Below are 57671 nucleotides of genomic sequence, written 5' to 3'. Positions count from 1 at the left end.
TCCTGAATGCTGCCTACGCTGCAGGGCTGACGGCGGAAACCTGGCCCACCAGCACCACCGGCCGTACGGCTGCCCAGATCCTGCACCGCTTCTTCGGGGCACCCAGCGCGACCGGCCTTACCCAGGTGTCCGCGACGCGGGCCGACTGGACACGCATGCAGGCGCTGGTGAATCACGTCGTCGCCCGACCCGCATGAGTCGACCAACACCAGGACTTGTCAGGGGCGCTGGCGTGATGCTTGAGGTGGCATCGCGGTGGCGCGGGTGTCGCATCATGGCGTCGTGATCAAGCTGAAGCGCAAGCGGCACCACAAGAAGAAGAGCCGTCCGGACTGCGACACCTGCGACGTCTGTGACTGCGACGGCCCGGACTGCTGCGACTTCGGGCTGTTCTCGTTTCTGCTGACGCTCGGCTCGGTGGCCGCCACCGCCACCCGGACGCCCATCGTGGACCGGGCCGGCCGGGCGGCCATCCTCGGCTACCGCCGCTGGCTGTCGCACCGCTGGCCCGGCCAGTGCCGCTACACCCCGACGTGCAGCGCGTACGGGCTCGCGGCGGTGGAGAGGTACGGCCTCGCGGTCGGCGGGCGGCTGGCCGCCGACCGGGTACGCCGCTGCAAGCCGCAGGTGCCGCGCGGCACCCACGACCCGCTGCGCTGACCGCCCGCCGGTCCCGTCGGCTACTCGGGGCGGTGGCAGACCGCCTCGACGTTGTTGCCGTCGGGGTCGCGGACGAACGCGCCGAAGTAGGTCGGGTGGTATTCGGGCCAGACCCGGGGCGCGTGCAGCACCTCCGCGCCGGCCGCGACCGCGGCGTCGTGGAACGCCTGCACGGCGGCCCGGTCGGGGGCGGTGAAGGCGATGTGTGCCTCCAGTGGTGCGGCCCCGGCGGGCGCGGGGACCAGCCAGAAGTCGGGGCTGTCGACGCCGTAGCCGATCGGGCCGGGCTCCATGATCCGGCGGCCGCCGAGCGGGGCCAGCACTGTGTCGTAGAAGGCGGCGCTGGTCGGCAGGTCGCGCACCATGACGGAGAAGTGGTCGAGCATGTGGTCTCCCTGCGATCCGTGATGACCGCGTCAGGCTACGAGCCGGCTACGACATTCAAGCGGTCATGCGCCTCCGCTTGACACCATGCGTCAAGTACTTGACGATAGCTGTCAAGCAACGAGGGAGGCGGCATGCCACCGATCGAAGAGGAACTGGTTGAGCAGCTCACCAGGTTGATCGACATCCGGCTGCTCGATCCGCTCGAGATCCTGGTCGACGGCCACCACGCGATCGACCCGCTGCGGGCTGTTGTCCGCGAGCGGGCGCGATCCTGGGCCGCCACGATGGTCAGCGGCGACGATCAGTCGGCCTACGGGGTGATCGCCCGGGCGATCTCCACGCTCTATCCCGGCGACGGCCCGTTCGACCCGCCCCTCGACTGGTGGCGAAGCCCGCTCGGCCAGATCGTCGCGCGGCGGGTCGGCCACCCCACCGCCGAATCGGTGTCGTACGCAGTGGCCGGCGCCATGCTCGGCATCACCCGCCAGGGCGTCCACGACCTGGCCTCGCGCGGCAAGCTCGCCCGCCACCCCGCCGGCGGTGTGCTGTCCGCCGCCGTCCGTGACCGACTGCTCCAGGAGGGAACCCGACGTGCCTGACACCTTCATCAGCTCCGGATCCGTGCCGATCGCCTACCGCGACTTCGGCGGGCCCGGGCGTCCGCTGCTGCTCCTGCACGGCGCCGGCGGCAACCTCGCCCAGATGACGACGCTGGCCGAGCAGTTGCGGCCGGCGTACCGGGTGGTCGCCGTCGACCTGCGCGGGCACGGGCGGTCCGGAGACGGCCCGTGGCGGTGGGACGAGGTGCTGGCCGACCTGGCCGCCGTCGCCGACGGCCTTGGTCTGGAGCGTCCCGCGGTGGTCGGCGTCTCCCTCGGCGGGATGGTGGCCGCGCTGTGGGCGCAGCGCCACCCGGAGTGCCCCGGCGTCGTCAGCCTGGACGGGAACCCGACCCTGGGCCGGCCGGAGCAGCTCGCCGGGATGGACCCGGAGCAGGCGGCGACGCAGCTCGCCAAGCTGCGGGCCGCGTTCGACGGGATGGCCGCGATGCTGGCCGAGCCGCTCACCGCCGAACAGTTGGCCGGGGTGCTGGCCGGGCAGCGGGCGATGGCCGAGCGGTACGGTGGCGCGCCGGAGGAATGGGTGGCGGCCTTCGAGCGCAACCTGGTGCCGGGCGACGACGGCCGTAGCCGGCTGCGCCCTGGGCCGGAGCTGACCGGGCAGCTGCGGGAGGCGATGGAGTCGCTCGACCTGATCCCCGCCTACCGGGACACCCGCTGCCCGCTGCTGCTCGTCCTCGCCACCGAGGACCTGCCCGAACAGCAGGCGTTCCACGAGTTGTACGCGGCCTACCGGCGGGCCACCGCCGAGCGGCTCGCCGCGCTGGACAATCCGTCGCTGCGGGTGCTGCACCTGGCCGGCGCCAGCCACGCGATGGTCGCCGAACGGCCGCAGGAACTCGCCGCCCTCATCACCGACTTCCTCCGCTGACAGCAGCCCGGGACACGGACGGACCCCGGTACTGGCGAACGTCGGACCGGGCTGCTGTCATGGGCGCATGGGGGAGTCCGAGACACGGCGCACCGTCGAGGCGGTGTGGCGGATGGAGGCCGGGCGGGTCGTCGCCGGCATCGCGGCGATCGTTCGCGATGTCGGCCAAGCCGAGGAGTTGGCCCAGGACGCCCTCGTAGCCGCGCTCGAGCAGTGGCCGCGCGACGGCGTACCGGCCAACCCGGGCGCGTGGCTGATGACCGTCGGCAAGCGCCGGGCCCTCGACGCGCTGCGCCGCCGGCAGACCCAGCAGCGTACGCTCGCCGAGCTCGGCCGTGACCTCGACGAGCAGGTCACCTCGGACTTCGACGCCGCCGTCGAGGACCGGATCGAGGACGACCTGCTGCGGCTGATCTTCGTCTCCTGCCATCCGGTGCTGTCGCCGATCGCCCGGGCCGCGCTCACCCTGCGGCTGCTCGGTGGCCTGACCACCGGCGAGATCGCCCGCGCCTTCCTCACCACCGAGTCCACCGTCGGCCAGCGGATCACCCGCGCCAAGCAGAACCTCGCCACCGCCCGCGTGCCGTTCGAAGTGCCCGGCCCGGCCGAGCGCGCCGAACGCCTCGACTCGGTGCTGGAGGTCGTCTACCTGATCTTCAACGAGGGGTACGCGGCCACCGCCGGGGACGACTGGATGCGCCCGGCCCTCTGCCAGGAGGCGCTGCGGCTGGCCCGGCTCCTGCAGGGGCTGATGCCCGACGAGCCCGAGGTGCACGGGCTGGCGGCGCTGCTGGAGATCCAGGCGTCGCGTACGCATGCCCGCACCGGCCCGGACGGCCAGCCCATCCTGCTGAACGAGCAGGACCGCAGCCGCTGGGACCAGCTGCTCATCCGGCGTGGCCTCGCCGCCCTCGACCGGGCCCGCGCCGGCCAGGCCGGCCCGTACACCCTGCAGGCGGAGATCGCGGCCTGCCACGCGCGGGCGCGTACCCCGCAGGAGACCGACTGGGCGCGGATCGCGACCCTGTACGCGGAGCTGGCCCGGCTGGTGCCCTCACCGGTGGTGGAGCTGAACCGGGCGGTCGCCGTCGCCTACGCCGACGGCCCGGCCGCCGGCCTGGAGCTGGCCCGCACGCTGGCGGACGAGCCGGCCCTCGCGGGCTACCACCTGCTGCCCACGGTGCTCGGCGACCTGCTGGCCAAGCTGGGCCGGCGCGACGAGGCCCGGCGCGAGTTCGAGCGGGCGGCGTCGCTGACCGGCAACGCCCGGGAGCGGGCGCTGCTGCTCGACCGGGCCGCCGCGTGCGAGGGGTAAAAATCTTGAAACGAGATGTCGGATCCCGGTCGGCCCGATCGACGCGTCAGTGAGAGCCGCCGACGAGGAGCAGTGACTAGTGGTTGCTTTCCTTTCTATGTCTGTCCACAATAGACTGCTATGGGTAGCATGCACCTGATTGCGAGTTTGCCGAGCGGGTGGGCCGCTCGGGTGAGTACGGTGCGCCGGTGGGAGGCGGGGGGTCGGATCGCGGCTCGTCGTCTGCCGTCGAGTCAGCGGTATTTCGACGATTCTGATGTGCGCAGGGTGTTGCAGCCGGGCTTCGACGCCGACCGGCGGAAGTCGTGGTGTACTGCCGCGGCTCGTCGCCAATCAGGAGTCCGTGGCCCCACAGCAGGAACTGGTGGACGACTTGCTGACGGTCATGCGCAGCTTCTCTGGCCGGCTGGACGGTCTGCAGCGTTACGAGAAGGAACTCGAAGGGGCGGAGCTGGCCGTGGGGGATGAGCGGTGAAGGTCACCCGCGTCGCCTACTCGGCCCGGCTGAACCCAGGCAAGTACGCCGCGCTGGTGGAGCAGGCCCGCCGGTTGGGTCGGGTGCGTAGCGAGGTGTGGCAGCGGTACGGGTCGATCAACGGTGTCGGGGCCGGGTTGCGGGACCGGCAGGTGCGGGACCGGTGGCTGGCTGACGGCACGCACGCGTCGTTTGGTGTGTTGGCGAATGCGTGGAAGGAAACCGTCCGCGACGCCATGGCTGACATCGCCGCGAACCTGGAGGCGGCCAAGGTCGACGTCCGGCGGGCGATTAGCCGACGCACGAGCGATCCGGTCGAGCGCAAGCGGATGTTCACCGCGTTGAAGGCCGACCAATGGGCTGATAATCCGTTCCTGGCGCGGCAGATGCGCAAGCACTGGAAGCGTGGCCGCAACCGCGCGCACGATCAGATCGTGGTGCGCGCCGACAACTACAACACGATCGTCGACGGGTGCGGCCGGTTGTGGCTGGCGGTTCCCGGTCTCGAACCCCGGCGGATGGTCCGAATCCCGTTGTCCACGACGGTCGCGCCGACGGGCACGTTGCGGCTGATCCTGCGCGGCGGGCGGGTCGAGGTGCACTACCAGATCGACGCGTCGGGGATGCGGTCGTCGCAGCGGCCGTGCGGCGACCAGAGGGTCGGGGTGGACAAGGGCTACACCGAAGCCCTCACCGACTCCGACGGCCAGCCCCACGGTGAACAGCTTGGCGTGCTGCTGTCCAATGAGTCGGATCGGTTGAAGGAACGCAACCGGCGGCGGGCGAAGCTGCGCTCGATCGCCAACACCGCCGCGCTCCGTAGTGACCACGCGAAAGCGCACCGGATCAAGGCCAACAACCTTGGCACCGTGAAGCGGGACCGGCAGGCCGCCCGGCACCGGGCGCGGGTGCGTACGGAGATCTTCACCGCCGTGCACAAGGTCGTCGACAAAGCGAACACGGTGATCGCCGAGGACCTCACCAAACGCTTCACCGGTCGCAAGAAGCTTCCCAAGAACGTCAACCGGCGTCTCGCCGCGTGGACCAAAGGAGTTACCGCCGAGGCGCTGAAGAGCGTGTCGGAGCGTAGAGGTTCTGCGCTCGTTCCCGTCAACGCCGCCTACACCTCACAAACCTGCCACCACTGCGGCGCCTTCGGGCGACGTAGCGGGGACCGGTTTCACTGCACCCGGTGCGGGGTGGTGTGGCAGGCAGACGTGAACGCCGCGATCAACATCCTGCACCGAGCCGGCGACCCCGACATCGCCCTGCACACCCCACACCATGTGGTGAAGCAGATCCTGCAGGAACGGACCGATCGCCACCGGACCAGACTGCCGGTCCAGGACTCCAGCCCGGCAACCACCGGACGGAGAGCGAAACATCCGAACCACTCAGCAATGAGCAAGAAGTAGGAAGCAGATCGACATGACCAGTACGACGCTGCCGCAGGCCGGGACGACCCGGGTCGTTCCGACCGCCGCCCTGCTCGCTGGGGGGATGGCCGCCGGGCCGCTGTTCGGGGTGGTGGCCGCTGCCCAGGTGCTCACCCGCGACGGCTTCGACCTGAGCCGGCAACCGCTCAGCCTGCTCGCCCTCGGCGACCACGGCTGGATCCAGATCGCCAACTTCGTCGTCTCCGGGCTGCTGGCCCTCGCCGGCGCGGCCGGGCTGCGCCGCGCGCTGCGGGGCGCGGCGGCCCGCACCTGGGGGCCGGCGCTGGTCGCGGTGTTCGGCGTCGGCATGATCGTCGCCGGGGTGCTGCGCGCCGACCCGAGCATGGGCTGGCCGGCCGGCGCGCCCGAGGGCAACCCGGAGACGATGAGCTGGCACTCCGTCGGCCACGGTGTCGGGGCGATGCTGGCGTTCGGGTCGCTCACCATCGCGTGCCTGGTGTTCGCCCGCCGCTTCCAGCGGCTCGGCGCGTGGGGCTGGGCGCGGTGCTCGGTGCTGTGCGCGTTGGCGACCGTGATCGTCATGGCGTGGCCCGACCAGGGCAGCATCAGCATCCGGATGGCCCTGGGCTCGGTCTTCATCCTCGGTTGGCTCACCGCCGTGTCCGCGCGCGTCCGCGCGGACCTTTCCTGAAGGGAACCCTGCAATGCGCTACATGTTGATGCACAAGTTGGACGAGAACACTCCGGGCGCGTTCGACCCGAGCCCGGAGTTCATCAAGCAGATGGGCGCCTTCATCGAGGAGGTGGCCAAGGCCGGGATCCTGCTCGCCGCCGAGGGGCTGTGCAAGAGCAGCAAGGAGGACGCGTCGCGGATCACCGCGACCAAGGGCAAGACCACCATCACCGACGGGCCGTTCACCGAGACCAAGGAACTCATCGCCGGGTTCGCGCTGCTGGAGGTGCGGTCGAAGGAGGAGGCGGTGGAGTGGGGTAAGCGTTTCATCAACGTCTTCATCGACCACGGGATCGACGTCGAGGTCGACGTCCGCCGGGTGTTCGAGGGTCCGGGGCAGGCCTGAGCGGAGACGGCGGGCGGCACCGGTGTTGCGCCGGTACCGCCCGCCGTCGCGCTCACGCCCCGGGAATCACCACGAGGCCGTTGTTGTAGTCGGCCAGCAGCACGTCCTTGTGCCCGTCGCTGTTGATGTCACCGACCGCCAGACCCCGGTGCTCGTAGTGGGTCGCGTAGTACGGGTTGGAGCCCAACTGCTCCCGGCCCAGCCGGCCGTCGGGCCGCTGGAGCATCACCCCCACCCGGTACCAGCCGCCGTGCGCGATCACCACGTCCAGGCGCGAGTCGCCATCCATGTCCTCCAGGACCAGCGGCTCGGGCATGTCGTACGCGACGTAGATCTGCCATGCGCCGAGCGTCCTTGCGGTGTCGTGGGTGAGGACGGAGATCCGCGGGTCCGGCATGTTGCCGGTGACGGTGAGTACCACGTCGGCCCGCCCGTCGCCGGTCACGTCACCGGCCGCGAGGGATCGTGCGTCGATTTCCTGTCCCTGCGGCACGGGAATGCCGGACGGCGGGGCGAAGGTGCGCGCCGACGTCTGCTCGACGACGATGACCTGCCGTCCGTCCAGGCGTACCAGGTCCAGGCCGGGGCCGCCGGTCACATCGGCGATGCCCAGGACCGAGCCGGACAGCGGAGTGGCCACGGTGACCGGCGCGGCGAACTCGCCTGCAGCGGTGCCGTAGCGCACCAGCACCGACTCGTTGATGGTCGCCACCAGGTCGAGCTGGCCGTCCCGGTCAAGGTCGACGGCGTGCACGTCGCCCAGGGCCGCGCCGAACGGCAACGCCACGGGGGCGGACAGGCCGCCGGCGGACTGGCGGTACAGGTCGAGCCCGTCGCCGGAGGCGACAAGCAGCTCGTTGCGCCCGTCCGCGTCGACGTCGGCGATGACCGGGACCATGCTGCCGCCGGTCGGCACGGTCGTGGCGTATCGGACGGGCGCGGCGAGCCGGTGCTCCGGCAGTTGGACGTAGAGGTAGACGGAGTGGTTCAGGTCCCCGGCGTCGGCCTGGATGCCCGTGGTGAGCACGACGTCGGTGAGCCCGTCACCGGTGAGGTCGCCGGCGGCGATCGCCGTCTCGGTCGAGCCCACTTCGGCCGCCTCGGCCGGGCCGAAGGACACCTTCCCGTACGCCGGATCCACCTGGAGCGGCACATCAGCCGACGAGCTGCCCCCGTTGTTGGACATGCCGCCGTAGCCCTCGAACCGGGCGTAGTAGGTCACCGAGCTCGACTTCGGGGTGATCACCACAGCGCCGTACCCGTGCCAGAGGTCGGCCTGGCCGACGACCTCGCTGCCGGAGACGAAGACCACCTTGCCCCACGGCTCGGCCCCGTCGGCCCGGCTGACCCGCGCCGACAGCGCCACCCACTGGCCCTGCTCGGACCGGGTCGGGTTGACGGCGATCGTGGTGGACGTCGCCGGCCCGCTGTACGCCGACCCGGACGCGAACGGCCCGGCCGCGCCGCTGTCGGTCAGCGCCCGCACCTTGTACTGGTAGTAGTACCCGTCCGTCCGCCCGGTCTCCCGGAAGGAGGTTGTGGTGGTCGAGGTGATCAGCGTGTCCCCGTCGATCGGGTGGTGGCGCCAGATCTCGTAGCGGGCCGCGCCGGTCACCGCCGTCCAGGTGAGATCCATGGTCGACGGCGTGCCGGTGAGCCGCAGGCCGGTGGGTGCGGGCAGCACCGGGAGGGTGGTGGCGCTGGCCTGCGGCGACTGGCCGGACAGCTTGTTGCGGTACTCGGCCTGCACGACGTAGTAGTACGTGGTGGCCGGGGCGAGCCCGGAGTCCAGGAACTCCAGGCCGGTGCTGCTGCCGACCTGGGTGTAGGGGCCGCTCGACCCGGTCGATCGGGAGATCCGGTAGGCGGACGCCTGCGGGGCGGCCTGCCAGCTCACCCGGATCTGGGTGGAGGAGACAGCTGCGGCGCTCGTCGCTGGTGGCGGGTAGATCGCCGGCCCGGCCTGCGCCGGCGTTGCGGTCAGTTGGGTTACCGCGACGAGCGCCGCCACCAGGGCGATGCCGAGTCGTCGCAGGGATGTGCGCGCCATCAGGCGTCCTCCGTCCCCGTTCTAGATCAATCCGTTGATTACGGCGTCACACCGTCATGGCACGTCACATCGCCGGCCGCCAGCCCGTCCCACCGGCATGAGAGCACTGGTACGCGCGGTGGCCGCGCTGCTCGGCGCGGCGTCGCTGGTCGTCGGGGTGTGGGCGTTGGCGTCCCCGGACTCGTTCAGCTCGGCGGTCGGGTTCCCGCCGCACGAGCACTTCGTGCACGACGTGGGGGCGTTCCAGCTCGGCATCGGGGCGACCTTGCTGCTGGCGCTGATCTGGGCCGACGCCCTGGCGGTGGCGCTCGCCGGCTACCTGGTCGGCGGGGTCGCGCACACGGTGTCGCACGTGATCGACGCGCACCTCGGCGGCAGCGCGGCGCAGACCTGGACGGTCGGGTTGATGGCGGTCCTGGCCCTGGCCGCGCTGGTCGCCCGGCTGCGGCAGCTCGGCTGGGTGGTCGGGTACGTCGATCCCGCGCCGGCTGCGGCCTGGGCGCCGCTGCTGCGGCAGAAGACTGTCGCGCTCACGACGTACAGGCGGGACGGGACGGCCGTGCCGACGGCGGTGAGCGTCGCCGTGGTCGGGGAGCGGGCGTACGTGCGCAGCTTCGAGAAGGCGTGGAAGACCAAGCGGCTTCGCAACAACCCGCGGGTGAGCGTGGCGCCGTCGACGGCGCTGGGGAAGCCGACGGGTCCGGCCGTGGAGGCGGTGGCGCGGCGGTTGAGCGGGGCGGAGTATCGGGCGGCCAGCCGGGCGCTCGTACGCAAGCACCCGATGCTGCACGGGGTGCTCGTGCCGTTGATGCACCGGCTCGGGCGGGCGAAGACCGGCCGCACGGTGCATTTCGAGCTGAGCTGAAGGTCTGGCCGATCGTTCCAGCCGGTCCGCACTCCTTGCTGCTGGGTGACGGCGATTGGCCACGTGTGCGGGCCTGTTGATTGTCTCAAACTCGATGTGTGTGAGTCGTCGCGCCAGGTCGTCGGGCACCGGCGGCCCCGCCCGCCTGGTCAAGCCCTTCTTCCTGGCGGACACCGACCAATCTGCTGCGCAGAGCAGAGCCGGGCGACCCGAGGTTACGAGACGTCGCTTAGTCATTGACGACGTTGGATTATCATGTCAAGATCTGACAATCACTCCCATAGAAGGGTCTCCATGAATCTACGTAAACTTGGCTCGGTGGCAGTAGCTGCTGCGGTCGTCGTCGGCGGTGTACTAACTCCCGCTTCCCCAGCCTCAGCCTACGCCCTCCTGGGCTGTAAGTTCTCTACCCCAGCCCTAAAATGGAAGGACAGCACCACAACGTCCGGTTATGCTAGCGTTGCGACGGCTAGCGCAAATGCATGGACGAACACGTCGACGCCGGTTTCGCTCACTAAGGCCACGTCGGGTGCCAACATCACCATCGCCAACGGAAACTTCGGCAATTCGGGTTATGACGGCATCACCCTCGATGGCAACCAAAACAATCCCAGTTGCGGATCGAGTGGCTTGTGGAGTATCGGCCTCGTCACTTGGTGGAACTCCTACTACACTGACGGCTATTCAAGCGCAAAGCGTCAGAGCGTTATGGTTCACGAGCTGGGTCATGCACTTGGTTTGGCACACTCTTCCGCAGGCTCTTGTACGAATGTGCCGATCATGCAGCCCGACACCTATACCCGCTACGACGTCTGCAGACTGACAACTCCCCGGGCAGGCGACATCGACGGCGTGAACTTCCTGTACTAATTGGGGTCACGACATGGGGGGCGACCGTCTGTGATGAGCCTCAGAAAAAGCACGATTCTCGTGTTAACCTCGCTCGTTCTTACGGGTCCGCTTGTTGCGGCCTGCGGTATGGGCACTCAGCCCAACGGCACACAGGACTCGAAAATTAACGTTAGCCGGTCTGTTACCTACCGCTCGATCTCCGAACTGCGTAAGGACAGCAGCGCCGTAGTTGTTGTATCCCCGACATCGGCCTCGACGGGAGATCTCAACGGCATACCGATCACCATCACGCAAGTTGAGGTCAAGTCTGTTATTTCTGGATCAACGGACTCCAGCCGCCTCTCCATTCAACAATTCGGCACGAGTGCCGTGCCCTCTCCGTTGACCTCTCCACTGCTGAGGGCTGGCAAGGATTACCTACTTTTTGTCAGTCCCTTTCATCTTGAGCCGAATGACAGCACTGGTCGCTTCACGATTACTGGCGACCAGGGAATATTCGAGCTCCGGGACGGAGTCTACCGAAACGTTGGTGTGGCTACGGAATTGCCTACCACGGTTGACCCAAGATCGGCAGATCTTAGGAGCTAGGTGGACGGATGCGGAAGAGAGCCCTGGTGATTAAATTCAGGGTTCTCTTCCGCGCGTCCATGTGGCCCCTGTAACCGCTGGTTTCGGCCACACGGTGCTTGCTCGGCATTCGGAATATGCAATTAGACCGCGTGATTGCACAGGTCCCTGACTGCAATCCGAGCCCTACACCCTGCAACGCTGCACGCTTTGCACACCAGGAAAGGGCGTCGATGACCAGTTCAGTGGCGGACGCCGGTTGCCGAGGACTGCCGCCAGCGGCCGGCCACAGACAAGTCGCCCGAGGTCGCGGATGGAGCGGATCCCGCCGCACGGAGCGCCCAGAAACTTGTGCGCTCCTCAGCCCTGGGTTTCGTGCTGACGGATCACCCGGTCGATGCGGCGGTCGGGGACGACCCACATGATCGCCACGGCGACGAAGCAGGCCAGGGCAATCCCCACTCCGACATGCCCGCCCGGGACAAGCAGGGCGCTGAGGATCCCAACGGTGTAGAACACCGGGGAGACCTTGCCCTTGAAGTCGGTGCCGACGGCTCGCCGCAGCGGCGACTCCGGTCCCTGCTGGTGAATAATCACCGTCTGGAGCACGAAGTAGGCGATGGCCGCGGCGAACAGGTTCAGACCGTAGATGACGACCGGGGTTCGCTCGAACCTCGAGTCGTCCATCCAGGCCGTCGTGAACGGGAACAGCGAGAGGCAGAACAGCAACGCCAGGTTCGCCCACAGCACCCCGCCCCTGACCCGCTGCACAAGATGGAACATGTGGTGGTGGTTGTTCCAGTAGATGCCCACATAGACGAAGCTGAGGAGATACGTCAGCAGCCCGAGGCCGCTGGTGTGGACGAGGTCGGAGAAGCTGTGACCCTCCGGCACCTTCAGCTCAAGCACCATGATCGTGATGATGATGGCAAGCACGCCATCGCTGAACGCCTCCAGCCGGCTGGTCCTCACCGCGCCACCGCCCTTCTCCGTCAGGCACGCGGCCTGACCTGCTACGGGACATGCACACTAAACGTTGCGACGAGGTGCAGGTAGGGCCGCCCCACGGAGATTCTTGTCGTTGGTTGGCGGTTGTGGCGGCGGTACCACCGCGCGAACCCGGTCCGCCCTCGGGCGTTGTTCCGAGATGTGAGCGGCGACCGCACCCTCGGATGCCGCTCGCACACCGGCAAAATTTTCTCGCCGAATTCGGCCGGACGGTAAGGGTGCCGGCGCTCTGATGCGTGTACGGCATGTGGGACGTGAGCACGCACAGTTCGCAGAGTTCTACCGGCTCCACCGTGCCGCCTGCCTGAAGGCGGTGGTGGCGGCGACCGGTGATCGTCAGGGCGCTGAGGACCTGGTGGCGGAGGCTTTCACCCGGGCCTGGATGTCTTGGCGGAAGGTCAGCCGGCACCCGGCCCCGCAGGGATGGGTGGTCCGTACCGCCCTGAATGCGAGGGTGTCGGCGTGGCGGCGACGGCGCCGGGAGGTCGCGTTGGCCGACGTGCACGACGTGGTGGTTGACCGGGACCCGGGCGGCGTGGACGCGGCGCTGATGGCGGCGTTGCGGCAGTTGCCCGCCCGACAACGCGAGGTGGTCGCGTTGCGGGTCTTCCTCGACCTGGACACCCGTGCCACCGCTGAGGTGCTCGGCATCGCTGCGGGAACTGTCGCCGCTCACCTTTCGCGGGCCGTCGCGGCGCTGCGTGGCCAACTCGCCCCTGCCAAGAGCTGAGGAGAATGAACGTGCGAGACGAAGACGTATTGAATGCGGTGTCGGACGGGTTGTCCGGCCTGGACATGCAGCGGCCGGCGGAGGAGATCGTCGCCGCGGGCAATGCGCGCCGCCGGCGCCGGGCTGGCGTGGTCACCATGGCCGCGGTGGCGCTCGCCGCGGGGCTGGCGGTGGGCGTGCCGTCGCTGGCCGGCTCGGGGCCGGGTGCGCCGCCGACCGTGCAGCGGCCGGCCGCCACGGCCCCCGTGCACCCGGCCGCGTTCTCGTTGGTCAGCAATGCCAACGGCACCGTGGCCCTGACGCTGTCGAGGAAGCAACTCGCCGACCCGGACGCGGTCCGCAAGGCGCTCGCCGACGCCGGGGTGCGGGCGAAGGTCACGACCGATGGCACGATGTGCAATTCGGTCCCGGCCCCGCGCAACATGGGGGCGGTCTTCCCGTCGACGAAGCAGCAGCCCGACGAGGTCGTCGTGGTGATCGATCCGGCGGCCATGAAGGCCGGGTCGGTGGTGGTCATCCATTTGGTCGAGTCGGATGGCGGGGTTGTCGCCTTCGGCCTCGCGTGGGAGGACAAGTTGGTCTGCTCGAAGCCGCGACGGTGACGCGCGTCGCCTTCGTCCCGGGCCTGTTGCGAGCTGTCGGGCGCTGAGTTCCGTCGAGCGGGAGCTGACCCAGCGGTTTGCCCGTTGCTCCGTTCGGGTGCGTTTGTTGTCGGCCAAGTGGCAGCGAACGCACCCGAGCCGGCGCCTGGTGCGGTCGGTCAGTGGGACCGGATGGCCGGGGTGGGGATCGCGGATCGGGAAGTCCCCTGGTGGTGGCGGTGACGGGTCGGCGTGCGCTCGCAGAGGCCAGTTAGTTGCTGCTCCAGAGCGTCACCTGGGCGAGGTATCCGCTGTCACCGTCGCGGCGCAGCACCTTGACGTACACGATCCGGCCCTGGTTTGTCTCCAGGCAGATCCGGCTGCGCGCGTCGATGGACACTTCCTTGACACCGTGGGTCTGCAAACGCTCCGCGCAGTCGTTCCGGGACGGGTCGGCCTGCCCTGACCACAGCGCCACGCCATTACCCCAGAACTCGTTGTACATCGAGCCGTTGAGATACCCGTCCGATTCGCGGTCGGTGCTGGTGTTCCCGCGCGCCGGCGGTTCGTGGTCGAAGTCGCGCGGCGTGCTGTCGAGGCGCACTTCGCCCGTCCACAGCACGGGGGCGGCGGTGGGTTTGGTCGGGGAGGCGGGGTCGCCGGATCCGGTTTGCGTGGACGTTGCCGGCCCGCCCGACGGCCCGTCGCCGGAGCCGCTACCGGCGAGCTTCGACGCGGCGTTGACGAGGCCCCACGACGCGGCGCCGCAGAGCGCGACGACCGCCAACCCGGCGGTGACCCAGATCGCCGTCTTGGCGCCGGAGCCTGTCCGAGTGCCGGCGGGACCCTGCCCTCTCGCGCCACGGATGGTGAAGACCAGCGCGATCACCGCGATGACGGCGCCTACAACGCTGGCGATCTTGTCCGCCTGGTCCAGTCCGAAATCCACCCGGGGCTCCTCGGTCGTAGAGAACCCCTCCATTCTCGACAGAGACGGCATCGCCGGTGGCCCCAGGATCGCGTTCGTCGATATACGCGGGGGATATATACGCGAGGTATACCCTCAGGGTATGGTGTCGCCATGAGCGTTCCCATGACCCTCCTCGGCCTGCTCGAACGCGAGCCCAGCCACGGCTACGACCTCAAGCGCGACTACGACACCTTCTTCAGCCGCGGCAAGCCACTGCCGTTCGGCCAGGTCTACGCGACCCTCGGCCGACTCGCCCGCGACGGCAAGATCGTGATCGGCGAGGTCGAGCCCGGTGTCGGCCCCGAACGCAAGCGCTACGTCATCACCGAACGCGGCGCGACCGAGGTCGAGTCGTGGCTGACCGAGCCGGTCGAGGCCGAACCCAACCTGCAGACCGTGCTGTTCACCAAGGTCGTGCTGGCGCTCATGCTCGACCGCCCCGCCGAGGAGTACCTCGACCGGCAGCGCGCCGCGCACCTGCGGCGGATGAAGGAACTCACCGAGATCCGCCGCGGCGGCGACCTGGTCGACACCATGCTGGCCGACCACGGCCTGTTCCACCTGGAAGCCGACCTGCACTGGATCGACACCACCGTCGCCCGGCTGGACGCCCTGCGCAAGGTGGTGCGGCGATGAAGGCCATCGAGGCGCGCGAGGTTCACCTGTCCTTCGGCGAGACCCCGGCGCTGCGCGGCGCCAGCGTCGCGGTGGCTCCCGGCGAGATCGTCGCCATCATGGGTCCGAGCGGCTCCGGGAAGACCACCCTGCTGCACTGCCTGGCCGGCATCCTGGTGCCGGACGCCGGCGAGATCCACTTCGACGGCCGCCGGATCGACACCCTCAACGAGCACCAGCGCAGCGTCCTGCGCCGGGACCAGTTCGGGTTCGTGTTCCAGTTCGGGCAGCTCGTGCCGGAGTTGACCGCCGAGGAGAACGTCGCCCTGCCGCTGCTGCTCAGCGGCGTCAAGCGGGCCGCCGCGCTGGAGCAGGCGCGGCCCTGGTTCGAGCGGCTGGGCCTGGCCGGGCTGGAGCGGCGCCGCTCCGGTGAGCTGTCCGGCGGGCAGGCGCAGCGGGTCGCGCTGGCCCGCGGCCTGGTGGCCCGGCCCGGGGCGCTGTTCGCCGACGAGCCGACCGGGGCGCTCGACTCGCTGACCGGTGAGCAGGTCATGGACCTGCTGGTCGCCTCGGCCCGCGAGCAGGGCACCACCGTCGTGCTGGTCACCCACGAGGCCCGGGTCGCCGCGTACGCCGACCGGCAGGTCATCGTGCGCGACGGCAAGGTGAATGCGTTGGTGCACTCGTGATCCGGTTCGGTTTGCGGCTGGCGCTGTCCGGTGGCCGGGAGGCTGCCGTCCGGCTCGTCATCATCGCCGCCGCGGTGGCGCTCGGCGTCGGTATGCTCCTGACGACGCTCGCCGGCATGAACGCGGTCGACGCGCAGAACCAGCGGTACGGCTGGCTCAACACCGCCGTCGCGCCGGCGTCCTCCGACGCGTCGGCCGACCCGATGTGGTGGCTGCTGCGGGAGGACTACTACCACGGCAAGTCCATCGGCCGGGTCGAGGTCGCGGCGTTGGGCCCGGACGCGCCCGTCCCGCCGGGCCTCCCGCACCTGCCCGGGCCTGGGGAGTACTACGTGTCGCCCGCGCTCGGCGAGCTGCTGCGGGCCACCCCGGCCGCGGAACTCGGCGACCGCTTCCCCGGCCACGAGGTCGGCACGATCGGGCGGGCGGCGCTGCCCTCCCCGGAGTCGCTGCTGATCGTCATCGGCCGCGCCCCGACCGAGCTGGAGCAGTTGGGGGCCAAGAAGGTCAACCAGATCATGACCACCTCCCCGAGCGACTGCAGCCACGGCTGCTACGTCGGGATCAACAGCGCCGGCCTGACCCTCGTGCTGTCCGTCGTCGCGGCCGCGCTGCTGTTCCCGGTGCTCATCTTCATCGGCACCGCGACCCGGCTGGCCGCCAACCGCCGCGAGCAGCGGTTCGCCGCGATGCGGCTGATCGGCGCCACGCCACGACAGATCTCCGTCATCTCGGCCGTGGAGTCAACAGTCGCGGCCGCAGCGGGCACCGCCGTCGGGTTCGGCCTGTTCTTCGCGTGCCGGCCGGGACTCGCCGCGATCCCGTTCGCCGGCGAACCGTTCTTCCCCGCCGACCTGTCGCTCACCGTCATCAACGTCCTGGCGGTCGCGCTCGGCATCCCGCTCGGCGCGGTCGTGGCGTCCGTGCTGGCGCTGCGCCGGGTGCAGATCTCACCGCTGGGGGTGACCCGGCGGGTGACCCCGAAGCCGCCGCGCGCCTGGCGGCTGATCCCGCTGATCGCCGGCCTCGCCGAGCTGGGTTACTTCATCGGCCGGCGGCCCGCCACGACCAACGGCCAGATCACCGCGTACCTGTCGGGGTTTGTGCTGATCCTGATCGGGTTGGTGCTGGCCGGGCCGTGGCTGACCATGATCGGCGCCCGGGTCCTCGCGGGGCGGGCGAGCCGGCCCGCCACGCTCATCGCCGGGCGCCGCCTCGCGGACAACCCGCAGGCCGGCTTCCGGTCCGTCAGCGGGCTGATCGTGGCGCTGTTCGTGACCAGCGTGGCGACCGGCACGATCACCACGTACGTGGCCAACCGTGGTGAACCGCGCACCGACTCGGTGGCCGCCACGTCGCTGGCCAAGACGTTCTGGCCCGAGGACGGTCCCGCGCCGGCCGCGGACCGGATCCCGGCCGGGCTCGCCGCGATCCCCGGTGTGCGCAGCGTGACGGTGGTGCACGTCAACTCCGGGCGTGAAGCCGGTGTCGGCGGGGACGGCGGTGCTCCGGTCGACTGGCCGGGCCTGGTGACCTGCGCCGAGCTGGACCGTCTGAAGGTGTTCGGCAGCTGCCCGGCCGGCGGGCAGGTCGCGGTCGTTCCCCCCGACCTCATCGGCATGCGGGCGTTCGACCTGACCAATGACACGTACGTCTGGGGCGCCGCCGCCGGCGTCGCCGCCACCGACGTGGACCGGCAGCCGATCCTGTCAGTGGTCGTCAACACCACCAGCCCCTCCGCCTTCGAGCAGGCCCGGACGATGCTGATCAACGCGTTCCCGCTCGGACGTTTCCCCGCGAGCGTCGGCGAATGGGAGGCGAACTCCGCGCAACAGATGGTGCAGTTCCAGCAGTTGGCCAACGTGGTCATGCTGGCCAGCCTGCCGATCGCCGGCTGCAGCCTCGCGGTGAGCGTGGCCGGCGGGCTGAGCGACCGGAAGCGGCCGTTCAGCATGCTGCGCCTCACCGGGGTACGGCTGCGTACCCTGCGCCGGGTGGTCGCGCTGGAGACCGTCGTACCGCTGCTGCTCGTCGCCGCGGTGGCGATCGGGATGGGATTCCTGGCCGCGCACCTGTTCCTGCGGGCGCAGCTGGGCTACACGCTGCTGGCGCCGCACCTGTCCTTCTACCTCATGGTCGCCGGTGGGCTTGCGGTGTCGCTGAGCATCATCGCCTCGACACTGCCGCTGCTGCGCCGCATCACCGGCCCGGAGACCGCCCGCAACGAGTAACCCCGCGTCCTGCATCAGGTTCACCGAGGGGCGCGGCCGGACGGGCAACCACCGTCCGGCCGCGCCCGCACATCCGACGGTGCGGACTGAGGCGCGCTCGGTAAGCGGCACGCGGGCTGTCCGTCTTCGACGTTTCGTTGTCGACACCTGGGTTTACTGAGGTGGTGACGACGAACGCTCCGCGCTGGGATCGGGGCTCGCTGCTCCGCAAGGGCGCGGCGGAGCAGGCGACGTTCGTTGAACTGTTCTTCGACCTGGCCATGGTGTTCATCCTCAGCCGGTTGGTCGCACTGGCGTTCGACGTGCTGGCCGAGTCGCCCGGGCCTTCAGGCTGGGCGGTGCTGGGGCAGGCCCTGCTGCTGTTCCTGCCACTGATGCGGGTCTGGACCTTGACCACCTACATCACCGCCCGCTTCGATCCGCGGCGGCCCGCGGTGCAGGGATCCGTCATCGCCAGCGTGTTCGGTGTGCTGATCTTCGGTGTCAGCGTGTCGTGGGCCTTCGACGGGCGAGCCGTGGCCTTCGCCTGCACCTACATCATCATGCAGGCCGGCAGAACCCTGGCGATCGGTCTCCTCGCCACGGTGCCCGAGGTGCGTACCGCCTACCTCCGGTTCTTCTACTGGTACGCGGTCGTTTCCGTCCCGTGGCTGGTCGGCGCGGTGTCCCACGGGCCCGTCCGCCCGGCGCTGTGGGCCTTGGCGGTGCTCGTTGAATTCGTCGCGAACGCCCGCGGCTGGCCCGTGCCCCGACTCGGCGCCGGCCTGGCCAACCTGTGGGCGACGGCTGCCCGATACCTCGCCGAGCGCTACCAACAGTTGCTGATGATCTCTTTCGGTGAGCCGCTGCTCTCCGTGGGCGTCACCTTCACCCAGGTGCCGGCCAGCCCGTACCGGATCACCGCACTGGCCGTGGCGTTCCTGACCACCGTCCTGCTCTGGCGCCTGTACTTTCACGTCGCCGGTCAACTGGTCGACGACGCGGTCCTGGCCGCCTCACACCCGGCCCACACCGGCCGCGTCGCCGGCGTCGCTCACCTGACCATGATCCTCGGGGTCATCACCACCAGCGTGGGGCACGACCTGGTTGAGAAGCACCCCGCGATGCACACCCCCCTCACCTGGTCGTCCGTCATCCTCGCCGGGCCTGCCATCTTCCTCGTCGGCCGCTCCGTGCTGGAGTACGTCGTCTACGCCCGCGTCTCCCGGTCCCGCACAGTCGGCATCACCGCCCTCGTGGCCCTGGTCGTCCCGATGACCCTCGCCCCACCACTGGCAGTCTCCGGCGCCGCCGCCATCGTTCTGCTCCTTGTCGCCATCGCCGATACCAGACGTTCACACCGCCACCCCGACGAACAGCCCACCCCACCCTGACAACGTCGGGCAGTCTCGCAAGCGGCTTTCTGAGGCAGCGATGGCAGGACCAGGAATCGGGCCGTTCAGCGACCGAGGACGAAGTAGCCAAGACCGAGAAGACCGCGATAGATGCCGACGTACTCCCGCAGCCGGTCATCGAGTTCCTCGCGAACCGCCGCCGCGCGAGGGTCCTCCGGGTGTTCCAGCAGCCACTCCTGCCGGCCCGCGCGCCAGGTGGACTCGAAGTCGTCCCACTCTCGCTGATCGGCGGTGCTGAAGTGCAGGACTCGCCAGCCCAGCTCACGGGCCTGCTCGAGGAGATCCGCGAGCGACGCTGTCTCTTCCCCGAAGATCTCCACAGCTTCGGCCGTCGGTGGCTTCTCCCAGAACGCGTCGCCGAACAGGAGCCGGCCACCAGGCCGCACGAACTCGGCGAGCGCCTTGAGGGCGTTGACCGTTCCGCCGAAGGCATGCGAGGCGCCAACGCACAGGACACGATCGCCTGTCTCCCGCGAGGTCGCCGCTTCACCCGTCACGAAGGTGACGTGCTTGTCCAACGACCGCCCAGCCGCCAGTGCCCGCCCCCGCACGAGAGCGGCATCATCCGTGTCGACCCCGACGCCCGTCGTCACCGCCGCGCCGCTCACTCCTCCGGCGGCAACCGCCCTCAGCAGCAACTCACCCCACCCGCAGCCGAGATCAAGCACGCGCGCGCCCGGCCGGACGTCAAGCCGCCGCAGAAGCAGCGCGGCGTGTTCCTCCGATAGTGGCGTGTTCCAGCGCATCCGCGCGTAGCGCGAGGCGGCGAGGTCGTCAGTGGTCTGCATCCGCTGAGGGTGCCAAGCCCGGATCGACGGCGCATCCCCGTTTCGCGGCCACCACGGCAATCGATGGCGGCCACTCAGCAGCCCGCAGAGCGGCCGCGCCGGTCAACTCTCGGCCACCCCAGTCACAAGGGTGTAAGGAGAGCCTGGCGGCCGGCCGCGTCGAGGCCACTGCGGCGGTCACGCTGACGACCCGCTGATACTCGTACGCCTACCGGCACATCGAGTCGACCAGATCCTCGAACCCGGGGAACTCGGCGCGGGCCGCGGTGATGACCTCGGCCGCGGACCGCCGGGCCTGTGGCGCCCACTGTTGCGCGATCCGCGCCCGGTGCGCGTCTACCCGCGGGAGGTGTTCGTGCCGTGGGTACATCCTCGCCTCCAGCGGCCCGAACCCGTCGGCGAGCAGCCACAGGTACGCCGCCAGATCCTGCGCCACCACCGCGGTCTCACCCTCAGAGCCGAGGAACACGACGGGTTGCCGTTCGACCGGCTCGCCCGGGCGGACCAGCCAGAACGCGGCGATGCCCCCGCTGCCGTCCTGCCCGAACACCCGGAACTCGCTGCCGTCGAGCTCCGGGTTCCCGGTCCACGCCCGGAACCACTCGGCGGTCTCCTCAGCGGTGAGAAACGCCTCGTACGGCTCGAAGTCGACCCCGTCGCCCCGGTTGTAGTCGAATCCCGGCTCGTGAGCGTCGGCAAGCGGCACCGGCAGTTCACGGCGATCCTGATCCACGTCGGCACCTTAGCCGCGCCGTCTGACGTTTCTCGGGCGCCGGGCTGGCCGCACAGGCGACGTTCCGCCGCTCGCAGGAGCCGGGCTATCCGAGGGGGACCTGGACCGCGACGTCGTGCTTGGGGTAGTACGCCTCGAACTGGTCCGCGCCGTACTTGTCGCGGAACATCGCCACGACGTGGTCGACCCGGTCCGCGTCGGTGATCGGGGTGGCGCTGGAACTCAACGCCGTGCCGTTCGCGGCGATCTGGATCATCGGCGTGCGGCGGACGTTCTTGTACCAGTCGCTGTTCGAGCCCGTGACCGGGACCAGGAAGACGCTGTCCTCCTCCTGCACGAACCACACCGGGTGGGAGATCTGCCGTCCGGTCTTCCGGCCGGTCACGGTGATCTCGACCTCCTTGACGCCCTGCAGAGCGTCCCTGATCGCGTTGGCCACGTTGCCCTCCGACGGCTGCCCCGAGTGCTCCCGACTGCCAGGCTATGAAGCTTCCCGCCTGGCTGCGGCCGGTTCCGCGACCTTGTCACCGGCACGGAGCACCCGCGGCGCCTGTTCCGGCCGGCCCATCTCTCGCAATGCTCCTTTTGGGCGCTGCGCACCTTTTACGATGAACTCTCAGATCTCATACCTGCGTCGAGCGGTGCCGGAGGCCGCGGACGAGTTCCGAGGAGGCGGCGGTGGTCCAGGCGTACCCCCAACCGCCGCCTTTGACGAGGAGCCGGCGGCCCTGGCTGCGGATCTTCCTGGTCGGCCTGGCCCTGTGGCTCGCCACGGTGGTGGTCATCTTCCTGACCGGCAACCCCGCCCTGGTGCCGACGCTGGTGCTGCTCGGCAGCTTCCTGGTGCCGGTGACGTTCGTGGTGTGGGCGTTCCAGCGGCGGGAGACGGGCGAGCTCACGCCGGGGCTGATCCTGAGCACGTTCCTGGCCGGTGGTGTGCTCGGCGTGCTGGCCGCGTCGCTGCTGGAGGCCTATCTGCTGCGCCCGTCGTGGTTGCTGTTCCTCGGCGTGGGGCTCATCGAGGAGGCCGTGAAGCTCGCGGTGTTGGCGTTCCTGACTCGGCATCTGCATGTGAAGGCGCCACGGGACGGGATGATCCTCGGCGCCTCGGTCGGGTTCGGCTTCGCGGCCCTGGAGACCGCCGGGTACGCGTTCACCGCGCTGTTCACCGCCCACGGACTGTCGGTGACGCAGGTGGTCGTGACCGAGCTGCTGCGCGGCGTCATCACACCGTTCGGTCACGGGCTGTGGACGGCGATCCTCGGCGGGGTGCTCTTCTCGTCCAGCACCCGGGAGCACTTCGTGGTCACCGGGCGGCTCGTCCTGGCCTACCTCGGGGTGTCCCTGCTGCACGCGTTCTGGGACGGCATGCACGTGATCGCGCTGATCCTGACCGTGCTGCTCACCGGCGGCACCGTGAGTCGGCACGGCGGGCTGGTCCGGCCGACCCCTGGGCAGGTCGCGGTCTTCGCCGTACTGGAGTTGGCGGGGCTGGCGCTCGTGGCCGTCGTCGGGCTCCTCTGGCTGTGGGCGCTGGTGCGGTCCGCGCGCCGCGCGCCGCGGATGCCGCCGCCGGCGTACGGGTGGCGGGTGCCGATCCGCCCGCCGGCGACCTGAGGTCACGACGCCACGCCTGGTCAACCGATGCGCGTGAGGTCACCGGACAAGGTGGCCGGCGACTCGGCTAGCGTTATCAATCTCGATAGTGATAACGTCAGCTCGTGGAGATGACGAGCGACCGTTGGGCTGAGCTGGCGCTGCATCCGGTGCGCATCCGGATCCTGCGGGCCGTATCCGGTGGGAGGCTGACCACGCACGACCTCGTGGCGCTGCTGCCGGACATCCCGCAGGCCACGCTGTACCGGCACCTGGCCACGTTGGTCAAGGCCGGCCTGATCGAGGTGGTGGAGGCGCGCAAGATTCGCGGCGCGGTCGAGCGGGTCTACGCGCTGCCCGCCCACGGCGCGACGTTGGACGCCGAGGCCCTGGCCACCGCGACACCCGAGGATCACGCCCGCTACTTCACCGCGTTCGTGTCGAGCCTGCTGTCGGAATTCTCCCGCTACCTCGCCCGCGACCGGATCGACTTCGTCGCCGACGGGGTCGGATACCAGCAGCTCGTGCTTCACCTGACCGACGCGGAGCTGGCCAAGTTCGCCGCCGACCTCAACCAGGTCATCGGGCCGCTGCTTCGCAATGAGCCCGGCAAGGGCCGGGTGCCGCGGCTGCTGGCCACCATCCTGCTGCCGGCCGACCAGCCGACGCCCAGCGACACCACACAAGAGACGCCGGAGCGGGAAGAAGGCCCCGGCACGAGGGAAGGGAGTGGCTGATGGCATCGGTCACGGTTACCGGCGACCTGGTCGACATCCGGTTCACCGGGTGGGAGCGGCTCTGGATCGGGCGGGAGCGGTTGGCCATCCCGGTTGCGGCCGTACGGCAGGCGACCGCGGTCGACGGCCCGTTGCGCCTGGCCCGCGGCGGCCGGCGCGGGATCGTCGTGTCCGGCTTCGTCAAGATCGGTGTCTGGGGTCTGTTCGGCGGCCCCCGTCAGCTCGTGGCGGCGCGCCAGGGTGAGCCGGGGTTGCACCTCGTCCTGGACCGCGCGGCCGCTGGTGGGGAGTTCGACGAGGTCGTGCTCTCCCACCCGGCCGCGCCCGGTATCGCGGACGCGATCGGACGCGCGATGGCGGCCCGCGCATGAGCGACGATCGCCTGAAGATCGAGGTCTCGCACCTGACCAAGCGGTACGGCGCCGTCACCGCCGTACGTGATCTCACCTTCACCGTCGAGCCGGGCGTGGTCACCGGGTTCCTGGGCCCGAACGGCGCCGGCAAGACCACCACGATGCGCATGCTGACCGGCCTCGTGTCGCCCACGTCCGGCACCGCGACGATCGGCGGCCGGCCGTACCGGCGGTTGCCGCGGCCATCGCGCACCGTTGGCGCGGTGTTGGACGCGAACGCGTTCCACCCCGGCCACACCGCCCGCGACCACCTGCGGGTCTACGCCGCGATGGGCGGCTACCCGGACAGCCGGGTCGCCGACCTGCTCGACCTGCTCGGCCTCGCCGAGGCCGCCGACCGCCGCACCCGCGGGTTCTCCACCGGCATGCGGCAGCGGCTCAACCTCGCCACCGCGCTGCTCGGCGACCCCCGGGTGCTGCTGCTGGACGAGCCGAGCAACGGCCTCGACCCGGAAGGCATGCGGTGGCTGCGGAGCTTCCTGCGCCGGCTGGCCGACGAGGGACGCACCGTCCTGATCTCCAGCCACGTGCTCAGCGAGATCCAGCAGCTCGTCGACGACGTGGTGGTGATCCGGGACGGCGAGCTCATCGCCGCCGGGCCGTGGTCGCGGCTCGCCGGACCACCGGCGGTGCTGGTGAGCTCCCCGGATGCCGACCAACTGGCCGCCGCCCTGCGGGTCAGCCGGCCAGACCGCGACGCACCGCGAGTCGAACCCGTCGAGGGCGGCCGGCTCCGGGTACACGGGCTGGACGCGCCGGACCTCGCCGACCTCGCCGCCGCGCACCGGCTGCGGGTGCACGAGCTGGTCACCGAGGCACCCGGCCTCGAACAACTCTTCCTCCACCTGACCACCGACAAGGCGGCCGCCCCATGAACCACCTGATCAAAGCGGAGTTCCGCCGGCTGCTCGCCACCCGGATGTGGCGCGGGCTGTTGCTCGCCGCAGCCCTGCTCGGCGGCGGCATGATGAGCGCGATGGCGCTCGTCGGGCCGGAGAACTTCACCCCACCCATGCCCGGCATGGACACCGAAACCGGCATCCGCTCGATCCTCGGCATCCTCGGCTACACCGCATTCGTGCCGGCCGCCGCCGGCACACTCGCCGTCACCTCCGAGTACCGGCACCGCACCGCCGCCGTCACGTTCCTGTTCGCACCCCGCCGCTGGCAGGTGGTCGCCGCCAAACTCGCCACCTACGGCGTCGCCGGACTGGCGTACGGGCTGATCCTCGCCGGCACCGCCGCCGCAGCCCTGTTCACGGTCGCCGCCGCCCGCGGCGACTCGCTCGGCCTGCCACCCGGCACCGTTCTCGCGCTGCTCGCCCGCATCGGCCTCGCCATGGTCGTATACCTGCTGCTCGGCGTCGGAGTGGGCGCCCTGGTCCGAAACCAGGTCGTAGCCCTGTGCCTCGTGATCGGCTACCTGTACATGGGCGAGGCGCTGCTCATGATGATCCCCGGCGTCAACGTGCTCTACCCGGTCCTGCCTGGCGGCGCCACCGCCGCCCTCACCGACTTCACCTACCTCGCCGACGCCATGTCACAAGAACTCGGCAGCACCGCAGTCCACCTGCTGCCACCGGCCGCCGGCGCGCTCCTGCTCACCGCGTACGCACTCGCCGCCACTCTGATCGCCGTCGTCAGCTCCGTGCGCCGCGACATCACCTGACCTTCATCGCGCAGGCTGAGCGCGCTCGGCAACCACTGGTGCGACAGATCGGGCACCCGGTCGGGCCGACCGGGTGCCCGAACCTGGAAAACCTGCACGTCGCGCCATCCGAAAAGGAGTGACAGTCGACGCTATGGTGTGACAGGGGGTAACCGAGGCCGCCGGGCAGGGTGACGGGCGGGAGTCCACAAGCGCTCCAGGCCTCAGACGGTGGTGCCGAACACACGGGGGGTAGCCATGTTCGAGCGGCTGGGCAGATTCGTCGTACGCAGGGCGTGGTGGGTGATCGGCGGCTGGCTGCTCGCGGCAGCCGCGATCGTCTTCACCACACCGTCGTTGAGCGACATCACCTCCGCCGATCAGGAAAGCTTCCTGCCCCGCTCCTACGAGTCCGTGCAGGCCACCGAACTCGGGAAGAAGGCGTTTCCGCAGCACGCCACCGCGACGGCGACCATCGTGGTCAAGCGCGCCGACGGGCAGTCGCTCACGCCGGCCGACGAGGCGAAGGTGGGTCAGCTCGCCCAGTCGCTCAAGGCCAGGAACATCGCGCACACCTCCGGCTACCTGACCGGCCCGCCGGCCGTGGCGCCGGACAAGTCGGTGCAGGTGGTGAACGTCGGGCTCAGCGCGGTCACCCCGGACGACCCGGCGCTGCTCGACGCCGTACGCGACCTGCGGGCGGCCATCGGCCCGGAGTTGGCGGGCAGCGGGCTGACCGCGGGCGTGGCCGGCGACGTGGCCAGCTTCGTCGACAACGAGGACACCTTCAACAAGGCCTTCTCCGTGGTCGGCATCGCGACGATCATCCTGATCATCGGGCTGATTCTGATCATCTTCCGCAGCCCCATCGCCGCGCTGCTGCCCGTGGTGGTCATCGGCGTCGTCCTGACCATCACGACCGGGCTCGTCGCCGCAGCGGGCAAGGCGTTCGACCTCAGCGTCAGCCAGGATCTGCAGACGATCCTGCTGATCGTGCTGTTCGGCATCGGCACCGACTACATCCTGTTCCTGCTCTTCCGCTACCGCGAGCGGCTACGCGCCGGTGACGACAAGCGGACCGCCATGATCGTCTCTGTCCAGCGGGTCGGCGAGGTCATCACCTCGGCCGCGGGAGCGGTCATCGTCGCGTTCCTCGTGCTGCTCCTGGCCTCCCTGGGTTTCTTCGGCTCGCTCGGCCCGGCGCTCGCGATCGCCGTCGCCGTCATGCTGGTCACGTCCCTCACCCTCATCCCGGCCGTCGTGTCGCTGCTCGGCCGGTACGTCTTCTGGCCGTCCAAGGCCTGGCGGCGTGCCCCCAAGGCCACCATGTCCCACAGATTGGGGACCGCCATCGGGCGCCGGCCGGCGCTCGTCGCGGCGGCATCCGGTGCCCTGCTGGTCGCGCTCGCCGCGGGCGTGTTGAGCTACCAGGCCGACTACGACTTCAGCGCCGGCTTCCCCCAGGACACCGAGTCGGCGAAGGCCGCCAAGGACCTGCAGCACGGGTTCGCCGCCGGTGCACTCGCCCCCACCGAGGTCTACCTGACCACCGGCAACGGGTCGCCGCTGACGGAGCAACAGATCGGCGACTTCGCCGCGGCCGCGGCGGGCGCTCCAGGGGTCGGCCGGGTACAGCCGCCGGAGCGCAGCAGCGACCCGAGCGTGGCCCGGGTCAACCTGCTGCTCAACGAGAACCCGGTCTCCAACAAGGCGATCACCCTCGTCCGCGACGATCTGCGCGACGCCCTGCACAAGGCGGCCCCGCCCGGCACCCGGGCGCTGGTCGGCGGAACCACCGCGATCTTCGCGGACATCAACTCGGCGAACAACCGCGACCTGTCGGTGATCCTGCCGGTGGCGGCCGGCCTGATCGCGCTCATCCTCGCCCTGCTGCTGCGCAGCCTGGTCGCGCCGATCTACCTCGTGATCGCGGTGCTGCTTAACTTCGCCGCCACGCTGGGCGCCACGGTCTATCTCTTCCAAGGGCTGCAGGACAAGCCCGGCGTCACCTTCCAACTGCCGATCATCCTCTACCTCTTCGTGGTGGCGATCGGGACCGACTACAACATCCTGATGATCGCCCGACTACGGGAGGAGGCGCGGGAGGGCAACGAGCCGCACGAGGCCGCCGCCATCGGCGTGGAACACGCCGGCCCGACGGTCGCCGCGGCGGGCCTGATCCTCGCCGGGACGTTCGGGGTGCTGATGCTCGCGCCGATCTCGTTCCTGCAGCAGATGGGCTTCGCGGTGGCGATCGGCATCGTGCTGTCGGCGTTCGTCATGTCGATGTTCTTCGTCCCCGCCCTGACCGCGCTGATCGGACACAAGGCGTGGTGGCCGGGCCACGGCGACCAACGGCCGGCCAGCGACCGGCAGCTCCCGCCGGAACCGGCCAGCGTGGCGCAGGCATAGCGGGCGCCGGCGTCTGCGGTACGGCCGGCGACCCGTGAATCGTCCGTTGACGGTTATGACGCGGCGGGTACCCGCTCGACCGGCGGGGCCGCCGCCGGCCGGTGTGCGGGCCGGGCCAGGGCGCTCGGCCACCAGGTACGGCGGCCGATGTGCAGGGCCAGCGCCGGGACGAGCAGGCTGCGGACCAGGAACGTGTCGAGTAGCACCCCGACGCCGATGATCACGGCCGATTGGACGGACGGCACCAGCGGCAGCACGCTCAGCGCGCCGAACGTGGCCGCGAGGACCACACCCGCGCTGGTGATCACCCCGCCGGTCACGGTCAGCGCGTGCAGCACACCCTGCCGGTGCCCGAGCCGGGCGGTCTCCTCGCGGGCCCGGGTGGCGAGGAAGATGGTGTAGTCGACGCCGAGGGCGACGAGGAACAGGAACGTCTGCAGCGGGATCCCGACGAACAGGTTCGGGTAGCCCATCGCGTCGAGGATCAGCCCGGCCGCGCCCATGGCGGCGACGTAGGACAGGACCACGCTGGCCAGCAACAGCAGCGGCGCGACCAGCGCCCGCAACAGCAGCACCAGGATGACGAAGACGACCGCCAGCACCAGCGGCACGACCAGCTGGTTGTCCCGGTCGACCGTGCGCTCCTCGTCGATCAGGTACGCGGTGTCCCCGCCGACGAGGGCCTGCGCCCCCGGCACGGCGTGCACCGCGGCGCGCAGCCGCTTGACGGTGTCCAGCGCCGCGTCGCTGTCCGGCGTGTCGGCCAGCACCGCGGCGATGCGTACCCACCGGCCGTCGGGCGAGGGTTGCGGCGCGCCCACCTCGGCCACTCCCGGCACGGTACGGGCGGCGGCCACCACCTGCTCGGCCGGGCCGGCGGCGGCCACGATCTCGGCCGGGGCGACGGATCCCTTCGGGTAGTGCGCCTCGATCATCCGCTGGCCGGTGACCGAACCGACCTCCTTGGTGAAGGACTCGTCGTGCGGCATGCCGATGCTGAGGTTGACCATGCCGAAGCTCAGCGCTACCAGCGCCGCCGCCGTGTCCAGCCACACCGCGCGGGGCCGCCGGCCGACGAACCCGGCGATGCGTCGCCACACCCCGTGCTGTGCCGCCACGTCGACTCCGACCGCGTCGGGGGAGTAGCGGGGCACGAACGGCCAGAACAGCCACCGTCCGAAGATGACCAGCACGGCTGGCAGCAGCGTGGTCATGGCCAGCAGCGCGGCGACGATCCCGACCGCGCCGACCGGTCCGAGCCCCCGGGTGGACGGCAGTTGCGCGGCGAGCAGGCACAGCAGCCCGATCGCCACGGTTGCTGCGGAGGCGCTGATCGCGCCGATCGACCGGCGCAGCGCGACGGCCATGGCCGTGTGCCGGTCGGCGTGCCGGCGCAGTTCCTCGCGGTAGCGGGCGATGAGTAGCAGGGCGTAGTCCACGCCGACGCCGAAGACCAGCACGGTGAGGATGCTCTGGCTCTGGAAGTCCACGGCCAGGCCGGCGTGTTTGGCCAGCAGGTACACCACCGCGCTGGCGAGCTGGTTGGCCAGCGCGACCGTGATGAGGGGGATCAACCACAGCACTGGGCTGCGGTAGGTGATGAGTAGCAGCAACGCGACGGTGGCGGCGGTGGCCAGCAGCAGTGTGGTGTCCATGCCGGCGAACGCGTCGAAGACGTCGTCCTCGCCGCCGGCCGGGCCGGTGAGCGCCGTCCGCAACCCATCGGGTACGCCGTCGGTGAGGCGGTCCTTGATGTCGGCGACCGCGTCGGCGCGCTGGTCGGCGTCCCCGGCGACGGGGAAGGACAGCAGCAGCGCCTTGCCGTCGTCGCTGGGCATCGGCGGTGGCACCTGCCCGCCGTCGGCGTACCGGGCGAAGGCCGCGCGGTCGGCGTCGACCTTGGCCCGGTCGGCGGCGCTGAGCCCGGTGTCGCGGGCGTAGACGGCGACGGCCAGGGGTTTCTGCGAATCCGGGAACGCCTCCTGCGCCCGCTGCACGGCCCGGCTGGCCTCGGCGGTGGCGGGCAGCGCGCCGAGAGCATCGTTGTCCTGCACCTCGGTCAGCTTCAAGGCCAGCGGCCCGGCCGCCGCGACGAGGACGAGCCAGAAGACGAGCATCGCGTATTTGCTGCGGGCGCCGGACGGCAGCCCGGCGAGTGCTGTTTTCTTTTCCCTGGTCATGCCCTCGATCCTTGGGACGACAGGGAGTGAAGGCAGGAGTGGCAGGTCCCGAACGACAGGTGGTGGTAGCACCACCGATTCCGCTGGGCCGCGGGGCGGAGAATGGCGGCGTGGACAGCACTGTACGCGCGGTCGTCTGGCGGCTCATTCGGCCCGGCGCGCTCGCCGCCGTGCAGGGCCTGGCCGTGGCCCTGCTCAGCCTGACCACCAACGTGGCGCTGTTCGTGCTGTCGGTGGTCTCCCTCGCGCTCATCCCCGCGCTCGGCATCGGGTTCGCGCTCTTCCCGGCGGTGACCGTGCTGGTGCGGGCGTCGCTGACGCTGCAACGGCGGCTGAGCCGCTGGTCCGGGGCGCCGATCGCGTCGCCGTACGCGCCGGTGCCCGCGGGCGCCCGGATCGGCACCTGGCGGCGGTTCCGGTGGGTGGTCGGGGACCCGGCGACCTGGCGGGACTTCGCCTGGCTGATCCCCGGCGCGATCACCGGCGGCGTGTGCCTGCTCGCGTTCATCCTGCCTGGGTACGGGCTCGAGGGTGTGCTGTTCGTGCCGCTGGTGCTCTACCTGACCATCGACTGGTACGGCTACGGCGTGTTCTGGCCGATGGACAACTTCGTCAAGGCGTGGCTGGCCGCGCCGCAGGGGTGGCTGCTCCTCGCCGGCGGGCTGGTCGCCGCACGGTGGCTGATGTGGCTGCACTTCCGCTTCGCCGGCCTTTTCCTGGCCCCCACCCGGGCGCAGGAACTGGCCCTGCGGGTCCGGCACCTCACCGCCACCCGCGCCGACACCATCGACACCCAGGCCGCTGAGCTACGCCGCATCGAACGCGACCTGCACGACGGGGCGCAGGCCCGGCTGGTCGCCCTGCGGATGAGCATCGGCCTGGCCGAGAAACTCCTCGCGGATGACCCGGCGGCGGCGCAGCGGCTGCTCAGCGAAGCGCAGGAGGCCAGCGGCCACGCTCTCGCCGAGCTACGCGACCTGGTCCGCGGCATCTACCCGCCCGTGCTCGCCGAACGGGGCCTCGACGGGGCGGTGCAGGCCCTCGCCCTGGCCGTACCAATGCCCGTGGAGGTTGACGTGCGACTGGCCGGCAGCCCGCCCGCGGCGGTCGAGTCCGCGGCGTACTTCGCGGTCGCCGAGGCGCTGACCAACGTCACCAAACACAGCGGCGCCGGCCGCGCCTGGATACAGCTCTTCCACGACGACGGCATGTTGAAGATGGTGGTCGGCGACGACGGCCGCGGCGGCGCCACCGTGGACGCGGGGACCGGCCTGGCCGGGGTACGCCGCCGGCTGGCAGCCTTCGATGGCACGATGACCGTGACGAGTCCGCCCGGCGGACCCACCGTCGTGACCATGGAGCTGCCGTGCGAGTTGTCATCGCCGAGGATCTCGCCCTCCTCCGGGACGGGCTGACCCGCATCCTCGACGCCTACGGCTACAAGGTCGTCGAAGCCGTCGCCGACGGGCCGTCCGTCCTGCCGGCGCTCACCCGGCACCGCCCCGACGTCGCCGTCCTCGACGTACGGCTGCCGCCCACCTTCACCGACGAAGGCCTGCAAGCGGCGCTCGCCGCCCGGGCGGAGCTGCCGGGGCTGCCGATCCTCGTGCTGTCCCAGCACGTCGAGCAGCTGTACGCGCGGGAGTTGCTCGCCGATCGGGCTGGGGGAGTGGGCTACCTGCTGAAGGACCGGGTGTCGAACGTTGGGCAGTTCATCGACGCGGTGCAGCGGGTGGCCGGCGGCGGGATGGTGATGGATCCGGAGGTGGTGTCGCAGCTGCTGGCCCGGAACAGCGGGGCGCAGCGGCTGGGGGAGCTGACGGCACGGGAGAAGGAGGTGTTGGGGCTGATGGCCGAGGGCAGGTCGAACGCGGCGATCGCGGGGCGGCTGTTCGTCACCGAGAAGGCGGTGAGCAAGCACATCAACAACATCTTCAGCAAGCTGGGGATGCCGCCGTCGGAGGACGACAACCGACGCGTGTTGGCGGTGCTCGCGTATCTGAACGGCTGAGGCCTGGGCGGCCAGCGGGTTTCATGAACGAGCCGGACATTTCTGGCCGCTCAGACCCGCTGGTTCGCCCGTTTCGTCAGGCAACGTGCCCGCTCGTTCAGCGAAGCATCGACGGGTCAGGGGTCCCGCTGCCAGGACTCCTGCCTGTAGGGTCCGAAGACCGCCAGTGGGGAGGTGGGGATGCGCGCGTGTTCGCGGCAGGTGCGGAAGCCGGAATGGACCGCGATGATTATTCCGTCGCCCAGACCGGGTTCGGCCGACTGACCGGACCACAGGCGCACGACGGCGTCCGCTCGACCATTGCGCCCCCACCATGAGTCAAAGGGTTCACATGTTTTCCCGCACCACGTCCCCGGCGGAGTCGCCATCGTTGATCCTCGACCGCACTACCTCCCTGGTCGATTACCTGATGGCCGTGCGGGCGCAAATGGAGAAGCCGGCCCGGACGGTGCCGCAGGCCGACGCGTTCTGGCAGCATGACCTGCCCGTCTACCCGGACTGCCAGGTCGGTGTTTCCCCGGACGGCAGCAGCTGGTTGCGGGTAGGTCTGCCGCCTGCGCCGAAGCAGCTCCGGGCACCCGGCGAGTTCAGCCCGTACCTCGCCGGGCCGCTGTCGTACGAGACCGAACCGCGGCTGGCTGGGGATGAGGAAACGGTCGAGCACCTGCGTACCCGGTTCGAGCAGTGGCGAGAGCGGGACTGGCGCCCGTGGGCCGAGCAAGCACGGCGTACCGAGGCGGTCCGCCGGCTGCACCGGAGCCTGTTCGACCTGAAGCACCGCGTCGACATGAACGTCGCCACCCACGAGCTGGTCTGGGGGCACGGTGTCCTGCGTACGGACGTCGGCGCGAACCGGGTGCAGTACCCCCTCGTCGTGACCCCGGTCGCCATCGAGTTCGACGCCGACCGGTCGATGATTACGGTGGTGCCGCAGGGTGCCGGCCGTCTCCAGACCGACCCGCTGACCGGCCTCGACGAGCGATATCTGAGCCAGCTGCTCGCGCTCGCCGGTTCCGGCGGGCAGCTCGACCTCGACGTCTGGGACGACTTCACCCGCCTGGAGTTCCTCGAACGGGCCCTGCGTCGCCTCGGGCTCGATCCAACCGTCCGGGCCGCCGACGCTCCCGCTCCAGGCGGCTCGCACGTCCACGACACCGGCGTGCTCTTCGTCCGGCCCCGGCAGCGGATGCTGCGCCGCTTTCTCGAGGAACTACGAGCCCGCCTGCTGAGCGGCGATACATCGAGCATCGGCGCGCTGGCCGCCATCCTCGCCCACGAGCCGAGCCGCCTGGAGATGCCGCACGACCAGCCGGCCCGGTGGGCGCCGCTGGGGGAGCGGCTGCTGATGCCGCTGCCCACCAACGAGGCGCAGGAGTCCATCGCCCGACGGCTCGCCCAGCACCGCAACGTGGCAGTCCAAGGGCCGCCCGGCACGGGCAAGACCCACACCATCCGCAACCTGATCTGCCACCTGATGGCGCACGGCAAGCGGGTGCTCGTGGTCGCGCAGAAAGAGGACCCGCTGCGCGTCCTGCGGGACGGGCTGCCTCAGGAGATCCAGTCACTCTGCCTGGCCGTGCTCGGCCGCTCCACCGACCAACTCGTCCAGCTCCAGCTCGCCGCCCGGGAACTCTCCGACCGCGGGGCCACGCTCGACAAGCGGAGCGAGCAGCAGCGGGTGGACCGGCTGCACCGCCAGCTCGAGGAGGCCGAACGGGACCTCGGACAGGCGCTCGGTGCGCTGCGCACCCTGGCCGAGAACGAGTCCGCACACTACGAGATTGACGGCATCCGGCTCTCGCCGAGCGACGTCGGCAGCTGGCTGCGCGACCGTGCCGACCGGTACGGCGACATCCCCGACGAGATCCCCCCGCACCTCGAGGCTCCGCTCACCGCCGAGGAATTCACCGAGCTGCTCGAAATCGCCGGCCGTACCATCCGCCAGGACCGCACGCAGGCGCTGCGACACCTGCCGACGGCGGCCGCGCTGCCGACCGCCTCAGCCGTACTTGCCGCGCGGCGGGAACTCGACACCGCCCGCGCCGAGTTGGACCGGCTCGTCGCCGAAGGTGTGGTGCTTCCGGAGGTACGGGCATTCGGCCGGCCAGCCCTCGACGAGCTCGCCGGGCACCTGCGCGAGGCACTCGCCGTGCTCACCGCCAGGGAGGGCGCCTGGACGGACGGACTCGCCAAGCTCCTACAGGCCGACCCGAACTGGCGGGCCATGTGGGAGGACCACGTCCTGGCCTGCCAGCGGGCTCTCTCCGAACTCGCCACGGCGACCCGGGCCGTCGCCGGCCACCAAGTGGCCGTCCCCGACCCGCAGCTCGCCGAACCGCGTCGGCTGGTGGCCCAGCTAGGCGAGCTGCGCCAGCGCTTCGCCGCCGGCAAGGGCGTCAACCGGCTCTTCCAGGGCACGCTCGCCAAGCTCGCCGCCGACTGTCGGATCGACGGCGAGATCCTGCGCAGCACCGACGACGTCGACATCGTCGTCGCGTACGTCAACCGCCTGCGGCTGCGGCAGGAACTCGCCACCCGGTGGACCGAGTGGCGGAACCTGCTCAACCTGCCGCAGGAGCCCGCCGGCCAGCCCGAGCTCTGGACTGGTCGGCTGCTCACCGACGCGGCGACCGCCCTGGACTGGGACCGCCAGCGCTGGCCCACCCTGCACGCGACCGTCCGCCGGCTGGTGCCCCGGGTCGAGCAGGCGGTCGACGTACGCCGGCTGACCGCCCTCACCGACCTGATCGCCCGGTGCGCGGCCGTCTTCACCCACGATCAGCTCGTCGCCGAGGAACGCGAGCTGGGTGCCGTGCTTCAGGTCGGGATGTCCACCAGCGACGCCAGTGAGCTGTGGCGACTGCTCGACCAGAGCCGCCAGCAGGACGATCTGCCCGGCTGGGACGGCATCCTCGACGAGGTACGCCGGCTGGCCGGCCTGCGCCCCGACGCGCACCGGTTCACCGAACTCACCGAACGGCTCCGCCCGGCCGCCCCCGCCTGGATGACCCAGATCGACGAGGGCGCCGCGGCCGCCCTCGCCGGCACCGGCGGCGACTGCCTGCACCGATGGCAGTGGCGCCGCGCCCAGACCTGGTTCGACACCGTCGTGGGCAGCGTCGACCCGGTCGCGCTCGGCCGGCGGGTCGAGCAGACCCGAGAGCGCATCCGACGGCTCACTCAGGAACTCGTCGTCGCCTCCTCCTGGCTGGAGGTCTCCAAGGCGCTCGACGACCGCCGGCGCGCCGCGCTCGCTGACTGGACCACCGCCCTGCGCAAGATCGGAAAGGGCACGGGCAAGAACGCCGCCCAGTGGCAGGCGCACGCCCAGAAGGCAATGAGCGCCGCCGTGGACGCCGTGCCGGTCTGGGTCATGTCCGTCGACCGAGCCATCGAGCAGTTCGCCGGCGGGGCGCACTTCGACGTCGTGATCGTCGACGAGGCGTCCCAAGCCGACATGTTCGCCCTGCCCATCCTGAGCCTCGCCGACCGAGCCGTCGTCGTCGGCGACGACCAGCAGATCGGTCCGCAACTGTCCTTCGTCGGCACGGTCACCGGACTGATCAACTCCCACCTGGTCGACGTGCCGTCCGCCGAACACTTCGACCCGGAAAGCAGCCTCTACGACCACGCCGTCCGACGCTCCCCAGAACGCATCCTGCTCACCGAGCACTTCCGCTCCGTACCGGCGATCATCGGCTTCTCCAGCCAGACGTACTACGGCGGGGAGATCGAGCCGCTGCGTACCGACCGGCCCGCCGGCATCGGCGACCCCGTCATCGCCGTACACGTGCCGGAGGGCATCCGCCAGGACCTGACCGGCTACGGCAACGTCAACGTCGCCGAGGCCGAAGCCCTCGTCACCCAGGTCGCGGCGATCGTCGCCGACCCCGCGTACGAGGGACGCAGCATCGGGGTGGTCAGCCTGCTCAGCACCAGCGGACAGGCCCTCTACCTGCTCACCCGGCTTCGCGAGGAGATCGGCGAGGAGGAAATGGAACGACGCCGGCTGCGCGTCGGCGACTCCTACACATTCCAGGGCGACGAGCGGGACATCGTCCTGGTGTCGATGGTCGTCGAGCCGCACCAGGGCCCGGTTGCCGCCTTCACCAAGCGGGACCACCACCGGCGGGTCAACGTCGCCGCCTCCCGCGCCCGCGACCAACTGTGGGTGTTCCACTCCGTGCAGCCGGCCGACCTGCGCGAGGACGACGCCCGCGGGCTGCTGCTCACCTACTGCCAGAACGTCACCGCCGCCGACGAGGCGTATGACGACCTGGAGAAGCGCTGCGACAGCGACTTCGAACGCGAGGTGCTACGCCGCATCCTGCGTCGCGGGTACCGGCCTCTGCCCCAGTTCCGCATCGGCGGGTACCGCATCGACTTCGTCCTGCCCGCGCCCGACGGGCGGCGGCTGGCCATCGAGTGCGACGGCGACGCCTACCACGGGCCGGACCAGTGGGAGAGCGACATGCGCCGGCAGGCGGTGCTGGAGCGGGTCGGCAACTGCGTCTTCGTCCGCATCCGGGGCAGTGTCTTCAGCCGCGATCCGGAGGCGGCGCTGGAGCCGCTGTGGCAGCGCATCGACGAGCTTGGCATCAGCGTCCCGCCGCCGGTCGTCGAGGTGTCTAAGCCTGCACCGTTTGTCGAGCCGGATGTCTCGTCGGCACGGCGTGCGGACCTTCCGCTCCTTGAGGCCGTGGCGCCGCCGCACGAACAGCCGCCGTCGCCGCCGGTCAGCGCGCCCGTCGCGGTCGAGCCGGTGGACGAGGTGCCCGCTGCGCCAGCCCCGCCTTACCCCGAGCCGCCGAAGCCGGCTGCCGCCGAAACCGGGCGGCCGTCGCCGGTTCCGCCCGATGCTGATACGCCATCAGCTGTCGAGGCTGACTTCGAGGAATCCGCGCCAACGCCGGCCGTCATCCCGCCTCGGCAGGCCGTGCCGGAGCCAGCGGTCGTCGTACCGCCCCAGCGGCCCGCGCCGGACGCGGCCGCGCGGCCAGCCGACGCGCCCGAGACGGACGACGGGATCGCGCCGGTGCCGGTCGGCTACCGCAACGTCGCGTGGCTGCGACCCTACGAGGCGGTGGCCGCGATCGACTGCTACCAGCACTGCCGGGACGTGCCGATCCGACACGAAGGCAAAGTGCTGGGCTGGGCCCGCTACTACGACAGCGCGTCCCCCGAGGCGCGGAAGTATCGGGCCAACGTCCGCGTCGAGCGGGCCCATCCGACCGGCGCGAAACTCGTCTGCTGGGTACGCCCCCACGAGGCGAAGGCCGTCATCGGCGCCGCTTCGAAGAAGCGGGACGTGCCAGTGGAGGACAGCCGAGGCCGCCACGCCGGGCTCGTACAGTACTTCCCGCCGAGCAGCCCGGCCGCCGGCAGGTTCCGCAGCGTCACCCGGCTGCTGCGGCTCTCCGGCGCCGGTGAGGTCCGGGAAGCCACCCCCACCGCGCCGCCGGTCAGCAGAAAGACGCCCGATCGGGCGGCCTTGGAGGACACGCTCAACGAGGCAATGGAGCGGGCCTACGAGAGCACCGAGGACATGCCCGACGAGCCGGACCATGGCACGGCGGACCGGAGGGCGCTGGAAGCGGCCTTCCACGAAGCCATGGTCCGCAGCTACGAACGGGCCCGCGACGAGGCGAACTACCACGCCACGCTGTTCCTCCGCATGCTCACCGAGAAGGGCGGACTGGCCACCGCCCGGCAACTGCTCCACAACCCCGGCGTCTCCGACGGGTTCACAGCGCTGTGGGAGCGGGGGCGGGTAGATCTGACGGTCGAGGCGGTGGTCATCAGGCCGCGATTCCGGCCGCTCTTCACCGACGAGGAACTGGCGATCGCCAGCAAGCGGCTGGTGGAAGCGTCCTCGCACCTCGCCTGATTACCGTCCAGCTGTCCTGGCGGGGAGTCAGCGAGCTGTTCGACAGTGACGCCGCTCCCGCCGGCTGGTCGGGCCAAAGGGCACTTAGCCGCAGTTGCCCCAACTGAGTCGGCCAGCGCTCTGCCACATGGTGAAGTACAGGACCTGGCCGTTGTACATCACGCACTTGGCCACTACGGAGCGCCGAATCGCGGCGTAGTACTTGTAGTTTTCCGGAGTCGTTGGCCCAGGATGCGCCCTCTATCCGGATCTCGGCGGCAACCCCGGTCATGTTGCCGACCATCACCTGTTTGAGGGTGGCGACCATTCCTTTGTGTACGGCGCCCATGAAGACACGCCACGCCGACACTGCTCACCACCCGCCGGCCAGCCCAATCCGGCCCTGGAACTCAGCCGCAGTTGCCCCATCGCTACTGACATGCCGGGCGGGTTCGGTGGCCCCGCACGGCCGCAGCCCAGAGTGGTCACAGCTATCGACGTGAGCTGCAGGCAGCGCTCGCGGCCCGAGTCGAGATGCCGGGGCTGCCGATCCTCGTGCTGTCCCAACACGTCGAGCAGCTGTACGCGCGGGAGCGCTCGCAGCCCGGGGCGGGGGAGGTGCCTATTTGCTCCGCTCCACCGGCAGCAAACGAGCTTGCGTCCGTTGAGCGGCGCGAAGTGCGGACAGCTGGCCGTGGAAGGAGCTGTGGCGATTCTGGTCGAGGTTGAGCGGCAACACGCATGAACGGATCAATTCCTCCTCAAGCTTCCACGGCTGATCCGTCTCGGCCCAGACTACTTGGGCGTGCTCGGCCATCCAGGCGGTGAGCCGCTGCTCGCCCTCTCGGCCAAATGTCAGCCGCTTCCCGCTACCGACCCTCCGCAGTCCGATTCCCAGTTCGTCGGCGAGAAGCGAACCCAGCGTCAGGCGCAGGGTCGACCCGGCCGCGTTGCCCCGGTAGTGATAGCGGATTCGGCTGCGGATCGTCTGCCGACTCGCGGGGCGCCCGTTACCAGGTGGTGCCTTCGGCGAGATACCCACGTAAAGCAGCACCGCCCCACCCTGCTTGTGGCACGCGGCGATCGGCACCAGGGGTGGCGGCGACGTGAAGTACCAGGCGTAGACACCAGGAACCGCAGGTATCGGACAGTCCCGTCCACGGATCTCCTCAGCCCGGTAAAGCCGGGAGGGACGAAGCAATGCCTGCTCTGGAGGCACGAGCACTTCTCGTCGGTCCTGTTACGAGTGCAGCGATGCACGGTAGGCGAGGTGGCTATGGGCGAGATTGTGCTCGGCGACCATTCGCAATGCTCCCACTTGCCGTCCTGTTGCTGTGTCGAAAACCTCAAGCTGTTCGCCGAGCCGGATGGCCCCTGTCGTGAAAAGGACGTGGTGGTTAGGACAGAGACAGAGGACGTTGTCGAACGAGTCGGGACCGTTGTGCGGGCGACCCAGGGCGCGAACGTGCGCGGCCTCGGCGTAGGGGCCTGCGGGGGTTTCTAGCCTGGTGCCGCAGATCTGGCAGCGGTAGTCGTAGAGCTCCTTGATCTTGTGTGCGAGGGCGTTGCTGCGGACCAGGCGTTGAATCACCGCCGGGACATGGGATGCTGTCCCGGCAACTTCCGTGGCCGGCGGCCGGTCGACGTTGTCGAGGCTGACCAGCCGAAACCTCCAGATGCGGAAGCCGTCTTTGCCCTCCGTGCGCCAGTGATCGACCACGCGGAAGAGTCCGTCATAGCGGAAGCCGGCCGGTGGCGAGTAGGAAGGGTCTCCGCCGGCACCGCGGATCACGCGTACAGGGTTGCCCTCAAGCTGGTTGCGCGCCAGGCCGGCGTTGCCGAGGGTGAGTTCCTGGTGGGCGACTTGCCGCTTGCTGGAGGAGTCATTGCCCCCTTGCCCGGTGTATAGGATCTCGTCGCCGTAGTCCACGTCGTCGACGTAGCCCCCCGACACGACGATGGACTCGGCACCGTCTTTGCCGCCGCAGATCCCGCCCTGAAGTGGCCGGTGGACCCCTGTAGCAGCCAGCTGTGCTCGATTGGGAAACGCCGACCCAACGGGATAGCCGGGGATCTCTCCGTAAGTCCGCCCACTCATGCCGGCACCGTAAACCATACGGCCAACAAGATCGATAGGGCAGAGAGCCATGGCCTCTATCCATTCAGCGGTTCGCCCTTGAACACCTCCCGCCGGTGCCAGGAGACATGTTCGGCTGCCGGGACCGGGGTGCCGGGACGGGGCCGCAGCACCCGGCCGTGCAGGTCGTACACCATACGCCCGACACCTGTCCGAGCGGTGAAAGCGGTCGAGACGTGTATGCGCAGGTCTGTATCAATGCCGAGGGCGCCGAAGTCGAAGAGCTTGTGGTGCAGTACGCACAGCGCGAGGCCGTTGTCGAGGCTGTCCGGGCCCTCGAAGGCCCACCACCGCACGTGTGCCGCCTCGACCCCGACGGAGGCACTGAGGAGCTGGCCGTCGTACCCGCAGAAGGCGCACTGCCGGTCCCATGCCTGAAGGACGGCAAGCCGCCACGAGGCGTCCCGGCGACGAACGGTGGCGGGCGCCGGGCCGGGGGCGTGCAGGATATCGTCGGGGTCCAGTCCTGCGGCAGCGAGGACGTCCGGAGCGATGGTCGGCGGAAAGTGTCCCTCCACCAGGGCGCGCGCAGCCATTCTCAGCAATTCAGGATCCTGCCGCAGAGCCGCCTCGATCGGAGCGGACAGTCTGCCCACCACGTCGTGAGTCCTCAACGGGCCGACTAGATCCATCGGCACGTCGCGGTCGAGCGTCCATACGCCGTCGCTGCGCAGGTGGGTAAATGGATAGGCCGCGCTCTGTGCACGACCCGTCTTTGCGGCGGGACCGAACTCGGCGATCAGTTCGCTCAGTCGCGACTCCGCCTCTGACCAGGGCAGTTCGCTTGAACCGTTGCGGGAGAGGTGTGCGAGGGCCAGCAGCACCAGTAGCGGCTTGTGTGGTGCACGCCGCCCGTGGCGTTGATGGAGGCGGAGCGAGGACAGCCGGTTCAGTACCTCCTGACGGGTGGACGTCATGCAGCGATCGCCCGGGCGGCGGAAAACATATCGGCGGGGAGCGCATGCACGAGTTCCCAGATGATGCGCATCGGCCGGTCGCCGGTGTGCTCCTGGTACGTCATCGGCCCGGCGTATAGGTAGGCCGGCACTCCCAGAGCGCCGTCGGCGACCTTCGTCTCTCGGACGAACAAGTGCACCGTCGACCCCAGCTTCTCGTGGTTGATGTAGCGCTGCCCGGTCGCCGAGGCCGACGACGTCGTGCTCTGCGATTCCCATTGGAAGAGGCGGTCGGTGATGGCCCGGTCGGCGTACATGGTGGTGGGGGAATAGTGCTGCTCGGACTTGACCAGGGTGACGAAGAAGAGGTCGGCCTGCTCGTTTGGCAGCCACTTCACGCCTTCCCGCAGCGAGCCGGGGTTCGGCATGCCAAAGGCGGCGCACGCCTCGTTGCGGCTGTAGCGGGCGTGCACCCGCAGCGGCAGCCGCTCGGACTCCGGCTCCGGCGTGACCCGGTGGATGCGATCCCGCAGCACGTCGGCAACCTGGCGCAACTCCGCGCATCGCGCCGGCTGCGCCCACAGCCGCTTGAGCCGTGCATCGCGCTCCGTCAGCGGCACCGACGGTCCCCACAGGCTGAAATGCAGCATGTCCAGCAGCCGTCCGCTGCCGGGCTGTTCGCCACTCGCGACCCGAGCGAGTAGGTCTAGCCGGTCGACGTCGTCGATGTGCACCATCCGTCCGATGGCCCGGCCGAGCTCGCGGTCGTCGGGGCCGCCGGTCGAGGTGTCGATGCCCGCAAGGCGCCGCAGCCCGACCCACCCGCCGATGCTGGCCGGCCGGTAGACGTCTTCGATTTCCAGGCCGGTCTCGTGTAGGAACTCGGCCAGGCTCACGTCACCGAGCTGCCGCAGCTCTGCCACCAGGCCGTTCTTCGAGGTTGGCAGGGCCGACTTCAGGTTGGCGAGCACGATCTCCTTTGCGACCCGGTCCAGCTCGATGTGGCAGCCACTCGGCAGCGACGGGAAATCATCTCGTACCGCGGCCTCGACAGCCCGCCGGCTGACGCCAGCCAGGGCCCGCCACCGCAGGTCGAAGCGGAAGTTGGCGTGCTGCCCGCCGATGAAGTCGAGCACGGTCAGGCACGCCTTGTCGTCGTCCAAGCGCAGGCCACGGCCGAGCTGCTGGAGGAAGATGGTGGCGCTCTCGGTGGGGCGCAGCATGAGAATCGTGTCGACCATCGGCAGGTCAACGCCTTCGTTGAACAGGTCGACGGTGAACAGGACCCGCAGCTCACGCTTGCGGAAGCGGTCGATGAGCGCGTGCCGGCCGGCGCGATCGACCCGCGAGGTCACCGCCGCCGACGGCACGCCGTGCCGGGTGAACCAGTCCGCCATGAACTCGGCGTGCCCGATACTGACACAGAACCCGAGCGCCCGCATTCGCCCCACGTCGACGGTGTCGCGGACCGCCCGCACGATCATCTTTGCGCGCGCGTAGTTGCCGTTGTATACGCCGTCCAGCTCGGCTGGGTCGTACCCTTGTCCGCGTTTCCAGCGCAGCTGCGACAGGTCGACGTCGTCGTGCAGCCCGAAATACTGGAACGGCGCCAGCAACTGTCGCTCGAGGGCCTCCCACAGGTGCAGCTCCACCGAGGCGCGGCCGTCGAACCACCGCCGTACGTCGCCGCCGTCGCTCCGCTCGGGGGTCGCGGTCAGCCCCAGCAGTACGCGCGGGCGTAGCCGTTCCAGCAGCCGGCCATACGTCGGCGCTTCGGCGTGGTGAAACTCGTCGACGATCACCATGTCGTATGCCTCAGGGTGGAGATCCTCCTCGCTGAGCCGGTGCAGCGACTGAATCGAGGCGAAGACGTACCTCCAGTCGGTCGGCCTCTCGCCGCCGACGAGGGTTTCGCCGAAGCTGCCGCCCCCCACAACCTGCCGGAACAACGACCGGCTCTGCCGCAGGATCTGCTCCTGATGCGCGACGAAGAGCAGCGAGTCGACGTGGCCGGCCTTGCGGAGCCGCCGGTAGTCCAGCGCCGCCACCACGGTCTTCCCGGTGCCGGTCGCCATCACCACCAGGTTCCGCCAGCGGCCGTGCACCAGCCGCTCGGCGTCCAGGTCGTCGAGGATCTCCTGCTGGTACGGGAACGGCCGGACGTCCAGGTTCGCAATCTCGGTCGGCGCCTGGTCGCCGCGCTCGCCGCGCAGGGCGAAGCGCAGCCGGTCGGCGTCCTTCGCCGGGTCGTACGTCTCGAAGGCGGAGTCGTTCCAGTAGTCGGTGAACGTCGCCTCGAAGGTGTCAATGACGTGCGGCTGCTCCAGGTTTGAGATCCGCACGTTCCACTCCACGCCGTCGACCAGCGCGGCCTTCGACAGGTTCGACGAACCGACATAAGCGGTGGTGGTGCCGTTGTTGCGGCGGAACAACCAAGCCTTGGCGTGCAGCCGGGTGGTCCTCGTCTCGTAAGAGACCTTGATGTCGGCGCCCAGTTCGGCGAGCCGGTCCAGGGCCCGCTGGTCGGTGGCGCCCATGTACGTCGTGGTGATGACGCGCAGCCGGCCGCCGCGGGCGATCAGGTCGCGAATAGCCGGCTCCATGATGCGCAGGCCGTGCCACTTGATGAACGCGCAGAGAAGGTCGACCTCGTCGGCGGAGGCCATCTCGTGGGTGACCTCGTGACCGATGCGGGGCTGGTGACGGCCGTTGACGAGCAGCGCGCCGGTGGAGAGCGGGGTGGTGGGGCGTACCGGGAAGGCGGGTACAGCGGGCGCCGTCGGTGGGGCAGCGATGGCGTTTAGCAGGCGCTGAGCGTCTGCGACCTGATCGCCGCTGCCGACGGCGCGCGGCTCGGCCTCGGCGATGCTCTCGGCGATCCGGTTGGCTAGCTCGACCTGGCGGCCGAGCTTGTCGTCGCCACCGCCTACGACGAGCAGCGCGCGGCGGGCAAGGTTCGCGATGTGCCGGGCGAGCACGTCGTGGGCATCGGCTGGGTCGAGCTTGGCCTGCTGGACCAGGGCGGAGTCGACGTGCTGGAGCCGGTCGGCGAGTTCGCGGGTAATCAGATGCTCGTATATGCCGCGCTCAAGATCCGTCACGCCACGAAGCTAGCTGGCCAGACGCCATCTTGCCGCCCCCTACTGACTATCAACCTAGGATTCGCAACGGCAAGCAACCGCAGGGCGCAATGCTGTCTTTCGCCCTCAGCGAGTGGTCGCTTCAATTCGAAGCATCGAGGCCGGCAAGTTCGGCGCGCAGGAGTGGATCCATGCCCGGGTCTGCCCTATGACATATGGTTTAGGAAACCGATGCTCTATCCCCTGAGCTACAAGGGCGCGAGGCCCTAGGGTACCTGCCAGCGGTTAGCCACGAGTGCTCAGGAGGGCCCAGCCGCGCCCACCGCTGTCACCCGCCGTTGCTCCGACCGCTGGAGCACACACCGAGCAAGCGATCATCGCCCAGCAACCGTCGATACCCCCTGCCGCCCGACCATGACCAGAGCTACCCTCGCCTGTCTAGGACTCACCGAGCACATTCCGAGGGTTGCCACCGATGCGACAGCCCGTCCCCGCGGCAGGATTTCGGAGAACAGGCGCCCTTCGGACCAAGGATCAGAGGGTCTGGTTCGGGAGCCATACGTGGGAGCCGCCGGGACAGACCGAGCCGGACGAGGCCGGACCGATTCAGCCGCCCAGAGTGCAGTGACCAGAGTGGCGCGGACGGTGCCGGACGGCTGCGGAGTCGTCTTGGGAATCTACGGATCAGAAGGCGGGTCCAGAGTCTCCACCAGGCGCCCATCCGATACCTGCACCACGCAGCTGGCTGACCATCGCGTCCAGGTGGACCACTCGGAAGTTGAGTGACCAGGAGTGCTCAGGACCGCCGAAGTGTTCGGAGTCCGCCGACATGGCGGCCAGGACGGTCGGGCCGGACTGCTGCCACCATGAGGAAACGTCGTACGACTCTGGCGCGAGATCAACGCCGAGGTGGGTGGCGTACCAGTGATTGATTCGGTCAGGGTCGTTGGCGCGGAAGAAGACCCCGCCGATGCCGGTAACCCGTTCCACAGCCCCTCCTTTATCCAAGACGCGATCTTGTCCACTTCCCAGGCTACGAGCCCGTCCAGGTGACCCCAGCACGTCGCAATCTGCCGCCATCGCACGATCGCCGACCATGATGCGACACCGAGGTAAGCGGGGTGGCAGTCCACGGCGGACGCTCCTACGGATCAGAAGGCTAGGGGTTCGAGTCCCTTGGGGCGCACAAATGCTCAAGGCTGTGACCAGCAGTAATGCCCGCCTTGATTCGTTCTGCTCCTCGTGACGGATCTTCCCGGCACTTGGAACCTAGTGCTCCGATAGTGCTCCTATTTCACGAACCCCTGATGGCGCCGCGTCGTGGATTGTGTTGGCGGGACCACGGGCGGGGGCCGTGGTCGGCGACACGGTGAACGGTCAGCGATCTGCGGGTGGCAGGATCTTGATCAAATCGGGCTGCGTTGGGGAGGCGCGGGCCCGGCCTTGCCGCCTCTGGGAGGCGATACGACTAGACCGGGCGCGTTGATGAGGCGTGACGTTGCCGGCATGGTCAAGCCGGCTGTGACCCGAGCGGTCCTCATTGTCGGCACGTGCAGCTGCGGCACTGGCGGAGCCTGCGGCAGTCTCAGCGGGCCGTCTTCGTCGCCCGCTTGCGGGGCGGCGTCAACAGCTCGGCGATCGCGGCGATCGCGGACGGCACCAGGCTGAGCCTTTCCAAGCTGATCTTGCAGCTCATGGTGGGTGCAGGCAGCCCGAACATCGATGAAGGCGAGGCTCCAGGTGAGACAGCAGTCGACCAAGATCCGATGCCCCGACCGGGAGCCTCGCCTGTGCTGTCTTACCCCTCCACGATCCCGCTGTCCAGCCGGACCCTGAACCACCTCGCCGACCTCATCCGAGCGCACCGTAACCAGCGCCGCTGCCGATGGCGGCGCCTCACGCCGGGCCGGCAGGCGCTGCTCGCCCTGGCCCACCTGCGCAACGGTGACACCTACACCCGGCTCGCTGCCGGGTTCGAGATCGGTGTCGCCACGGCCTGGCGCTACGTGCAGGAAGCGATCAAGCTGCTCGCCGCGGTCGCCGAGGACCTGGCCACGGCGATGCGGCGCATCCGACGCCTGGCGTACGCGATCCTGGACGGCACGTTGATCCCGATCGACCGGATCGCCGACCAGAAGCCGTACTACTCCGGTAAACACAAGCGGCACGGCGTGAACGTGGTCATCGCCGACGCCGCCGGCCGGCTCGTGTGGGCCTCACCGGCACTGCCGGGCTCGGCGCACGACCTCACCGCCGCCCGCGCCCACGGCATCATCGACGCGCTGACCAGCGCGCAGGTAATGACCTTCGCCGACAAGGGCTACCAGGGCGCCCGCGGCAGCGTGCGCACCCCGTTCAAGCGGCGCCGGTTCAGGCCGAGGCTGTCGCGCCGGCAGAAGACGATCAACCGGGCGCACGCAAAAATCCGCGCCCGCGGCGAACGGGCCATCGCCACGCTCAAGACCTGGAAGATCCTGGCCAAGCTGCGCTGCTGTCCACGCCGAGCGACGACGATCGTGCAGGCCATCCTCGCTCTACACCACGTCGAGACCAACCGCTACGCAGGATGAAAAGGGCTCAATCGTCTCTCGCGCCTGGATTATCGCCAGGGAACAAACTGCCTGCGCAGAAAAGCGATCCACTCCGCGTGGGCGGCGGTCAACGCCTTCTATTCGTCGCCTCCGCCAGGGCTCAGGCCAAAGAACCGATCGAAGAACGCACCGAGCTTGGTTAATACACGTTGCTTCTTCTCACCGTGACCGCCGTCCTGAGAGAAGCGCGACACTGGTGGAAGCACCTTTGTGATCGCGGTACCGGCGGTTTTGATCTCGCCATCTCGGAATGCCGTCTTAATGAAGGCGCGGGTCTCGTCGGGCTTGAGGTTCTCGTCCTCGATGATCGCGTTGAGCTCCTCGGCGCGACGCTTGGCGACGTAGGCCGCCCACTCCTCGTCGAGGTCGCCGGTGGCCGAGATGGAGTCGACGAAGTCCTCGACCAGGTCCTTCTTGTTGCGGAGGCTCGGGCTGGCGTCGATAGCGTGCGAGATGGTCGCCCGGATCTCGCGGTCCTCGCCGTCTCCCCTGGCCTCTCGATACTTCTGGACCAGCATGAGGATGTAGTCGACGTTGATCTCGACCTGCTTGATCAGCTCGATCTCGAAGACGACGTCCTCGACGATCGACTCCTTCTCGCCAGTGGCGTCCTTCTTGAACTCGGCGTAGAGGTCGAGGTAGACGCTGCGGTAGTCCTGACCCTGGCGATCGGTCAGGATCTCGTTGCCGGCGAAGTCGTCGAACGAGGTCAAGATGTTCTGCAGTCGCAGGATCTGGCCGAATAGGGCGATGAACGCCTTCTGGGCCGACTCCCCAATGAGCGGCTGGCCAAGCGGGAACTGCTCCAGCAGCTCCTGGACCTTCTCGGCGTACTCGTCGTAGTACTCGGCGTACGGCTTGAGCAGCACGATGCCCTTGGCGTCCTTGTTGCCGAACAGCGCGATGGCGTCGTTGGTCTCTTCTTCGAGGTCACGGAAGCTGACGATGTTGCCGTAGGTCTTGACCGAGTTGAGGATGCGGTTGGTACGTGAGTAGGCCTGGATGAGGCCGTGGTTGACCAGGCGCTTGTCGACGAAGAGCGTGTTGAGGGTCGTGGCGTCGAAGCCGGTCAGGAACATGTTGACGACGATGACGAGATCGATCTCGCGGTTCTTGAGCCGCAGCGACAGGTCCTTGTAGTAGTTCTGGAACCTGTCGCTGGACGTGTCGAAGCTCGTGCCGAACATGGCGTTGTAGTCCTGTATCGCGGCTTCCAGGAAGTCACGCGATGACCGGTCGAGGTTTCCGGTCTCGAAGCCCTCGTCGTCGAGGTAGTCGTCGCCGACCGCTTCGTTGGCGGCGTAGGAGTAGATGATGCCGACCTTGAGTTTTCGGTCTGGCGTCAGCTCAGCCTGCTGCTCCTTGAAGCGGGTGTAGTAGCGCTTGGCGGCCTCGATCGAGGCGGTCGCGAACAGCGCGTTGAAGCCATGGACGCGACGCTCACCCAGCGAGTAGTGCTCCGAGCGACGGGTCTTCTGGTCGAAGTGCTCCAGCGTGTAGTCGACGACCTTATTCAGCCGCTCCGGTGCGAGAAGCGCCTTCTCGGTGTCGATCGCGGAGACCTGGGCGTCGATGACAGTGCCCACCCGGATGGTGTTGACGTAGTCGATGCGGAACGGCAGGACGTTCTTGTCGCTGATGGCGTCGACGATCGTGTAGGCGTGGATCGCCATTTGGTGGCCCTCGGGCGGGCAGTTCGTCGGGTCGCCGTGCAGGAAGCAGCCGAAGGCCTGAGCGGTGGTGCGCAGCTTCGGGTTGCCGCTGGTGCCGGCGTTGACGGCAAAGATTGGCGTGCCCGTGAAGCCGAAGAGGTTGTAGCGCTTGAAGGCCTTGGTGATCGCGGAGTGCATGTCGCCGAACTGCGATCGGTGGCACTCGTCGAAGATGATCACCACGTGGCCGCCGAAGATGGCGTGCCCCTTGTTGGCCGGCGCGTTGATGAAGGTCGCAAGCTTCTGGATCGTGGTGATGATGATCCGGGCGTTCGGGTCCTCAAGCTGGCGCTTCAGCACCGCAGTCGAGGTGTTGGAGTTGGCAGCGCCCTTCTCGAAGCGGTCGTACTCGCGCATGGTTTGGTAGTCGAGGTCCTTGCGGTCGACTACGAACAGCACCTTCTCGACGCTCGGCATCCGGCTGGCCAGTTGGGCTGCCTTGAAGCTCGTGAGCGTCTTGCCCGAACCCGTTGTGTGCCAGACGTAGCCACCAGCCTTGAGCGTGCCGAGCTGCTTGTAGTTGGTGGAAATCTCGATGCGGCTCAGGATCCGCTCGGCAGCAACGATCTGGTACGGCCGCATGACGAGCAGCAGCTTGTCGGCTGTCAGGACGCAGTACTTGGTCAGGATGTTCAGCAGCGTCTGACGAGCGAAGAAAGTCTTGGCGAAAGCTGTCAGATCCCGGATTCGCTTGTTCTGGGCATCGGCCCACCACGATGTAAACTCGAAGGAGTTGCTCGTCTTGCGAGTCCGCTTCTTGCCCTTGCCATCCTCGATGTGCTGACGGCGTGTGGTGTTGCTGTAGTACTTGGTCAGCGTGCCGTTGCTGATGACGAAGAGTTGGATGTACTCAAAGAGGCCAGATCCTGCCCAGAAGCTGTCGCGCTGATAGCGGTCGATTTGGTTGAACGCCTCGCGGATGTCGACACCGCGGCGCTTGAGCTCGATGTGAACCATCGGAAGGCCGTTGACCAGCACGGTCACATCGTAGCGATTGGCGTGCTTGGCGCCGCCCTCGCCCGCGCCAATCTCGTACTGGTTGATGACCTGCAGACGGTTGTTATGGACATTCTTCTTATCAATGAGGCTGATGTTCTTGGTCGTTCCGTCGTCGCGCTTGAGGATCTGGACGTGATCCTCCTGGATGCGGGTTGTCTTCTCGGCGATGCCTTCGTTGGCTCCGGCGATCTTCTCGCTGAAGAACTGCTCCCACTCGGTGTCACTGAATCTGATGCTGTTCAGGAATTCGAGCTGCCTGCGAAGATTGGCAACGATCTCAGCCTCGCTGGTGATCGGGAGGTACTCGTAAGCCTGTCCGACCAGGAGCAGGATGAAGTCCTTCTCAAGCGCAGCCTCTGATTGGTAGGCCGTGGCAGCCGCAGAGTCTGGGATGAACTCTGCGACAACGGTGCTCTCGGCGCTGACAGCGATCGGGTCGTACTGACGTGCTGATGCCTCGCTCATGCCGCCAGCTCCTCGAAGGCGAGCAGCTTGTCGCGGTAGTACTCGTACTGCTTTCGACGAGCAACACGCTCGGCCCGCAGAGCCATCGACAACTCATTCGTTATTGCGTCGAACTTGTCGAGAGTGTCTACAGCACGTTGCTGCTGATCTAGCCTCGGAACCGGAACTTTGATAAGTTTGAGAACGTTCGCGTTGAACTGCGGCTGCGCGCCGGCGCCCACTAACGCGTTCGCTTGCGACCAATAGAGAGCGCTCTGAGCAAAATGCCAGTAGTAGGCTGGCAGCAATGTAGATTCGGGAAATCGGATACGGATCAAGAATGACGCATACACGGCCGGCTCCTCGGAATCGACAAGCATGGTCTTTCCGTAAGTTCCGCCGGTTCGTGCCACGAGTAAGTCGCCGGCCCGGACGAGGTATTCTCCGGCTGTAGCTGAAGACTCGACGAACCTCGCCCCGTCACGCGACAGTTTGCCGCGCTGCGTGATGTCAGTGATCCGGATGAATCGGAATTCGCCACGCTCCTGCGCTTTGGCTGTATACCCGTACTTGAACTCTGCCAGATCGCCAAGTGGGACCCACTCAGCGACGGGAATTTTAGAGGCAAGCAGCGAGTCCCTGTAGTAGGCATACTGACGCCGCCGTGCTTCCAGCTCCGTTTCCAGCTCTCGTCGCAGTTCCGACTCCAATGACGAGGAGAGATCCAAGATCCGCACGATCTCACGTTGCACCTCAAGAGGCGGCACGGGGACTCGCACCTTTGCCAGCTGCTTCGCCGAGACATCGATGACCTTCGTGCCAGTAGCGAGCGCCTTCTTCTGTGCGAAGAAAAGCTCCGACTGGAACCAATACGCGAGGTACTTCGGATCCTGGTGGTGCTTGATCACGGTGGCGTGGCCACCGGTCACGATCTGATCCTCACCCAGCCAAGCGACCGCCTTGCCAACGTCCTCAATGTTCTCGCTAGTATTGGTGATGATGATGTCGCCGGGTTGGACTTTCGCGAGCTTCGTTGCAGTTTCTGGGGTGACGAACGAGATAGTGCTGGTCGCCCAGATGCCGTAGTGCGTGTAAATCTGGCCGTAGTGGATCGCGCCGACACCCTCGCCTGTGAGATCCGCCTTTGGCATACCGTTACCACGCACGAGTTCTGCGATGTCACCAAGCAGTTCGAACTTGACCCCATTCGGAGCCAGTTCGTGGATTAGGTCGTCGATCCCGCTCATGACAAAGCTCTCTCTCCTGCGATCTCGTCGATATTGTCGACGCCCCATCCGAGTTCATCGATCGCCTTGGCAAAGACGTTGTCCCGATTGACTTCCTCAACAACGCCTAGGACAAGCTGAAGACAAGGCTTGAACTTCTTGAGCGCCTCGTCCTCGCTAGAGTTGCCGTGGATCACCTCGCTGAGCTCGCTGAATAGTTGATATCCGTTGGCGGAGAAGCGCTGCGGGATGATGTTCCGCCGCTCATTGACCTCCTGAAGCACATCTTTGAACGGACGCCGCTTTCCCCTAGGATTGGTAATCGCAATGTTGACAATCTCCGCGACCTCGAACGTGATAGATTCAAATATTTTGCGAAGGTAAATCATCGCACCAGCCCCTAGCTGGTCTTCGTATGCGAGTTGTGCGCGCCTCAGCAAATCAGCAAACGGTCCTGTAGTCGACCCGACTCGATCGGCGCGATCCCGTAAGTTTTCGGTGTATCGTTCGATCTGAACCGTCGGCGCCCGTTCGAATATGTCACCGTCACTTCGTAGCAGGAACCAGGCTTCCACCGACGCTCCACATGCAGTGCACTTCAGTGTGACGTCGATACTGACAGCCTGATCACCGATCCCGAGGCAGTAGAGCTCGTCTCCCGACTCGAAGGTGCGCTGGTCGCCACACTGCCTGCAATGGAAATTGTGGAAGACCCTACCGACCTTGATCTTCTTGTGCTTGCCCCAGCTGAGCCGACGATCATCAAGAAACCCCTCTACCTGTATTGGGGTAGGGTCTGGGGCCCTGGAAAGCACGTCAGACAACCGCATTTCCCCCTGCTTCCAGGTTGGCCACGATCTCATCGATAGCGGTTCGTAGCTCTACTTGGCGCGCCACAATCTGGGTGATCTCCGCATTGAGCTCCGCTATGTCGACGACCTGGCGAACATCCTCGGCCTCGACGTATGAGGATACCGAGATGTTGTATCCGTTGGCCGCTACGTTGGTGTTCGGCACGAGCTTGGCGAAGTGATCGGCATCCTCGCGGGCAGTGAAGGCATCAAGGATCTTCTGCTGGTTTGCCTCGCTGAGCTTGTTCTTGTTGCCAGGACGAACGGACTCGGCCGTGGCGTCGATGAACAGCACCGAATTGTCTTTCTTCGACTTCTTGAGCACGAGAATGCATGTCGCAATGGTCGTGCCGAAGAACAGGTCTGGCGGCAACTGGATCACAGCATCGACGTAGTTGTTGTCGATCAGGTACTTGCGGATCTTCTGCTCCGCACCGGCGCGGTACATGACGCCGGGGAACTGAACGATAGCAGCAGTGCCGTTGACCGCCAGCCAACTGAGCATGTGCATAGTGAAGGCGAGGTCCGCCTTGCTCTTCGGAGCGAGGATGCCGGCCGGCGCAAAGCGCGGGTCGTTGATCAGCAGTGGGTTGGCGTCACCCTCCCACTTGATCGAGTACGGCGGGTTGGAGACTATCGCCTCGAACGGCTCGTCGTCCCAGTGGGCCGGATCGATCAGGGTGTCGCCGTGCGCGAGGCTGAACTTCTCGTAGTTCACGTCGTGCAGGAACATGTTGATGCGAGCCAGGTTGTAGGTGGTCAGGTTGATCTCCTGACCGAAGAAGCCCTGGCGGACGTTCTCCTTGCCGAGCACCTTGGCGAACTTCAGTAGCAGCGAGCCCGAGCCGACGGCCGGGTCGTAGACCTTGTTCACGGACTTCTTGCCGACCACCGTGATGCGGGCGAGGAGCTCGGAGACCTCCTGTGGCGTGTAGTACTCACCACCAGACTTGCCGGCGTTCGCGGCGTACATCTGCATGAGGTACTCGTAGGTGTCGCCGAAGGCGTCGATGGTGTGGTTGTCGAAGCCGCCGAGGTTGAGGTCCCCGATGGCGTCGAGCAGCTTGACCAGCTTCTCGTTGCGCTTGGCCACCGTGTTGCCGAGCTTGGGGCTGTTGACGTCGAGGTCGTCGAACAGACCCTTGAGGTCGTCCTCGGAGTCAGTTCCCTTCGCCGATCCCTCGATGTGGCCGAAGATGCGCTCAAGCGTCTCGTTGAGGTTCTCGTCGTTGGCGGCCCGCTTGCGAACGTTGGCGAACAGCTCGCTCGGCAGGATGTAGAAGCCCTTCTCGGCGACCGTCTCCTTGCGCCCGAACTCCGCATGCTTGTCGCTCAGCTTGGCGTAGTCGAAGTGCTCGTCGCCGGACTTGCGTTCACCCTCGTTAATGTAGGCCGTGAGGTTCTCCGAGATGAAGCGATAGAAAAGGATGCCAAGGACGTAGCTCTTGAAGTCCCAGCCGTCGACGGAGCCCCGCAGGTCGTTGGCGATGCGCCATATGGTCTTGTGAAGCTCGGCGCGCTGTGCTTCCTTGGTCGCTGGAGCCACTACCACGTCACCACCCTCGTCTTGAGGTTGGTGGTGCAGGCTGTCATTAGGTGGCTCATCGTCAGGTCTCTCTCCTTCACGCCGGTGGCGTGTACTTAGTTCTACGGGTCCAGGCTCAACCTAGTAGGGGGGGTGCACCGACAGGTTCCTCAGGCCGCGCCGGAGGTACCACGAGTTCGTCGCCAGCGGGAGCTAAAAGCGTTCAACCTCCCCGGCGATCTGTCGTTCTCGTACGTCGATGGCCTGACTTGTTGGAGTGTCGGCGATGCGCCACAAGCTCCTCACCGCCATGATCGAACGCGCGACCGCCCAACGCAACGCCGTCACTGACGAGCACCGCGCCGTTACAGTACGCGGCCACCCGTCAATCGATCATTGACAGCCAAGCGTCCTCCGTCGCCCCGTACGCCGTCGACCCGCCCAACGGGGAGCGGGCCGGCACCGGGGCCGCCACTGACTCGCGGCCGCGACTAACTCCCCCACGCTGGCGGCTTCGGGGGCGGTCTGCTCGGCTCGCCCGGGTCGATGGCGGGCGGGGCAGCTCGCGCAACCACCCACGGCCGGTAACGCGCACGCGGGGTTGCTGCCCCGGGGCCCGAGCGCCCCCGCCGGAGGCATGTTCTTGACCCCGCGTACCGCGACCCGCCCGGCGGCGCGGCGTGGCTGCCACGCCGCGGGCTCGACCCCGGCCGGCCGGGCTGCCGGCGCCACACCCCAGCTCCGACGTCGTCGACCTGGCGGCCAGGGCTTCGCTGTCTGTTGTTCGCGCCAGCCGGCGGGCACGCCCGGCCATGATCGCCTCGGCCGCCCAGGCCGGGCGATCGCTGGCCCCCCGCTTCCGGCGGCGCGAGCGGCCCGTTCGGGCCGCCTTGATGGCGTCGACGCTGGACCTGACACCCCGAGCTTCGGCCCGGGGTGTGGGCTCGAACGCCGACGTCCCACCGTGTACGGCTACACCGCCGCCGGGGCCACGTTCGAACGCGCCACCCGACCGGACTACTTCGGCTGGCTCGAACACGTCCGCTCCGCCGCCGGCTGCACCCGACCCATCCGCCTCGCGGGCCAACTGCTCACCGTCGACCCGGCCACGGGCCGGGTCCTCGGCCAGCGGCACACCGACGGCATGCCCGATCAGGTCATCTACACCGCCCGCGGAAACCGCCGCGCCACCGTCTGCCCGTCCTGCGCCCAGATCTACCAGCGCGACGCCTTCCAACTCCTGCGCGCCGGCCTCATCGGCGGCAAGGGCGTCCCGGAATCGGTCGCCTCCCATCCGGCGGTGTTCCCCCACCTTCACCGCCCCGTCCTTTGGGCCTGTCCACACCCGGGTCGTCAAGCGGCACACCTGCGGCAACCGGCGACGCTGCGACTGCCGAGCCGAACCCTGCCACCCTCGCCGCGCCACCGATCCCACCGGCGGCCTCTGCCCCCACGGCCAGCCCCGCCGTCTGCTGGGCCCGCCACGAGCCAGGTAATGCCGTCCTCGGACGACCGTTGTGCCTGGACTGCTACGACCACGACCACCAAGTCGTCTGGAATCTGTTCTCCGGCGAACTGTGGCACCGCACCACGCAAGCCGCGGAACGCTGGCTGGCGAAGCTCGCCCGCCGTCGTGGCATCCCCCGCGTCGAGGTCGTCACCGCCACCGGCAAGACCCGCAAGGTCCCGCCGGTCCGGCTGTCGCCTGGGAAGGTCGCCGAGCTGCAAGCCCGGGGAGCGGTGCATTTCCACGCCATCGCCCGCCTCGACGGCGTCGACGGCCTGGAGCCCGACGTCGTCGTCCCGCCGCCGGCCGGGTTCACCGTCGACGACCTGGTCGACGCGTTCCGGCACGCTGCCGCACAGATCGCCTTTCACACCCCGCCGCATCCGGACCGGCCCGACGGGTGGCTGATCGCTTGGGGCGAGCAGCTCGACGTCCGCCCCATCACCACCGGCATCGGCGGGGACGTCACCGACGGCATGGTCGCCCGATACCTTGCCAAGTACGCCACCAAAAGCACCGAGGCCACCGGGCACACCTCCACCCGCCTCACCGCCGACTCGATCGAGGGCTACGCCGACCCCGACGGCGACCACACCGCCCGCCTCATCGACGCCTGCTGGCGCATCGGCCGACCCACTACCACCCCGGCCCCGCTGTCCGAGCGGCCCCGCGAGCCTCGGCCCCGGCCCGGCTTCGTCCAGCGATGGGAGTGCCCCGACTGCGGTACCCACACCCGCTCGCCGCCTGCCCCGTCTGCGTCGCCCACCGTCAAGCCAACCTTGACACCGAACCGACGAAACCGGCGACGGCCAACCCGTACGCGCGACTGCGGCGGTGGGCGCACATGCTCGGCTACGGCGGCCACTTCCTCACCAAAGGCCGCCGCTACTCGGTCACCTTCCAACTCCTGCGCGACACCCGCATCGCGTACCGCCGGCACGAGGACCAGGCCCACGAGCACACGCCCGCCAGCGGCCGACCAGCAGACCAGATCGGCGAGGACACCAGGCTCATCGTCGGCACCCTCACCTTCGCCGGCGTCGGCTGGCACACGCTCGGAGACGCCCTCCTCGCCAACACCGCCGCCGCCCTCGCCCGCGAAAGACGAACCACCGGGCCGCGAAGAACTCACCCACGAACTCAACACCACCCTCGCCGGCGCCCCGTCGCTTGATCGAACAGGAGTAAGGATTCTGACCTTGGACGACGAACTCATGACAGTTCCGGAGGTGCTTGGCGCGCTGGCTGCATCACGTCTCCCTGCCCCTGTCTAACCTCCAGGAAGCGGGGACCGTGAGGAATGCGCTCGATGTCCTAGCGGTGAAGCTCGACGGCAAGCCGGCTGCCGCGACGACCGCCCGCCGGAATCGGTCGGTGTTCTACAACGCACTCAGTACGCGGTCGAGCTCGAACAGTTGGAGTTCAACCCGATCGACAGGTTCCGCGTGCGGTCGCAACGCAAGAAGGTGGCCGAGGCCGTCGACCGTCGTGTGGTCGTCAATCAACGTCAGGCGCTGGAACTGCTGATCGCCGTCACCTACGTCGGTCAACGTGGGAAGGCGAAACGTGGCGAGCGCCTGGTCGCGTTCTTCGCCTGCCTGTACTTCGCCGCGCTCCGTCCGGGCTAGGGCTCCGGGAGCAGGACTGCGAGCTTCCAGAGCCGGGATGGGGTCGGCTGACACTGGCGAAGAGCCGCCCACATGCGGGCAAGCGGTGGACCGACAGCGGCCAAGTCCACGACGATCGTGGGCTGAAGCACCGGGCCGAGGACGAGCCGCGCGACGTCCCGATCCCGCCCACGCTGGTGAAGATCCTCGGGAAGCAAATCGAGCGGTTCGGAGTCGCTAAGGACGGCCGCCTCTTCCGCAGCGAGCGGGGCAACGTCGTTGCCGCCTCGACGTACTCCCGCGTGTGGGAGGAGGCACGCCGCTTGGCGCTGACTCCGCGTCAGGTTGACTCCCCGCTCGCCGGACGGCCGTACGACCTGCGGCACGCTGCCGTTTCGCTGTGGCTCAACGCTGGCGTTCCGGCAACCGAGGTCGTCGAGCGGGCCGGGCACTCCGTCGACGTCCTGCTCAAGGTCTACGCCAAGTGCGTCGACGGCGAGGAAGCCACGGTCAACCGCCGGGTCGATGAGGCGTTAGAGGACGTGGCCTGGCCCGTATGACTGCCAAGGCTCCGGATCTTGCATCGATGACCCTCGGTGACCCATCCGTGTGTTTCTGGTCACATCTGGGCTGTAGGGGTGACCCGTACCGCTCCGGTGTGAGAGATCCGGCCGGGATCTGGCAAAATGGGTCGCTGGTATCCGGCGCGCGTCCGGCGCCCTCTAACCCGGGCGCGTCGCCAGTTAACCGAGCAGTCTCCGGCCCAACCCCACTGTGCCGGTCGGCGCTCACCCGCCACACCGCCCGCACCGGGCCGGTGAGATCGCAACAGGAGCGAAACAACTGTGGCCGTAAAGATCCGGCTCCTGCGGATGGGCAAGATCCGCAACCCGCAGTACCGCATCGTCGTCGCCGACTCGCGCACCAAGCGTGACGGTCGCGCGATCGAGTTCGTCGGTGTGTACCAGCCGAAGGAAGACCCTTCGGTGATCGAGGTCAAGTCGGAGCGGGTCCAGTACTGGCTGTCGGTCGGCGCGCAGCCGAGCGAGGCCGTGCAGCGCCTGCTGGAGCTGACCGGTGACTGGCAGAAGTTCAAGGGCCTGCCGGCCCCGCCGCCGCTGAAGGTCGCCCCGGAGCGGGCCGACCGCAAGGCGGCGTACGAGGCCGAGGCGAAGGCCGCCGCCGGCGTTGCCGAGACCCCGGCGCCGGCCAAGAAGGCCGCCAAGGCTGCGGCTCCGGCCGCCGAGGCCGAGGCGCCGAAGGCCGAGGAGCAGACCGGTGTCGAGTCCGGCGAGCAGGCCTGACATGGCGCTTCGTCCCGCCCTGGAGCACCTGGTCAAGGGGATCGTCGACCAT

At 68.6% G+C, this 57671-nt stretch carries 48 protein-coding genes and 5 pseudogenes (1 of these 53 running past the window's edge); 35 read left to right on the top strand and 18 right to left on the bottom strand.

Translation table 11 applies throughout. From position 1 onward, the window contains the following. Together ACY34I_RS24650 and yidD are read left to right on the top strand one after the other, a co-directional pair. Positions 1-197 carry the final stretch of a hypothetical protein gene (locus ACY34I_RS24650; protein WP_462757401.1) on the top strand. It extends 619 nt beyond the left edge of the window, so only the last 197 of its 816 coding nucleotides appear in the window; its start codon lies beyond the left edge, outside the window; the stop codon is at positions 195-197. 85 nt (positions 198-282) lie between these two features. Next, positions 283-660: a membrane protein insertion efficiency factor YidD gene (gene yidD, locus ACY34I_RS24645; protein WP_462757400.1), complete on the top strand. Its 378-nt coding sequence runs from the start codon at positions 283-285 to the stop codon at positions 658-660. 20 nt (positions 661-680) lie between these two features. Here the strand turns inward: yidD and ACY34I_RS24640 are convergent, their stop codons facing one another. Continuing rightward, positions 681-1046 carry a VOC family protein gene (locus ACY34I_RS24640; protein WP_462757399.1) on the bottom strand — a complete coding sequence of 122 codons (366 nt, stop codon included), beginning with the start codon at positions 1044-1046 and terminating at the stop codon, positions 681-683. A gap of 132 nt (positions 1047-1178) precedes the next feature. Between ACY34I_RS24640 and ACY34I_RS24635 the strand changes: the two genes are divergently transcribed. From ACY34I_RS24635 to ACY34I_RS24605, 7 genes and pseudogenes are all read left to right on the top strand, one after another. Continuing rightward, the gene (locus tag ACY34I_RS24635) at positions 1179-1646 is read left to right on the top strand and encodes a hypothetical protein (RefSeq protein ID WP_462757398.1); all 468 of its coding nucleotides are present in this window, start codon (positions 1179-1181) and stop codon (positions 1644-1646) included. Continuing rightward, complete coding sequence (locus ACY34I_RS24630) at positions 1639-2538, top strand: alpha/beta fold hydrolase (protein ID WP_462757397.1); 900 nt, start codon at positions 1639-1641, stop codon at positions 2536-2538. The genes ACY34I_RS24635 and ACY34I_RS24630 overlap by 8 nt, the downstream gene beginning before the upstream one ends. 67 nt (positions 2539-2605) lie before the next feature. Continuing rightward, a complete protein-coding gene (locus tag ACY34I_RS24625; RefSeq protein ID WP_462757396.1) occupies positions 2606-3853 on the top strand; it encodes an RNA polymerase sigma factor in 1248 nt (415 codons plus the stop codon). 158 nt (positions 3854-4011) lie between these two features. After that, positions 4012-4328, top strand: a pseudogene (locus tag ACY34I_RS24620) (hypothetical protein). Next, positions 4325-5743, top strand: coding sequence for an RNA-guided endonuclease TnpB family protein (locus tag ACY34I_RS24615; RefSeq protein ID WP_462757395.1), 1419 nt, complete (start codon positions 4325-4327; stop codon positions 5741-5743). The pseudogene ACY34I_RS24620 and the gene ACY34I_RS24615 overlap by 4 nt, the downstream one beginning before the upstream one ends. 13 nt (positions 5744-5756) lie before the next feature. Then, positions 5757-6416, top strand: a complete 660-nt coding sequence (locus ACY34I_RS24610; protein WP_462757394.1) for a DUF998 domain-containing protein — start codon at positions 5757-5759, stop codon at positions 6414-6416. A 13-nt stretch (positions 6417-6429) separates the two neighbouring features. Further along, complete coding sequence (locus ACY34I_RS24605) at positions 6430-6804, top strand: YciI family protein (RefSeq protein ID WP_462757393.1); 375 nt, start codon at positions 6430-6432, stop codon at positions 6802-6804. A gap of 52 nt (positions 6805-6856) precedes the next feature. Here ACY34I_RS24605 and ACY34I_RS24600 read toward each other — a convergent pair whose 3' ends face one another. Then, positions 6857-8854, bottom strand: coding sequence for an FG-GAP-like repeat-containing protein (locus ACY34I_RS24600; protein WP_462757392.1), 1998 nt, complete (start codon positions 8852-8854; stop codon positions 6857-6859). Positions 8855-8951: 97 nt separating this feature from the next. On the opposite strand from ACY34I_RS24600, the gene ACY34I_RS24595 reads away from it, so the two are divergent. Next, positions 8952-9719, top strand: coding sequence for a PPOX class F420-dependent oxidoreductase (locus ACY34I_RS24595; protein WP_462757391.1), 768 nt, complete (start codon positions 8952-8954; stop codon positions 9717-9719). Between the two features lie 294 nt (positions 9720-10013). Then, positions 10014-10589 carry a matrixin family metalloprotease gene (locus ACY34I_RS24590; RefSeq protein WP_462757390.1) on the top strand — a complete coding sequence of 192 codons (576 nt, stop codon included), beginning with the start codon at positions 10014-10016 and terminating at the stop codon, positions 10587-10589. Between the two features lie 909 nt (positions 10590-11498). Here the strand turns inward: ACY34I_RS24590 and ACY34I_RS24585 are convergent. Further along, positions 11499-12110, bottom strand: coding sequence for a TMEM175 family protein (locus tag ACY34I_RS24585; RefSeq protein WP_462757389.1), 612 nt, complete (start codon positions 12108-12110; stop codon positions 11499-11501). Between the two features lie 268 nt (positions 12111-12378). Between ACY34I_RS24585 and ACY34I_RS24580 the strand changes: the two genes are divergently transcribed. Then, positions 12379-12876 (top strand): sigma-70 family RNA polymerase sigma factor, encoded by a 498-nt coding sequence (locus ACY34I_RS24580; RefSeq protein WP_462757388.1) that lies wholly within the window; start codon positions 12379-12381, stop codon positions 12874-12876. 11 nt (positions 12877-12887) lie between these two features. Then, on the top strand, positions 12888-13478 hold the full coding sequence (locus ACY34I_RS24575; RefSeq protein WP_462757387.1) for a hypothetical protein: 591 nt from the start codon (positions 12888-12890) through the stop codon (positions 13476-13478). A 250-nt stretch (positions 13479-13728) separates the two neighbouring features. On the opposite strand, the gene ACY34I_RS24570 is transcribed toward ACY34I_RS24575, so the two are convergent. Continuing rightward, complete coding sequence (locus ACY34I_RS24570; protein WP_462757386.1) at positions 13729-14457, bottom strand: hypothetical protein; 729 nt, start codon at positions 14455-14457, stop codon at positions 13729-13731. An 81-nt stretch (positions 14458-14538) separates the two neighbouring features. Here ACY34I_RS24570 and ACY34I_RS24565 point away from each other — a divergent pair, with 81 nt between their 5' ends. The 4 genes from ACY34I_RS24565 to ACY34I_RS24550 all read left to right on the top strand — a co-directional run bounded on the left by ACY34I_RS24565 (position 14539) and on the right by ACY34I_RS24550 (position 19335). After that, positions 14539-15063 carry a PadR family transcriptional regulator gene (locus ACY34I_RS24565; RefSeq protein ID WP_462757385.1) on the top strand — a complete coding sequence of 175 codons (525 nt, stop codon included), beginning with the start codon at positions 14539-14541 and terminating at the stop codon, positions 15061-15063. Continuing rightward, entirely contained in the window at positions 15060-15731 is a 672-nt protein-coding gene (locus ACY34I_RS24560; protein WP_462757384.1) for an ABC transporter ATP-binding protein, read from the top strand. Before ACY34I_RS24565 ends, ACY34I_RS24560 begins: the two co-directional genes overlap by 4 nt. Further along, positions 15728-17962 (top strand): ABC transporter permease, encoded by a 2235-nt coding sequence (locus tag ACY34I_RS24555; RefSeq protein WP_462757383.1) that lies wholly within the window; start codon positions 15728-15730, stop codon positions 17960-17962. Before ACY34I_RS24560 ends, ACY34I_RS24555 begins: the two co-directional genes overlap by 4 nt. Positions 17963-18126: 164 nt before the next feature. Next, the gene (locus tag ACY34I_RS24550) at positions 18127-19335 is read left to right on the top strand and encodes a low temperature requirement protein A (protein WP_462757382.1); all 1209 of its coding nucleotides are present in this window, start codon (positions 18127-18129) and stop codon (positions 19333-19335) included. A 65-nt stretch (positions 19336-19400) separates the two neighbouring features. Here the strand turns inward: ACY34I_RS24550 and ACY34I_RS24545 are convergent, their stop codons facing one another. The 3 genes from ACY34I_RS24545 to ACY34I_RS24535 form a co-directional block, all read right to left on the bottom strand. After that, on the bottom strand, positions 19401-20144 hold the full coding sequence (locus ACY34I_RS24545; RefSeq protein WP_462757381.1) for a class I SAM-dependent methyltransferase: 744 nt from the start codon (positions 20142-20144) through the stop codon (positions 19401-19403). 208 nt (positions 20145-20352) lie between these two features. Next, entirely contained in the window at positions 20353-20877 is a 525-nt protein-coding gene (locus ACY34I_RS24540) for an SMI1/KNR4 family protein (RefSeq protein ID WP_462757380.1), read from the bottom strand. A gap of 85 nt (positions 20878-20962) precedes the next feature. Then, positions 20963-21316: a nitroreductase/quinone reductase family protein gene (locus tag ACY34I_RS24535; RefSeq protein ID WP_462757379.1), complete on the bottom strand. Its 354-nt coding sequence runs from the start codon at positions 21314-21316 to the stop codon at positions 20963-20965. A gap of 269 nt (positions 21317-21585) precedes the next feature. Here ACY34I_RS24535 and ACY34I_RS24530 point away from each other — a divergent pair, with 269 nt between their 5' ends. The 6 genes from ACY34I_RS24530 (at position 21586) to ACY34I_RS24505 (ending at position 27683) form a co-directional block, all read left to right on the top strand. Continuing rightward, the gene (locus tag ACY34I_RS24530; protein ID WP_462757378.1) at positions 21586-22494 is read left to right on the top strand and encodes a PrsW family intramembrane metalloprotease; all 909 of its coding nucleotides are present in this window, start codon (positions 21586-21588) and stop codon (positions 22492-22494) included. 110 nt (positions 22495-22604) lie between these two features. Next, positions 22605-23210, top strand: a complete 606-nt coding sequence (locus tag ACY34I_RS24525; protein WP_462757431.1) for a helix-turn-helix domain-containing protein — start codon at positions 22605-22607, stop codon at positions 23208-23210. Further along, entirely contained in the window at positions 23210-23581 is a 372-nt protein-coding gene (locus tag ACY34I_RS24520) for a hypothetical protein (protein WP_462757377.1), read from the top strand. The genes ACY34I_RS24525 and ACY34I_RS24520 overlap by 1 nt, the downstream gene beginning before the upstream one ends. Next, on the top strand, positions 23578-24498 hold the full coding sequence (locus tag ACY34I_RS24515; protein WP_462757376.1) for an ABC transporter ATP-binding protein: 921 nt from the start codon (positions 23578-23580) through the stop codon (positions 24496-24498). Before ACY34I_RS24520 ends, ACY34I_RS24515 begins: the two co-directional genes overlap by 4 nt. Further along, entirely contained in the window at positions 24495-25292 is a 798-nt protein-coding gene (locus tag ACY34I_RS24510) for an ABC transporter permease (RefSeq protein WP_462757375.1), read from the top strand. Before ACY34I_RS24515 ends, ACY34I_RS24510 begins: the two co-directional genes overlap by 4 nt. 237 nt (positions 25293-25529) lie before the next feature. Then, positions 25530-27683, top strand: coding sequence for an MMPL family transporter (locus ACY34I_RS24505; RefSeq protein ID WP_462757374.1), 2154 nt, complete (start codon positions 25530-25532; stop codon positions 27681-27683). Between the two features lie 53 nt (positions 27684-27736). Here the strand turns inward: ACY34I_RS24505 and ACY34I_RS24500 are convergent, their stop codons facing one another. Beyond that, on the bottom strand, positions 27737-29863 hold the full coding sequence (locus ACY34I_RS24500; protein ID WP_462757373.1) for an MMPL family transporter: 2127 nt from the start codon (positions 29861-29863) through the stop codon (positions 27737-27739). Positions 29864-29973: 110 nt separating this feature from the next. On the opposite strand from ACY34I_RS24500, the gene ACY34I_RS24495 reads away from it, so the two are divergent. The 4 genes and pseudogenes from ACY34I_RS24495 to ACY34I_RS24480 form a co-directional block, all read left to right on the top strand. After that, a complete protein-coding gene (locus tag ACY34I_RS24495; protein WP_462757372.1) occupies positions 29974-31278 on the top strand; it encodes a sensor histidine kinase in 1305 nt (434 codons plus the stop codon). After that, positions 31230-31874: a response regulator gene (locus ACY34I_RS24490; protein ID WP_462757371.1), complete on the top strand. Its 645-nt coding sequence runs from the start codon at positions 31230-31232 to the stop codon at positions 31872-31874. Before ACY34I_RS24495 ends, ACY34I_RS24490 begins: the two co-directional genes overlap by 49 nt. A 331-nt stretch (positions 31875-32205) precedes the next feature. Beyond that, entirely contained in the window at positions 32206-37761 is a 5556-nt protein-coding gene (locus ACY34I_RS24485; protein ID WP_462757370.1) for an AAA domain-containing protein, read from the top strand. Between the two features lie 483 nt (positions 37762-38244). Beyond that, positions 38245-38375: pseudogene (locus ACY34I_RS24480) on the top strand (DNA-binding response regulator); the annotation flags it as partial. Here ACY34I_RS24480 and ACY34I_RS24475 read toward each other — a convergent pair. From ACY34I_RS24475 to ACY34I_RS24450, 6 genes are all read right to left on the bottom strand, one after another. Then, positions 38363-38959 carry a GIY-YIG nuclease family protein gene (locus ACY34I_RS24475; protein ID WP_462757369.1) on the bottom strand — a complete coding sequence of 199 codons (597 nt, stop codon included), beginning with the start codon at positions 38957-38959 and terminating at the stop codon, positions 38363-38365. The pseudogene ACY34I_RS24480 and the gene ACY34I_RS24475 sit on opposite strands and share 13 nt — an antisense overlap. 21 nt (positions 38960-38980) lie before the next feature. Beyond that, positions 38981-39838 (bottom strand): YDG/SRA domain-containing protein, encoded by an 858-nt coding sequence (locus ACY34I_RS24470; RefSeq protein ID WP_462757368.1) that lies wholly within the window; start codon positions 39836-39838, stop codon positions 38981-38983. Positions 39839-39894: 56 nt separating this feature from the next. Continuing rightward, entirely contained in the window at positions 39895-40794 is a 900-nt protein-coding gene (locus tag ACY34I_RS24465) for a phosphorothioated DNA-binding restriction endonuclease (RefSeq protein ID WP_462757367.1), read from the bottom strand. Then, on the bottom strand, positions 40791-43874 hold the full coding sequence (locus tag ACY34I_RS24460) for a DUF3427 domain-containing protein (RefSeq protein ID WP_462757366.1): 3084 nt from the start codon (positions 43872-43874) through the stop codon (positions 40791-40793). The genes ACY34I_RS24465 and ACY34I_RS24460 overlap by 4 nt, the downstream gene beginning before the upstream one ends. Positions 43875-44537: 663 nt before the next feature. Further along, positions 44538-44843 (bottom strand): VOC family protein, encoded by a 306-nt coding sequence (locus tag ACY34I_RS24455; protein WP_462757365.1) that lies wholly within the window; start codon positions 44841-44843, stop codon positions 44538-44540. A 595-nt stretch (positions 44844-45438) separates the two neighbouring features. After that, positions 45439-45573, bottom strand: coding sequence for a hypothetical protein (locus tag ACY34I_RS24450; protein ID WP_462757364.1), 135 nt, complete (start codon positions 45571-45573; stop codon positions 45439-45441). 70 nt (positions 45574-45643) lie between these two features. On the opposite strand from ACY34I_RS24450, the gene ACY34I_RS24445 reads away from it, so the two are divergent. Beyond that, positions 45644-46423 carry a transposase family protein gene (locus tag ACY34I_RS24445; protein ID WP_462757363.1) on the top strand — a complete coding sequence of 260 codons (780 nt, stop codon included), beginning with the start codon at positions 45644-45646 and terminating at the stop codon, positions 46421-46423. 98 nt (positions 46424-46521) lie between these two features. Here the strand turns inward: ACY34I_RS24445 and ACY34I_RS24440 are convergent, their stop codons facing one another. From ACY34I_RS24440 to ACY34I_RS24425, 4 genes are read right to left on the bottom strand one after another with little or no spacing between them, the layout of a single operon-like run. Next, positions 46522-49620, bottom strand: coding sequence for a type I restriction endonuclease subunit R (locus ACY34I_RS24440; protein WP_462757362.1), 3099 nt, complete (start codon positions 49618-49620; stop codon positions 46522-46524). Next, positions 49617-50846, bottom strand: coding sequence for a restriction endonuclease subunit S (locus ACY34I_RS24435; protein ID WP_462757361.1), 1230 nt, complete (start codon positions 50844-50846; stop codon positions 49617-49619). The genes ACY34I_RS24440 and ACY34I_RS24435 overlap by 4 nt, the downstream gene beginning before the upstream one ends. Then, on the bottom strand, positions 50843-51649 hold the full coding sequence (locus tag ACY34I_RS24430) for a hypothetical protein (protein WP_462757360.1): 807 nt from the start codon (positions 51647-51649) through the stop codon (positions 50843-50845). Before ACY34I_RS24430 ends, ACY34I_RS24435 begins: the two co-directional genes overlap by 4 nt. Then, a complete protein-coding gene (locus tag ACY34I_RS24425) occupies positions 51642-53222 on the bottom strand; it encodes a type I restriction-modification system subunit M (protein ID WP_462757359.1) in 1581 nt (526 codons plus the stop codon). The genes ACY34I_RS24430 and ACY34I_RS24425 overlap by 8 nt, the downstream gene beginning before the upstream one ends. Positions 53223-53838: 616 nt before the next feature. On the opposite strand from ACY34I_RS24425, the pseudogene ACY34I_RS24420 reads away from it, so the two are divergent. The 7 genes and pseudogenes from ACY34I_RS24420 to ACY34I_RS24390 all read left to right on the top strand — a co-directional run. Then, a pseudogene (locus tag ACY34I_RS24420) lies at positions 53839-54531 on the top strand (replication initiator); the annotation flags it as partial. Continuing rightward, positions 54531-55295, top strand: a pseudogene (locus ACY34I_RS24415) (replication initiator); the annotation flags it as partial. The pseudogenes ACY34I_RS24420 and ACY34I_RS24415, both read left to right, overlap by 1 nt. A 116-nt stretch (positions 55296-55411) precedes the next feature. Continuing rightward, entirely contained in the window at positions 55412-55882 is a 471-nt protein-coding gene (locus tag ACY34I_RS24410) for a replication initiator (protein WP_462757358.1), read from the top strand. A 241-nt stretch (positions 55883-56123) separates the two neighbouring features. Further along, on the top strand, positions 56124-56336 hold the full coding sequence (locus ACY34I_RS24405) for a hypothetical protein (RefSeq protein ID WP_462757357.1): 213 nt from the start codon (positions 56124-56126) through the stop codon (positions 56334-56336). 176 nt (positions 56337-56512) lie between these two features. After that, positions 56513-56875, top strand: coding sequence for a hypothetical protein (locus ACY34I_RS24400; protein WP_462757356.1), 363 nt, complete (start codon positions 56513-56515; stop codon positions 56873-56875). Between the two features lie 285 nt (positions 56876-57160). Next, entirely contained in the window at positions 57161-57619 is a 459-nt protein-coding gene (rpsP, locus tag ACY34I_RS24395) for a 30S ribosomal protein S16 (RefSeq protein ID WP_189193898.1), read from the top strand. Further along, positions 57594-57671 (top strand): annotated as a pseudogene (locus tag ACY34I_RS24390) (RNA-binding protein); the annotation flags it as partial. The gene rpsP and the pseudogene ACY34I_RS24390, both read left to right, overlap by 26 nt.

The organism is Micromonospora sp. RTBAU3-60 (assembly GCF_054963695.1).
Note: the sequence above shows the minus strand (reverse complement) of the source record. Positions and strands in the feature narration are given on the sequence as shown.

Excerpts from the sequence above, each read along its gene's own strand:
- ACY34I_RS24565 (WP_462757385.1), top strand. The coding sequence starts at position 14,539 with ATGAGCGTTCCCATGACCCTCCTCGGCCTGCTCGAACGCGAGCCCAGC.
- ACY34I_RS24545 (WP_462757381.1), bottom strand. The coding sequence starts at position 20,144 with ATGCAGACCACTGACGACCTCGCCGCCTCGCGCTACGCGCGGATGCGC.
- ACY34I_RS24595 (WP_462757391.1), top strand. The coding sequence starts at position 8,952 with ATGAGAGCACTGGTACGCGCGGTGGCCGCGCTGCTCGGCGCGGCGTCG.
- ACY34I_RS24450 (WP_462757364.1), bottom strand. The coding sequence starts at position 45,573 with ATGTTCGGGCTGCCTGCACCCACCATGAGCTGCAAGATCAGCTTGGAA.
- ACY34I_RS24505 (WP_462757374.1), top strand. The coding sequence starts at position 25,530 with ATGTTCGAGCGGCTGGGCAGATTCGTCGTACGCAGGGCGTGGTGGGTG.
- ACY34I_RS24605 (WP_462757393.1), top strand. The coding sequence starts at position 6,430 with ATGCGCTACATGTTGATGCACAAGTTGGACGAGAACACTCCGGGCGCG.
- ACY34I_RS24510 (WP_462757375.1), top strand. The coding sequence starts at position 24,495 with ATGAACCACCTGATCAAAGCGGAGTTCCGCCGGCTGCTCGCCACCCGG.
- ACY34I_RS24640 (WP_462757399.1), bottom strand. The coding sequence starts at position 1,046 with ATGCTCGACCACTTCTCCGTCATGGTGCGCGACCTGCCGACCAGCGCC.
- ACY34I_RS24435 (WP_462757361.1), bottom strand. The coding sequence starts at position 50,846 with ATGAGCGGGATCGACGACCTAATCCACGAACTGGCTCCGAATGGGGTC.
- ACY34I_RS24440 (WP_462757362.1), bottom strand. The coding sequence starts at position 49,620 with ATGAGCGAGGCATCAGCACGTCAGTACGACCCGATCGCTGTCAGCGCC.
- ACY34I_RS24625 (WP_462757396.1), top strand. The coding sequence starts at position 2,606 with ATGGGGGAGTCCGAGACACGGCGCACCGTCGAGGCGGTGTGGCGGATG.
- ACY34I_RS24610 (WP_462757394.1), top strand. The coding sequence starts at position 5,757 with ATGACCAGTACGACGCTGCCGCAGGCCGGGACGACCCGGGTCGTTCCG.
- ACY34I_RS24525 (WP_462757431.1), top strand. The coding sequence starts at position 22,605 with ATGACGAGCGACCGTTGGGCTGAGCTGGCGCTGCATCCGGTGCGCATC.
- ACY34I_RS24410 (WP_462757358.1), top strand. The coding sequence starts at position 55,412 with ATGGGAGTGCCCCGACTGCGGTACCCACACCCGCTCGCCGCCTGCCCC.
- ACY34I_RS24580 (WP_462757388.1), top strand. The coding sequence starts at position 12,379 with ATGCGTGTACGGCATGTGGGACGTGAGCACGCACAGTTCGCAGAGTTC.
- ACY34I_RS24500 (WP_462757373.1), bottom strand. The coding sequence starts at position 29,863 with ATGACCAGGGAAAAGAAAACAGCACTCGCCGGGCTGCCGTCCGGCGCC.
- ACY34I_RS24465 (WP_462757367.1), bottom strand. The coding sequence starts at position 40,794 with ATGACGTCCACCCGTCAGGAGGTACTGAACCGGCTGTCCTCGCTCCGC.
- ACY34I_RS24600 (WP_462757392.1), bottom strand. The coding sequence starts at position 8,854 with ATGGCGCGCACATCCCTGCGACGACTCGGCATCGCCCTGGTGGCGGCG.
- ACY34I_RS24590 (WP_462757390.1), top strand. The coding sequence starts at position 10,014 with ATGAATCTACGTAAACTTGGCTCGGTGGCAGTAGCTGCTGCGGTCGTC.
- ACY34I_RS24520 (WP_462757377.1), top strand. The coding sequence starts at position 23,210 with ATGGCATCGGTCACGGTTACCGGCGACCTGGTCGACATCCGGTTCACC.
- ACY34I_RS24470 (WP_462757368.1), bottom strand. The coding sequence starts at position 39,838 with ATGAGTGGGCGGACTTACGGAGAGATCCCCGGCTATCCCGTTGGGTCG.
- ACY34I_RS24485 (WP_462757370.1), top strand. The coding sequence starts at position 32,206 with ATGTTTTCCCGCACCACGTCCCCGGCGGAGTCGCCATCGTTGATCCTC.
- ACY34I_RS24515 (WP_462757376.1), top strand. The coding sequence starts at position 23,578 with ATGAGCGACGATCGCCTGAAGATCGAGGTCTCGCACCTGACCAAGCGG.
- ACY34I_RS24570 (WP_462757386.1), bottom strand. The coding sequence starts at position 14,457 with ATGCCGTCTCTGTCGAGAATGGAGGGGTTCTCTACGACCGAGGAGCCC.
- ACY34I_RS24635 (WP_462757398.1), top strand. The coding sequence starts at position 1,179 with ATGCCACCGATCGAAGAGGAACTGGTTGAGCAGCTCACCAGGTTGATC.
- ACY34I_RS24560 (WP_462757384.1), top strand. The coding sequence starts at position 15,060 with ATGAAGGCCATCGAGGCGCGCGAGGTTCACCTGTCCTTCGGCGAGACC.